We start from the raw sequence: 57,671 nt of genomic DNA, 5'->3' as shown, positions 1-57,671 counted from the left end.
CGAGGTCGCGCAGCAGCGCGACGAGCGTGGCGAGCTCGGTGTCGGGGAGCCGGACGACGTTCTGCGCCGCGTGCGTCTCGACGAGCAGGCGCGCGTCGAGGACGTCGTCCGCCTCCCCGGGCGCGACCGGGACGACGAGCGCGCCCCGCTTCGGGTAGAGGCGCAGCAGCCCCTCGGTCTCCAGCCGCAGGAACGCCTCGCGCACGGGCGTGCGGCTCACGCCGAGCTGCTCGGCGATCTCGCCCTCGCTCGTCATGGACCCGCCGGGCAGGCTCCCGTCGAGGACGAGGGACTTCACGTGCCGATAGGCCTGCTCGGTGGCAGAACCGCTGGTCGTTCGAGGCATAGATACATGATGCATCTATCTGGTGCGCGACATCGACCGGAGTCGCACCGCGCGCCCGTGGCGCTCGCCACACCCGCGCACCAACCTTCACGTGATGCTTCAGGACGAGGGATCCGGCGCCGCCGAGCACGCCCTTGCGCGCCTCAGTGGTGGTGCCCGCTCCGGCCGAGCGTGGCCTCCGGCGTCGCACCGGGACGGGTCCACTGGGGCACGGGGCGCGTGGTCGGGCCCCAGCCCGCGACGCCGTCGGCGTCCGCGCGCCAGTACCAGCACGCGCCCTCGCCCTCGGGCCAGCCGTCGGGGGTGTCCTCCCACGACTCCCTGCGCCCGTAGGGCGTCATGTCGAGGAGAGCGAAGTGCGGGCTGGTCGGCTCGTTGCCGCGACCCGTCGTGCGGTACGTGAGGAACACGCGGTCGCCGTCGCGCAGGAAGCAGCTCACGTAGCCCATCTCGCCGCCGACCGGCTCGTCCAGCCCGCGCACCGAGTACCACGGCTGGGTGTAGCCCATGAACTCGACGTACGGCTCGACCTCCTCCCAGCGGCCGACGGTGAGGATCGCGAACGAGACGCCGCGCGCGTTGAGGTAGACGGCGTCGCGCAGGGCCCACGCCGTCCACGTGCATCCCTCGCACTGTCCCTGGTGCGGGGCGCCGTCGTGCCACATGTGCTGGTAGACCACGAGCTCGTCGCGTCCCTGGAACAGGTCGACGAACGGGACCGCCCCGTCCGGGCCGACGACCTCCACCGCGCCGTCGATCTCCACCATGGGGAGCCGCCGGCGTGCCGCCGCGATGGCGTCGCCCTCACGGGTGTGCGCCTTCTCCCGGACCAGGAGCTCGTCCCGGGCGGTCTGCCAGGTGGCGAGGTCGACGACGGGTGGTCGGCCGGGCAGGGAGACGGTGGGGCCGCTGGTCGTGGTCGTCATGGTGTCCTCCACGGATGTCGGTGCCGGTCGGCGCAGGCCGCCCGGCGAGGTCACCCGCAACGACCCGACGGGCGACCGGAACTCATCGGCCCGTGCCGGCTCGCTCGACCTTCCGGTCCTCGACACCGCTCCCTCGGTCGACGACCACCGCCCGCGCGGTTCGTCCGCGCCGGGCGCGCGTGTGCGCCCAGGTGGTCGCCGCGTCCGCAGCCGCTCGAGACGCTCCCGTCAGACCACGGGGCCGGAGCCCTGGGCGATCTGGAGCACGCGGGAGACCCCCGGCTGGTCGGGGTCGTCGGTGATCTCACGGCCGTCGAGCCAGCTCTCGACGACGTGGGCGAGCTCGCCGGGGTGGCTGAAGTTCATGGCGTGGGCGGCGCCGTCGATCGCCACGATCGTCACGTGCGGGGGCGCGAGCGTGCCGACCTCGTGCACGCGCCGGGGCGGCGGCATGAGCGGGTCGCGCGTGCCGATCACGGCGAGGGTGGGGACCGGGACGCGGATCACGCGTTCGAGCGACGGGAACCGGACGAGCTCGGAGAACAGGTGCAGCGCGTTGACGGCACCGAAGCGCGCGTAGTCGGGCACGGCGATGCGCGCCATCCGCGGGCTCTCCCGGCCGGCGTCCCGGGCGAGCTGGGTGAGCGCGCGGGCGAACGGCTGGTTGTGCACGCCGCCGGCGGGCGAGGCGAGGACGATCCCCGCGACGCGCTCCGGTGCGGAGTGCGCGACCTCCAGGCTGATCGGGCCGCCCATGGAGTTGCCGACGAGGATCACCCGCTCGAGCTCGAGCGCGTCGAGCAGCGAGAGCAGCGCCCACGCGAGCGACGGGATCCCGAGGGTGTGACCCCAGCGCTCGCTGCGCCCGTAGCCGGGCAGGTCCGGCACGACGGCGGTCGCCCGGTGCGCGAGGCGCTCCGCGGTCGGGAGCAGGTACGTGCCGGAGACCGCGAACCCGTGCACGTGCACGATCGGGACGGCGCCCGGCACGTCCGGGCCGATCCGCACGAACACGTCGTGCCCCTCCACCTCGACGTGGCGCGAGCGCCACCCGTCAGCAGCCATAGGCCGATGGTGGCAGAGCGGACGCCGCGGCGCCCGGGCAGCGGGAGCACCCGCGGCGGGTGAGGCGGGCGCACGGCGCGGCCGGTGAGCATGGACGGCGGACGGGGGTCGACGTGGAGCAGAGCACCGAGAACACCGCCGGCCGGCCGACCGCGGCCGCCCGGCGTCTCGCGCTGCTCCTCGCCGCGGCGATGTTCGTCCTGGTCGTCGACACGTCGTTCATGAACGTGTCGATCTCGGCCGTGGTCCGCGACCTGGACACGACCGTGAGCGGGGTGCAGACGGCGATCGCGCTCGAGGCGCTCGTCTCCGCGTCGTTCATCCTCGTGGGCAGCAAGGTCGGCGACCTCGTCGGGCGCCGCCGCGCGTACGTCGTCGGGCTGCTCGCGTACGGGGCGGGCGCCGTCGCGATGACCATGGCCCAGAGCCTCGTGGCCGTCGTGGTCTTCTGGTCGGTCGTCGGCGGCCTGGGCGCCGCGCTGCTGCTCCCGGCCATGCAGTCGCTCGTGCACGGGAACTTCGACGGCGCCGCGCGCAAGTCCGCCTACGCGCTCGTGGGGGCCGCGGCGTCGATCGCGGCGGCCGTCGGGCCGCTGCTGGGCGGCGTCATCACGACGACCCTGTCGTGGCGCGTGGCCTTCGGTCTCGAGGCCGTGGTCATCGTGGTGGTGCTCCTGGGGGTGCGGCTGGTGCGCGACGTCCCGTACACCGGCGACCGCACGGTCGACGTCGTGGGGACCGTCCTGTCGGTCGTCGGGATGGGCGGCATCGTCCTCGGCGTCCTCGTCTGGCAGGAGGGCGGCGAGGCGGTCGGGGCGTTCGTGGTCGTCGGTGCCGCGGGCCTCGTGGGGCTGGCGGCCTGGCTCGTGCGGCGCGCGCGGGCGGGGCGGACGACGCTCGTCGACCCGAGGCTGTTCCGCTCCCCCGCGTTCCGCGTCGGGGTCTCGCAGCAGCTCTTGCAACAGGTCGCGCTCGGCGGCGCGATGATCGCGCTGCCGATCTTCCTCCAGATGGCGCTCGGCTACGACGCGCTCCTGGCGGGCCTCTCGCTCGCGCCGCTGTCGCTGACGATGTTCGCCGCGGCCCTGGTCGCGGGCAAGCGACCCGGCCGACGCCGCCCGGCCACGCGCGTGCTCGCCGGGTTCGCGCTGCTCGTCCTCGGCATCGCGGCGGCCGTCCTCGTGGTGCCGCGCGCGACGTCGGGCTGGTGGCTGGCGCTGCCCCTCGTCGTCGCGGGCGCCGGGCTCGGGCTGCTCGTGTCGCAGCTCAACGCGTACACGCTCTCCCCCGTCCCCGAGGAGCGCGCGAGCGAGGCCGCGGGCGTCAGCTCGGCGGCGGGGTCGTTCGGGCTCTCGCTCGGCCTCGCCGTCGCCGGTGCGGTGATGCTCGCGTCGCTCGCCGCCGGGTTCACGGCACAGGCCGAGTCGAGCACCGTCCTGCCCCCGGACGACAAGCAGCAGGTCGCGACGGTGCTCGAGGACGACGCCGAGATCATGAGCGACGCCCAGCTCGTCGAGCTGCTCGCCGACGAGCCGCCCGAGGTGCAGGACGAGATCCTGCGCATCAACGACGACGTCCGGGCCCGCGCGCTCCAGGTCGCGCTCCTCGTGCCGCTCGTCGCGGGACTGCTCGGCGTGGTCGCCGCGCTGCGCATGCGACGGATCCCCGATCCCGAGGTGCGCGAGGACGCGCCCCCGGCCCTCGGCTGACGCCCGACGCCGGCACCGCAGGTCGGCTCGCTCGGCACGGTCCGTGACCGGACCGAGACTCCCTTCGTCGCTCGCGCTAACCGCCGCGAAACTCCCGGGAAACAGCGACTTGTGAGCATCGGTCCCGGCAGGGGGCTCCACCACCACCGCGGTCGTGCGCGCAGTCCGGCGCGCGCCGAGGAAGGACCAGCTCCCCCATGACCCGCTTCCCTTCGCGCCGACGGCTCGGCCGGCGCGCCGCGCTCGTCGGCGGCCTGGCGGTCGCCGCGACCGCTCTCACCGCCCCGGCTCACGCCGCGCCGTCGGTCTCCGACGTGACCCTCGACGCACCGTCGAGCGTCGAGGTCGGCGCCCCGATCACGGTGACCGTCGCTGCGGCCGGTGCCGTCGACCTCTACGCCTACGACCTGGCGGTCTCCTACGACCCGGATCTCGTCGAGCTCGTCGAGGACTCCGTGGTCACGCCCGACGGCGGGTTCTCCGACGTCGCCGACGACGCGGCCGGGACCGTCTCCGTCACGCACACGCGGCTCGGCACGTCCCCCGGACTCGCGGGCGACGTCACGCTCGCGACGCTCACGTTCACCGCCGTGGCCGACGACGACGCCCCGTTCGCCGTCCCCACGGCCACCCTCGTCGGCGCCGACGCCACGACGGCGTCGCTGACGGACGCCGCGGCCGCCTCGACGACCGTCACGGCCGTCGTGACGACACCGCCCACGGACGACCCGACGGACGGCACGACCTCTCCGTCTCCGACCGGTGACGGCTCGGCCGCTCCCGGGGCCGACGGCGCGTCCGACTCGCCGTCGACCTCGGCCGGATCGGGCTCGCTCGCCTCGACGGGCGCGAGCGTCGCGTGGTTCGTGGGGGCGGCCCTGCTCGCCGTCGCGGCGGGCGTCGGGATCCTCTGGGCACGCCGTCGGGCGGTGGCCTCGCGATGACTCTCGAGACGACCCCCGACCTGACGAGCACCCGCCCGACCGCCGCGCCCGGCGCGCCCGCGCCCCGGGTCCGTCACACCTCGAAGGAGCAGCCCGTGCCCACCATCCACCGACGCGCCGCGGCGGGCGGGCTCGCCGCGCTCACGGCGACAGGGCTCGTGCTCGCCGTCGCCACGGCTCCCGTCGCGACCGCGGCTCCCGCCGCGACCCCGCTCCTCGCCCCGTACTGGACGGAGCTCGACCTCACGGGCGACGACCAGGTCACCTCGGACGACCTCGCCGTCGTCGCCGCGGCGCTCGGCGCGACGACCGACGACGCCGCGTGGGCCGACGTCGCGACGGCCGACACGGACCGCGACGGCACGATCACCGTCGCGGACCTCGCCGCCGTGTCCCAGCGGATGATCTACGACGACGGGCCGTTCGAGCTCGTCGAGGCCTCGGTGCTCGACATGCAGGCCGCGATGAACGCGGGGGTCACGTCGTCCGTCGCGATCACCCAGGAGTACCTGGACCGCATCGCGGCCTACGACACGACGCTCGTCGACACGGGCGCGGGCGGGCGGCCCCTGCACTCGATCGTCACGACGAGCGACGTGGCGCTCGAGGCCGCCGCGCGCGCGGACGCGGCCCGCGCCGCGGACGGCATGACGAGCCTGCTGCTCGGCGTGCCCGTCGCGCTCAAGGACAACTACGACACGAAGGACATGCCGACGACGGGCGGCTGCGGCTGCTGGGACGGCAACCGGACCGCGACCGACGCGACGATGGTCGACGGGCTGCGCGCCGACGGGGCCGTCGTCCTGGCCAAGGCGAGCCTCGACGAGTTCGCGTTCGGCTTCGTGTCCGAGTTCTCCTCGTACCAGGACGCGGGGACGAGCACGCTCGTCGCGAGCCCGTACGTCACGAGCCGCACGGCCGGCGGGTCGAGCGGCGGCACGGGCGCGGCGATCGCCGCCAACCTCGCCGGGCTCGGGTTCGGCACGGACACGGGCGGCTCGATCCGGGTGCCGTCGTCGTACAACCAGCTCGTGGGCGTGCGGCCGACGGTCGGGCTCGCGAGCCGCGACGGCATCATCCCGCTCGCACTGAGCCAGGACACGGGCGGCCCCATGGCGCGCAGCGTCCTGGACGCGGCCGTCGCGCTCGACGCGGTCGTGGGCGTCGACCCGGCGGACCCCGTGACCTCGCGCCAGGAGGGAGCGGTCCCCGCCTCGTACACGCAGTACCTGGACGCGGACGCGCTCGACGGCGCCCGCATCGGGTACGTGCCGTCCATGCTGGGGAGCAACGCCACGACCCTGCGCCTCTGGGCGCAGACGCGGGCCACGCTGGAGTCGCTCGGCGCCACCGTCGTCGAGGTGACGCCGCCCTCGACCTGGTCGCCGGTCCTCCCGAACGGGTTCGCGAGCGTGCTCAGCGAGGGCTCGGGCTCGACGAACGAGTTCAAGCACGACCTGGACGAGTACGTCGCGCACCACCTCTCGCCCGACGTCACGGCGCGGTCGCTGGCGGGCATCGTCGAGTCCGGGCGGTACGTCCCGTCGCGGCGCAGCACCTACGTGTCGCGCGACGCCGTCACCCCGGAGACGTACCAGGCGTGGGCCGGGCCCGCGGGCACGCACACGAAGGTCCTCGCCGAGGGCAAGCAGCTCGTCACTGCGATGCTCGACGACGCCGACCTCGACGCGCTCGTCTACCCCAGCGCGAACCCGTACGGGACCATCGGCACCAACCTGCGGCTCAGCCCCAACACGGGCCTCCCCGCCGTGACGGTGCCGATCGGACAGGCGACCGAGGCCGACGCGACCGTCACGGGCGGAGGCGTCAATCTCGAGCTCCTGGGCCGCGACTTCGAGGAGGGCCCCCTCCTCGGCCTGGCGTTCGCGCTCGAGCAGGCGACGCACGCGCGCACGTCGCCGTCGCTCTACGGCCCGCTCGGCTGAGCCCGGGTACTGCGCTCCTGCCGGACGGCGGCCGGTCCCTCGCGGGTCCGGCCGCCGTCCTCGCGTCGGACCGGTCGAAGGGTGCTAGGTTCCTCCTGACACCGCTATCAACCTCAACGCCGAGGGACGCCCGGATGCCACTCGTACACACCCCAGCCACCCGCACCGCGCGTCCTCTGCGGCGCAGGCTGCGCACGCTGCTCGCCGCCCTGACCACCGTCGGGCTCCTCCTGACCGGCCTCGGGACGGCGTCCGCCACCGACGCGCCCGCGCCCGACGCCGCGGGCTGGTTCACGAGCTGGGCCCAGTCCCAGCAGCGCGTCTCCACCAAGAACTTCGCGAACCAGTCGATGCGGATGGTCACCCGCCTGAGCCAGGGCGGGGACGCCGTGCGGATCCGGCTGCAGAACCAGTACGGGGTCGGGCCGGTCGTCATCGACCAGACGTCGCTCGCCCTGAGCGCCGGCGGACCGGCGATCGTCGCGGGCACCGACCGCGTGCTCACCTTCGACGGGGCCGAGAGCGTCACGATCCCCGTGGGCGGGGAGGTCTGGAGCGACCCGACGAGCATCGCCACCGACGACCTGGACGAGGTCGCCGTGACCTTCTACCTCGCCCGGCCGACCGTGACGAGCCTGCACGACCGCGCGGGCCGCAACAACTACGGGGCGCCGACCGGGTCGGGCAACCGCAACGCCGAGGTCTCCGGCGCGTCGTTCACCGAGAACCTGCCGTGGACCTACTTCGTCAGCGCGGTCGACGTGTACGACGCGGACGTCGCGGGCACGATCGTCGCCTACGGGAGCTCCGTCGTCGACGGCGTGGGCAGCGAGAACTGCGGGCCGGGCTGCGACGCGTTCGGCCAGGACCGACGTTGGACCGACGACCTCGCGCGGCGCGTCGCGGCCGAGCTGCCGCCGTCGCGGCAGGTCGCGATCGTCAACGAGGGGATCAGCGGCACGACCTCCTCGCCCGCGTGCGGGGGCGGCGGGAACGACGGCGTCTCGCGCCTCGAGCGCGACGTGCTCGCCCTGCACGGGGTGACCGGCGTGATCTTCTACTACGGCACCAACGACCTGGCGAACGGCTGCACGGACGCGACGATCCTGGCCAGCTACGAGCAGATCTTCGAGCGGCTGCGCGCCGAGGGCATCAAGGTCTTCGTCACCCCCATCACCCCGCGCCCCGGGTACACCGCGCTGCAGAACCAGTACCGCCGCGACGTCAACGACGTCGTGCGGGCGGGCGGCGACTGCAGCGGCACGTGCGACGGCGTCCTCGACTTCGACGCGGTCCTGCGGGACCCGGCGAACCCCGACTCGATCTACCCGCCCTACGACACCGGGGACGGCGTCCACGCCAACGTCGCCGGGCAGCAGGCCATCGCCGACTCGGTCCCGCTCGACCTCCTCGTCGGCGACCGGCCGTCGGTCGCGACGGACGTCCGCCTGCGCTGCCTCGCCGGCACCCCGTACGTCGCGGTCCGCGTCGCCAACACGGACGACGTCGCGCTCGACGTCGACGTGGAGACCGCCTACGGGTCGAGGTCGTTCACCGGCGTCGCGCCCGGGTCGAGCGCGTACCAGTCGTTCGCCGTGCGGACCGCGCCGGGCGCCGGCGTCGTGACGGTCACCGCGCGCACGGCGGGAGGTGGCGGCGCCGAGCGGGTCGAGCAGGTCGAGCACGCCGCGCCGGCCTGCTGACGGACGCGCGAGGCGCCGAGCCGGGCGGGCGTCGAGCGCGTCGTCGTGCACAGCAGCGAGCGTGCCGTCCGCGCCGACGACCGGGCGGGCATCACGTCCGACGCGAGCGCTTGCGCCACCGGCGACTGCGCCCGGTCGACGCTCCTCGTGACGTCAGGGGCGCGTGACGTCGAGGAGGGCGTCGATCGACCCGGCCTCCTCGACGAGCCCCGACCACCCGACCCGCGAGGCGGTCTGCGCCTCCGCGTCCGTGAGCAGCCGCAGCGTGCGGATGTGGCCGACCACGTTCCCCGCGGCGTCGATCACGTCGTCCAGCGCGGCTCCCCACCGCGAACCCGTGGCCATGATGGCGGAGATCTGCGTCCCGGTCAGGAACGGGTCCCGGTTGCGCCACGGCGTCTCGAACGGCGGCGTGCGGCGGTTGACCGCGATGTCGTCGCACACGATCCGCAGGGCGACGAGCGCGGCGCCCTCCTGACCCTCGGGCACCTCGACCGCCAGCTCGACGGGAGGCCCGGCGTCGACCGGCAGCCGGGAGACGCCCGCGGTGAGGAGCGTGAGCGGCCCGTCCGTCGGCTGCTTGGCCACGACCATGACGGAGCCGCCGATGCGCTCGTCGAGCAGGGCCGGCGGCACGCCGAACGCGTCGAAGACGTGGTTCGGGAAGGCGTCGTGGCTCGGAGCGAGCGGGAGGTCGGTCATGGGCACCGATCCTCGGGGCGGCGGGCCGCAGGCTCGCCGCCCGACGCCCCCGAGATGGCGACGTACGGCGCTCGACTCGGGGCCCGAGCGGTCGGGCGTCGCGATCTCGGCGGCACGCCGCTATCTCGGGGCAGCACGTCCGGTCCTCGGTGTGGTCCGGGACCGGGCCCGACGGTCGTCGTCGCCGCCCAGAGCGGCGCCGAGAGCGGACAGCACCAGCAGGTCGACGGCCAGGCCCGCGACGCCGACCCACTGGAGCGCGCGGAACACGAGGAGCTGGGTGAGCAGCAGCGACACGAGCACGCCACGGCGGACCCAGACCGCGCCCGCGCGGTGGTCCTCCGGACTCCCGCCGCGGGCCACGACGACGCCCGCCACGACGCACGCGACCGTCCCCGCGACCCCGACGACGATCCCCGCGCCCACCCACGTCGGCACGTCGATCCCGCCGGTGAGCACGCGGACGCCGGCGAACAGCGACCCGAGCGCGGTGCCCAGCACGAGGACCACGACCACGGCGGCCGCCCAGGGCCGCCCCAGGGCCGCGGCGAACCACGCGGACGCACGGCGGACGAGCGCGCGCACGGGGTCGGGGACGTCGACGTCGTCGCGCGGCACGGCCTCGACGAGCGCGGACACCTCCGCCGCGGCGGGCTCGCCCCGGCCCCGCGCCGCGAGCCCCCGCGCCTCCTCCCGCGCGTCGTCGGTGAACCCGCCCGCGACGCCCGCGACCGCGCGATCGGTCGCGACGGCCAGGTACTCCGCCGGATGATGCCGGCGCCGCCCGTGCAGCGCCTCGACCACGAGCACGAGGACCACGACGGTCGCGTAGATCAGCGCCGCCGTCGGCTGGTAGAAGTAGTCGTTGTCCGCGGTGACGAACTTGCCGATCTCGTCGACGAACAGTCCGAACCCGACGCCGCCGACGACCGCACCGAGCGAGCGCAGCGCGGGCCCGACGAACGACAGCAGCACGACGACCGCGAGCGCCATCCCGAGCCCGCCCCAGAGCACGTGCGCGACGTGCAGGTCTCCCCCACCGACCTGCGGGTACCCGGAGGCGGCGAGCAGGAAGCGCGTGACGAGCACGGTCGCGACGGTCACGACGAGGAACGTCACGAGGTGGCGCGTGGCGGCGGTGTCGCGCGCGACGCCGAGGCGCAGCGCACGCCCCCGCCGGGTGACCCCCGCGGGGACGCGTGCGGCGCCGTCGCTCACCGCTTGCGCTTCTCCCGCACGCGGACGCTGATCTCGATGGGCGTGCCCTCGAACCCGAACGTCTCGCGCAGGCGGCGCTCGATGAAGCGCCGGTACCCGGCCTCGAGGAAGCCGGTCGCGAAGATGACGAAGCGCGGCGGGCGCGTGGATGCCTGGGTCGCGAAGAGGATGCGGGGCTGCTTGCCGCCGCGCAGCGGGTGCGGGTGGGCGGCGACGAGCTCGCCGAGGAACGCGTTGAGGCGCCCGGTCGGGATGCGCGTGTCCCACGAGTCGAGCGAGCGCTGGATCGCGGGGACGAGCCGGTCGGTGTGCCAGCCGGTGCGCGCGGAGACGTTGACGCGCGGCGCCCACTGCACCTGGACCAGGTCCTTCTCGATCTCGCGCTCGAGGAAGGGACGACGGTCCTCGTCCATGAGGTCCCACTTGTTGTACGCGATGACGAGGGCGCGCCCGGCGTCGACGACCTGCGAGATGACGCGCGTGTCCTGCTCGGTGAGCGGGACGGACGCGTCCACCAGCACGACGGCGAGCTCCGCCTTCTCGATCGCGGCCTGCGTGCGCAGCGACGCGTAGAAGTCGGCCCCCTTCGTCTGGTGCACGCGGCGGCGGATGCCCGCGGTGTCGACGAGGACGTACGGGACGTCCTTGATCGTCACGAGCTCGTCGACGGGGTCACGCGTCGTGCCCGCGGTCTCGTCGACGACGACGCGGTCGGCGCCGGCGATCTTGTTGAGCAGCGACGACTTGCCGACGTTCGGCCGCCCGACGAGCGCGACGCGGCGCGGCCCGGTCGGGCGCACCTCGCCGTGGGCGGACTCGGTCGGCAGCGCGGCCATCGCGGCGTCGAGCAGGTCCCCGGTCCCGCGCCCGTGGAGGGCGGACACGGGGTAGGGCTCGCCGAGGCCGAGGCTCCAGAGGTAGGCCGCGTCCGCCTCGCCCGACTGTCCGTCGACCTTGTTGGCGCACAGCACGACCGGCTTGCCGGACTCGCGCAGCAGGCGGACCACGCGCTCGTCGGTCGCGGTGGCGCCGACCGTGGCGTCCACGACGAACAGCACGGCGTCGGCGAGCGAGATCGCGACCTCCGCCTGCTCGGCGACCTTGGACTCGATGCCGGCGACGTCGACCTCCCACCCGCCGGTGTCGACGAGCGTGAAGCGCCGCCCCGCCCACTCGGCGGGGTAGCTGACGCGGTCGCGCGTGACGCCGGGCTTGTCCTCGACGACGGCCTCGCGGCGCCCGATGATGCGGTTGACGAGCGTCGACTTGCCGACGTTCGGTCGGCCGACCACGGCGAGCACGGGCAGCGGCGCCTCGGGCTCGTAGCCCTCGATCACCTCGCCGTCGGCGTCCAGGAGGACGAGGTCGGTGTCCTCGAGCTCGTAGTCCTCGAGGCCGGCGCGCAGCGCGCGCTCGCGCGCCGCGTCGTCCGCCGAGTCCGCGAGGTCCGCGGGCGCCAGGGGTTCCTCGGCCTGCCCGGCGGCGTCGATCTGTCCGGGCGTGCCGGGCTGGGCGGGGTCGGGTGTGGTCATGGCATCCATTCTCCCAGGCCGCGGGCCGGGCTCCGAACCGCCCGCCCCCGGCGCGGCGCGCGCGTCCTCTCCGAGCGGCCCGCGTCAGCCCGCGGCGCCGTCGCGGCGCGCGGCCAGGCGCTCGACGACGGCCCGCACGACGTCGTCGGGCACGGGCTCCGCGAGCGGGAACCGCAGCGTGCCCTTGCCGTCCTGGTAGCGCACGATGCGGCGCGCGAGCGCGTCGTCGACCTCCGGGACGGGGTACAGCGAGACGTGGTGCGCCCACCCCGCGAGGTAGACGACGTAGCGGTCGTCGAGCGTGAACGTCGGGATGCCGTAGCTGATGCGCTCCCCGAGGCCGGGCACGGTGTCGTGCACGACGGCGCGCAGGTGGGCGACGACGTCCCGCGCCGGCGGTGCCAGCGTCGCGAGGTACTCGTCCACGGTCGTGGGCTTGCCCGGAGCGTCGGTCATCCGCACTCCCCCTCCGTGTGCTGGCTCGCGTCCGCGGCCTCGCGGCGGCGCGCCGCACGACCGGCTACGCGCGAACCTACCGCGCGGCGGGCGACCCCGCGAGGCGCACGAGCACCACGCCCGCGACGACGAGGACTCCACCCGCCGCCTGCACGAGCGTCGGCACCTCGCCGAGGAGCAGCCACGCGATGACGACGGCGAACAGCACCTCGGACAGCCCGACGAACGACGCGAGGCGCTCCCCCATGCGCACGGTCGCGGCCACGCCGGAGACGTAGGCGAACGCCGTCGCCACGAGGACGACGACCACGAGCGGCACGTACCAGGGGGTCGACGCGCCGAGGAGCGCGACGTCGACGAACGGCGCGGCGAAGGGCAGCACGCCGACGAGGCCGGCGGCGCCGAGCGCGAGCGCCCCGACGCCCAGCCCCGACGCGGCGAGCGCGACGGCCGGCAGCCGGGTGGGACGCGCGGAGAGGACGAAGTAGGCGCCGAGGCCCACGGCCGCGCCGAGGGCGAAGAGGACCCCGACGAGGTCGGGGCGCGCACCCGCGGGGTCGACGACGAGCACGAGCCCGGCGACCGCGACGACGCAGCCCGCGAGCGTGAGCCGCGGCGGGACGTGCCGCGTGCGCAGCCACGCGAGGCCCACGAGCAGCACGGGTGCGAGGTACTCGACGAGCAGCGCGATACCGACCGGCATGCGCGCGACGGCCGCGAAGTAGCAGAGCTGCGTGCCGGCGACCGCGACGAGGCCGAACCCGAGGACGAGGCGCCACTCCTCGCGCAGCAGCCGGTGGCTGCCCCGCAGCGCGACCGCCGCGACCGGGGCGAGGACGAGCGCCGAGCACAGCGCCCGCGCGAAGACGGCCGCGCCCGGCGTCCACCCGGCCTCGAGCAGCGGCTTGACGAACGGGCCGCTCGCGCCGAACGCGAGCGCGGACGCGAGGCCGACGAGGATGCCCGTGCCCGGCCGATCGCCCACGACGTGCGCCGTCGTAGGCCCCGCCGGCCCGTCGAGGCGCCCCTGCGGCGACGCGGTCACGGCGTCGCCCGCCGCTCCCGGTTCGGGTCGTCCGTGGGCAGCGCCACGCCGGTGCGGGCGACGGTGTCCGCGACGAGGTCCGCGAGGGCGGTGCGGATGCGCTCGTTCGCGTCCTCGAGCGCCTGCTTGCCGCTCACGCCGGGCGCCCGCTCGACGGCGAACGGCTCGCCGAACCGGACGACGAGGCGGCGACGCAGGCCCGGGATCCGGTTCACGCCCTCGCCCGTGCGGCGCGTGCCGAGCACGGCGACGGGGACGACGCACGCGCCCCCGTTGAGCGCGAGCCACGCGACGCCCGCACGCGCGGACGTCGCGTCGCCGCGCCCACGGTTGCCCTCCGGGAACACGCCGACGGCCCCGCCCCGGCGCAGCACGCCCAGCCCGGTCGCCAGCGCGCGCCGGCCGCCGCTGCGGTCGACGGGGATCTGGCCCGCGGCCCGCAGGACCCATCCCACCGGACCGACGAACATCTCCTCCTTCACGAGCACGTGCAGCGGGCGCGGCGCGACCCCCAGCACGATCGGCCCGTCGACCACCCCCGTGTGGTTCGCCGCGAGCACGACCGGTCCCTCGGTCGGCACGTTCTCCGTCCCGAGGACCCGGGTCGACCAGACCACGCGGGCGAGGAAGCGACCGACCCAGCGCGACCAGGCCGGCCCCGCGGGCGAGGGCACCCGCACGCCGGGCGAGCCCGCGCTCACGAGCCCTGGCGCGGGCCGACCACCCGCCCGGTGACCTGCTCGACGACGGCGAGCACGGCGTCGATCGTCTGCTCCAGGTCCAGCTCGGACGAGTCGACCGTCACGACCCCGTCGGCCGCGACCTGGAACTGCGAGACGGTCGCGTCGTCCCGGTCCCGACGCAGCACCTGGTCCTTGGTCGCCTCGACCGCGGCGGCGTCCGCGGTCCCGTGCACGTCGAGGGAGCGGCGCGCCAGGCGCGCCTCCTCGCTCGCGGTGAGCAGGACGCGCGCGTCCGCGTCGGGCGCGACGACCGTCGTGATGTCCCGGCCCTCGGCCACGACCCCGCGCCCCCCGGCGAACCCGGACGGCGTGCGCTCTGCCTCGATCACCGCGCGCTGCAGGCGCCGCAGCTCCGCGCGGACGTCGAGGTTGGTCGCCACCGCGCTCACGGCCGTCGAGATCTCCGTGGAGCGGATGGCCTCGCCCACGTCGGTCCCGTCGACGTGCACCGTCGGCCCGGCCGGGTCCAGCCCCATGACGAGCGGCATGACGCGCACCGCGTGCGCGACCGCCGCCTGGTCGGCGAGGTCCTCGCCCCGGTGCAGGCACCACCAGGTCGCGGCGCGGTACATCGCGCCGGTGTCGAGGTACGCGAGCCCGAGCCGGCGCGCGACGCCCTTGGACACGCTCGACTTGCCCGACCCGGAGGGCCCGTCGACGGCGATCGTCAGCGCGGCGCCCCCGGTGCCCCCGATGCCCGAGGCGCCCCCCTTCCCCCCGCTCACTGGGCCAGGTCCTTGCGCAGCGACGTGGCGCCGTGCAGGTACACGTGCTGGACGGCGGACCGCTCGACGTCGAGGTCGGCGTGCGCCATGAGCCGCACGACGCGCGGCAGCGCGCCCGGCACGGCGATCTCCGTCGCGCACATGAGCGGCACGTCGCCGAGCCCCATCTCGCGCGCCGCGGCGGCCGGGAAGTCGGCGACGAGGTCGGGCGTGCAGGTGAAGAGGATGGAGATCAGCGCGTCGGTGTCGACGGCGTTCGCGTCGAGCACCTCCTGGACGAGCTCGCGCGTGCGCTCGAAGAGGTGCTCGCGCTCGTCCACGTCGAGCTGGGTCGCGCCCCGGATCGCCCGGACCGGCATGGGTGGTGCTCCTTCTCGCGGGACGGCCCGCCTCACGGCGGTCCGTCGGGTGGTCGTACGGGCGTGGTCCGGGCGCTAGAGCCCGACGCCCGCCATGAGGCTGCCGAGCTCGGTCCGGCCGAGGACGCGCGTCGTCCCCGGGCGCAGGTTGCCGAGCGCGACGGGTCCGATGCGCGTGCGCACGAGGCGCGTCACGGGGAAGCCGACCTCCTCGAACATGCGCCGCACGACGCGGTTGCGCCCCGAGTGCAGCACGACCTCGATCATCGTCTGGTCCGCGACCTGGTCGACGACGCGGTACGCGTCCGCGCGCACGACGCCGTCCTCGAGCTCGATGCCGTGCAGGAACTTGTTGGCGACGTTGCCCGGCACCTTGCCGCGCACCGTGACGAGGTACGTCTTGGCGACCTCGTGCGAGGGGTGGGCGAGGTGGTTCGCGAGCTCGCCGTCGTTCGTCAGCAGGAGCAGGCCCTCGCTGTCGGCGTCGAGCCGCCCGACGTGGAAGAGCCGCTCGGGACGGTCCGCGACGAGCTCCGCGATCGAGGGTCGGCCCTCCGGGTCGTGCATGGTCGACACGACGCCGCGCGGCTTGTTGAGGGCGAGCGTCACGCGCGACGAGTCGAGCTGGAGCCGCATCCCGTCCACGTGCACGACGGCGCGCGCCGGGTCGATCCGCACGCCCAGCTCGGTGACGCGGACGCCGTCGACCTCCACCCGCCCCTGGGAGATGAGCTCCTCGCACGCGCGGCGCGAGCCGAGCCCCGCCGAGGCGAGCACCTTCTGCAGGCGCACGCCGTCCTCGACGTGCACGTCCCGCTGCGGCGCCGCAGGCCGCTGCCCACGGCGCGGCCGCCCGGGCTGCGGCCGCCCGGGCTGCTGCCCCCCGCGCGACGGCGCCGCGCCGCGACCCGCGCCCTGGCCACCGCGGCGGGCGCTCGCGCCACGGCCCGTGGACGTGCCCGCCGACCCGGAGCCCGCCCCTCGCGGGGCACCGCCCGAGCGTCCGGCGTCGCCGCGTCGCGGGCCGCCCCGCCGCGCGTCGCCGTCCCCGTCGCGCGGAGCGCGCCCGCGCCCCCCGTCACCGGGCTGGCGCCCGTCCTTCGAGCTCATGCGTGTCCTTCGTCCGTCGTGTCCTGCGCGGCGTCGAGCGCCACGTCGTGCAGCGTCGGGGCCGACGCCGGTGCGTCGTCCCCGTCGTCAGCCGCGCCGTCGGAGAGGTCCGACGAGGACGCGACCGCGCCCGCCCGCGCGCTGCCACGCAGGTCGGCGAGCCCGTCCAGGCCCTCGAGGTCGTCCATGTCCGGCAGGTGCGGCGCGAGCGGGGGCAGCTCGTCGAGCGACGTGAAGCCCATGCGCTCGAGGAAGTAGCCCGTGGTGCCGAACAGGCCGGCGCCGGTGTGCGGGTCCTGGCCGACCTCGGCCACGAGCCCGCGCGCCACGAGAGTGCGCACCACGCCGTCCACGTTGACCCCTCGCACCGCCGACACCTGGCCGCGGCTGACCGGTTGACGGTACGCGATCACGGCCAGAGTCTCCAACGCCGCCTGCGTGAGCCGCGCCGTCTGGCCGCCCTGCACGAACCGGCCCACGACCTCCGCGTGCGCGGGCGCGGAGTACACGCGCCAGCCGCCGCCCGCCTCGCGCAGCTCGAACCCGCGCGGCCGGGCGCCGTCGTCGCCGCGGTACTCGGCGGCGAGGTCGTGCAGCGTGCTCAGCACCTCGTCGACGGGGACCGCGAGCGCCGCGGCGAGCTCGACGACCGGGATCGGCTCGTCCGCGACCATGAGCACGGCCTCCAGGGCGGCGGGCAGGCCACCCGGGAGGTCGTGCACGGCGGGCGCGAGGACCTCGTCGAGAGCGGGGGCGCCGTCGGGCTGCGTCACGCGGGGACCTCCTGGTCGGTGGGTGCGGGGGCGCCGACCGGCTCGGGGTCGTCCCCTTCGTCGAACTCGCTGCCCACGTCGGCGAGGGCAGGCTCCGGAGCGTCGTCGCCCGACCACCGCACGGTGAGCTCGCCGAGCGGCGTCACCTGGTCGAACGCGACGAGCGCCTGGCGGAACAGCTCGAGCAGCGCGAGGAAGCGGGCCACCACGACCGCCGTCTCCCCCGCGTCCGCGACCAGGGCCCGGAACGTCGTCGTGCCGTGGCTGCGCACGCGGTCCACGACGATGCCCGCCTGCTCGCGCACGCTCACCGCGGGTGCGTGCAGGTGGTCGAGCGAGACGCCGGGCGGCGGCGCCTTGGGCGCGAGCGCGCGGGCCGCGAGCGCGGCGAGCTGCTCGGGCCCCATGGTCCACACGAGCTCGGGCAGGAGCGCGGCGAGGTGCGGCTCGAGCTGCACGACGCGCGGGAACCGCCGACCCGCGCTCTCGAACCGCTCCGCGAGGACGCCCGAGACGTCCTTGTACGCGCGGTACTGCAGGAGCCGGGCGAACAGGAGGTCGCGCGCCTCGAGGAGGGCGAGGTCCTCGTCGTCCTCGACGCTGCCCGTGGGCAGGAGGCGCGCGGCCTTGAGGTCGAGCAGCGTCGCGGCGACGACGAGGAACTCGCTCGCGGTCCCGAGGTCCCACCCGGGGTGGTCCTCGCCGGCGGCGCGCGCGGCGGCGGCCGCGCGCTCGGCGTCGCGGATGTAGGCGATGAAGTCGTCCGTCACGCGCGCGAGCGCGACCTCGGTGATGTCGAGCTTGTGCTTGGTGATGAGCGACAGCAGCAGGTCGAACGGGCCGCTGAAGTTGTCGAGGCGGACCTCGAACCCTCGACGCGCCGGCTCGGTCTCAGGCGGCGTCGCCACGGGCGACCAGCTCCCGGGCGAGCTGCCGGTACGCGACGGCGCCGGGGTGGGTCGGCGCGTAGACGGTGATGGGCTCGGCCGCGACGGACGCGTCGGGGAACTTCACCGTGCGTCCGATGACGGTCTGGAGCAGCTTGTCGCCGAACGCCTCGTGCACGCGCGCCACGACCTCGCGCGAGTGCAGCGTGCGCGAGTCGAACATCGTCGCGAGGATCCCGTCGATCTCGAGACGCGGGTTCAGGCGGTCGCGCACCTTCTCGATCGTCTCGACGAGCAGCGCCACGCCGCGCAGCGCGAAGAACTCGCACTCGAGCGGGATGAGGACGCCGTGCGCGGCGGTGAGCGCGTTGACCGTGAGCAGGCCGAGCGAGGGCTGGCAGTCCACGAGGATGACGTCGTAGTCGTCGACGACGGGCCGCAGCACGCGCGACAGGACGGACTCGCGCGCCACCTCGCCGACGAGCTGGACCTCGGCGGCGGACAGGTCGATGTTCGCGGGCAGGAGGTCGAGGTTCTCGACGTCCGTCGGGACGAGCACGTCGTGGATGTCCGCGCCCCGCTCCATGAGCAGGTTGTAGACCGTGCGGTCGAGCTCGTGCGGGTTGACGCCGAGCCCGACGGACGCCGCCCCCTGCGGGTCGAAGTCGACGAGCAGGACCTTGCGTCCGTACTCGGCGAGCGTCGCACCGAGGTTGATGGTCGTCGTCGTCTTGCCGACGCCGCCCTTCTGGTTGCACATCGCGATGATGCGTCCGGGGCCGTGCGCCGCGAGCGGCGCGGGGACCGGGAACTCGGGCAGGGGCCGGCCGACCACGTCGGTGGGCGCCTCGGCGGAGTCGTGGCTCACGCCGTTCGTGGCGTGGTCGACGACGGGTGCGTCGTCGCGCTCGGCGGAGGTCACGGGGGCGGCCGGACGGACGGCGTCGCCGTGCGAGCTCTGCGCGCCGCGCGTCTCGGGCTGGGTCTCGGCCTGGCTGCTCACGTCCGCCACGGTATCGCAGGACCTCGCCGCCGCTCGTGCGCACGCGCCCGCGCGCCGCGTTCCCGGCGACGGGCCTCCGGACGACGGGCGAGCGCCCCGGTCAGCCGAGCGCGCGGGGGTGCGCGGCGGCGTACACCTCGCGCAGCGTGTCCGGGGTGACGAGCGTGTAGATCTGGGTCGTCGTCACCGACGCGTGCCCGAGGAGCTCCTGGACGACGCGCACGTCGGCGCCGCCCGCGAGCAGATGGGTCGCGAACGAGTGCCGCAGCGTGTGCGGCGAGATCCGCTCCGGGTGGTCGATCCCCGCGCGCTCGGCCGCGGTGCGCAGCACGGCCCACGCGCTCTGCCGCGACAGGCGCGCGCCGCGCGTGTTGAGGAAGACGGCGGGTGTCCCCCGGCCCTGCGCGGCCAGCCCCGCACGCCCGCGCACCAGGTACGCGTCGAGCGCGCGCCGCGCGAACGAGCCGACGGGGACCACGCGCTCCTTGCCGCCCTTCCCGAGCAGGCGGACCGCACCGGTCCCGAGGTCGAGGTCGTCGACGTCGAGGCTCACGGCCTCGGAGATGCGTGCGCCGGTCGAGTAGACGAGCTCGAGCAGCGCGCGGTCGCGCAGGGGCCCGGGGCCGTCGCCGACGCCCGCGGCGTCGAGGATGCGCGCGACCTCGTCGGTCGAGATCGCCTTGGGCAGCCGCTTCCCCTGCGCGGGCGGGCGCACGTCGGCGGACGCGTCCGCGTCCGCCAGGCCCTCCGCCGCGCAGAAGCGGTGCCAGCCCCGCACGGCGGCCACGGACCGCGCCGTGGACGACGGCGAGAGGCTCGCCCCGCCGTCGGCCCCGGTCCGCAGCGCGGTGACGTACGCGGCGACGTCGTCCGCCTCGACCTCACGGACGGCGTGGTTGCCCCGGGAGGCGAGGAACGCGACGTAGCGCGCGAGGTCGCGCCGGTAGGCGGCGACGGTGTTCGCGGACAGGCCCCGCTCGACGGCGAGGTGCGCGAGGTACTCGCGCACGGCACGGTCCAGCGCCTCGGGCACGTGCGCCTCGCCGGAGCCCATCGTCCTACCGTCCTCCCGGCACGGCCGGGCTCACAGGGGGAGGAAGACGTCGACCGCGACCGCCACGAAGAGCAGGGTGAGGTACGTGATCGACGCGTGGAAGACCTTCATCTCCCCGACCTTGCCGCCCTTGCCGTCGGCCTTCTCCCGCGCACGGCGCAGCATCGTCACGCACGAGGACAGGAACCAGACCCCGAGGACGGTGGCGACGACGCCGTAGACCCAGGTCATGCCGGCGAGCGGCCACAGCGCGAGCGACGAGGCGACCATGGCGACGCCGTAGACGATCATCTCGCGCGCGACCCTGCGGTCGTCCGCGACGACCGGGAGCATCGGCACGCCGGCGTTGGCGTAGTCGCGCTTGAACTTCATGGACAGCGGCCAGTAGTGCGGCGGCGTCCAGAAGAAGATGACGAGGAACAGGGCGAGCGCCGCCCAGCTCAGCGAGCCCGTGACGGCGGACCACCCGATGAGCACCGGCATGCAGCCCGCGATGCCGCCCCAGACGATGTTCTGCGGCGTGCGGCGCTTGAGGATCATCGTGTAGCCGACGACGTAGATCGCGATCGCCGCGAACGTGAGCCACGCCGAGACGACGTTGACCAGGAGCGCGAACCAGACGAGCGACACGACGCCGAGGACGGTCGCGAACACGAGCGCGGCCCGCGGCGTCACCTCGCCCGTGACGAGCGGTCGCCGCTTGGTGCGGTTCATGACCTCGTCGATGTCGCGGTCGAGATAGCAGTTGTAGACGTTCGCCGAGGCCGCCGCGAGCGTCCCGCCCACGAGCGTCGCGAGGATCAGCCCGATGCCCGGCAGCCCGCCCTGGGCCAGGATCATCGTCGGGACCGTGGTCACGAGGAGGAGCTCGATGATGCGCGGCTTGGTCAGCGCGACGTAGGCACCGAGGCGCTCGCGCAGGGCGAGGGTCGCACGCGCGGCCTCGGCCGTCGGGGCGACGGAGGTCGCGGGGCTCGTCGGCGAGGACGGCTGCTGGGTCGACGCGGCGCCAGACGGGCTTCCGGTCCCGTCGATCGGTGCCTGGCTCGTGGTGTGCACGCGCTTCGGTGTTCCGTTCTGAGGTGGGGGGCGAGCTGGGGACGGACCGCCGGTCGTCCTCGCTCATCGTACGGCCCCGCCCGCGCCGGGGCCGACCGGACGGGCCGGGCGATTGTGTGACATCCGACCGAAATCCAGCACGTGGGCACCGCCCGGGCGCGAACGGCGTCCGCGTATAGGCTGGACCTGCAACCGTCCCGCGTCGGACCGCTCGTCGAGACCTGTGGCCCGCGGACGACGTGACCGGCACCGGGCCGCCCCGCCCCCTGAGGCGTGAGGCCGGGAAATGTTCAACGGTTGTTTCGAGTTGTCGCGAGGATCCGGGGCGCGCGCTCCGGACGGGAATGAGGTTCGGTGAACGCGTTGTCCCCTGCTCACACGCCCCTGGACTGGACGGACCTGGACGACCGGGCCGTCAAGACGATCAAGGCGCTCGCCGCCGACGCGGTGGAGAAGGTGGGCAACGGCCACCCCGGCACCGCGATCTCGCTGGCCCCGGCCGCCTACCTCCTGTTCCAGAAGGTCATGCGCCACGACCCGTCGGACGACCGCTGGGTCGGCCGCGACCGGTTCGTGCTCTCGGCGGGCCACTCGTCGCTCACGATCTACCTCCAGCTCTTCCTCGCCGGGTACGGCCTGGAGATGGCGGACATCGAGGCCCTGCGCACGTGGGGCTCCAAGACCCCCGGCCACCCCGAGTACAAGCACACCAAGGGCGTCGAGATCACGACCGGCCCGCTCGGCCAGGGCCTCGCGTCCTCCGTCGGCATGGCCTTCGCGGCCCGCCGCGAGCGCGGTCTGCTGGACCCGTCGACCGCCCCGGGCGAGTCGCCGTTCGACCACCACGTCTACGTCATCGCGTCCGACGGCGACCTGCAGGAGGGCGTGACGAGCGAGGCCTCCTCGCTCGCCGGCCACCAGCAGCTCGGCAACCTCGTCGTCATCTGGGACGACAACAAGATCTCCATCGAGGACGACACGGACATCGCGTTCACGGAGGACGTCCTCGCGCGCTACGCGGCGTACGGCTGGCACACCCAGCGCGTCGACTGGACCAACGGCGGCACCGGCTACGCAGAGGACGTCGACGCGCTGCACGCCGCGATCGAGGCCGCCAAGGCCGAGACCGGCAAGCCGTCGATCATCGCGCTGCGCACGATCATCGGCTACCCGTCGCCGACCAAGCAGAACACCGGCGGCATCCACGGCTCGGCCATGGGCGCGGACGAGATCAAGGGCCTCAAGATCGAGCTCGGCCTCGACCCCGAGGCGAGCTTCGCGATCGACGACGATGTGCTCGCGTACACGCGCGCCGTCGGCGAGCGCCAGGGCGACGCGCGCGCCGCCTGGGAGACCGCCTTCGCCGCGTGGAAGACCGCGAACCCCTCGGGCGCCGAGCTCCTCGACCGGCTCGAGAAGCGCGAGCTGCCCGCGGGCTGGGAGGACGCGCTCCCCACGTTCGAGGCGGGCAAGGCCGTCGCGACGCGCTCCGCGTCGGGCAAGGTCCTCACCGCGCTCAAGGACGTGCTCCCCGAGCTGTGGGGCGGCTCGGCCGACCTCGCCGGCTCCAACAACACGACCATGGACGGCGAGCCGTCGTTCGTGCCCGTCGAGCACGCGACCAAGAAGTTCCCCGGCCACGAGTACGGGCGCACGCTGCACTTCGGCATCCGTGAGCACGCCATGGGCGCGATCCTCAACGGCATCGTCCTGCACGGCGGCACGCGCGCCTACGGCGGCACCTTCCTCCAGTTCAGCGACTACATGCGTCCCGCGGTGCGGCTCGCCGCGCTCATGGAGATCCCGACGACGTTCGTGTGGACGCACGACTCGATCGGCCTGGGCGAGGACGGCCCGACGCACCAGCCCGTCGAGCACCTCGCCGCGCTGCGCGCCATCCCGGGCCTCGACGTCGTCCGCCCGGCCGACGCCAACGAGACCTCGTGGGCCTGGCGCACGATCCTGGAGAACACCGAGCGCCCGGCGGGCATCATCCTCACGCGTCAGAACGTCCCGACGTTCCCGCGCGGCACCGAGGGCTACGCCGACGCCTCGGGCACCGCCCGCGGCGGCTACGTGCTGCTCGACACCGAGGGCACGCCCGACGTCATCCTCATCGGCACCGGCTCCGAGGTGCAGCTCGCCGTCGAGGCGCGCGAGATCCTCGCGGGCGAGGGCGTGCAGGCGCGCGTCGTCTCCCTCCCGAGCCGCGAGTGGTTCGACGGTCAGGACGCCGCCTACCGCGAGTCCGTCCTGCCGGCCGCCGTCCGCGCGCGCGTGTCCGTCGAGGCGGGCGTGGCGCAGGGCTGGCGCGAGCTCGTCGGCGACGCCGGCCGCTCCGTGAGCCTCGAGCACTACGGCGCCTCGGCCGACTACCAGGTGCTGTACCGCGAGTTCGGCATCACGTCCGAGGCCGTCGCCTCGGCGGCGCGCGAGTCGATCGCGGCGGCGCGCGGCGACGACGCCCCGGGCGCCGCGCCGACGCCGTCGGAGGGCGGCACTGGCGACCAGCGCTGACCCTTCGTAGATTCCGAGGTGGGGCCGTGCGCGGCCCCACCTCGGGCTGCCCGGGGTGTCACGCACGGCCCGGGGCGCACGCCCGCAGCGAGAGCACCACCGAGAGGAAGTCCGATGACGCAGTCCCCCACCGTCCCCGGCCCCATCGAGCAGCTCACGGGAGCGGGCGTGTCGATCTGGCTCGACGACCTCTCCCGAGAACGGCTGCGCACCGGCAACCTCGCCGACCTCGTGGCGACGCGCGGCGTCGTCGGCGTGACCACGAACCCCACGATCTTCGCGGCGGCGCTCGCGAAGGGCGACGCCTACGACGCCCAGCTCGCCGAGCTCGCGCCCGCCGGCGTGGACGACGCGGCCGTGGAGGCCGCCGTCGAGCGGATCACGACGGACGACGTGCGCGCCGCCGCGGACCTGCTGCGCCCGGTCTACGACGCGACCGACGGCGTCGACGGGCGCGTCTCGATCGAGGTCGACCCCCGCCTCGCGCACGACGCCGACAAGACGGTCGTCACGGCCGAGCGCCTGTGGGCCACCATCGACCGGCCCAACGTCTACATCAAGATCCCCGCGACGGTCGCCGGTCTCGACGCGATCTCCCGCACGCTCGCGCAGGGCATCAGCGTCAACGTGACGCTCATCTTCTCGCTCGCGCGCTACCGCGCCGTCATGGACGCGTTCGCGATCGGGCTCGAGCAGGCGCGCGCGGACGGCATCGACCTCGCGCCCGTCGGCTCGGTCGCGTCCTTCTTCGTCTCGCGCGTCGACACCGCGGTGGACGCCGCGCTCGAGAAGGTCGGCACCCCGGAGGCGCTCGACCTGCGCGGCCAGGCCGCGATCGCCAACGCCCGGCTCGCGTTCGAGGCCTACGAGGAGTTCCGCCAGACGGACCGCTGGCGCTCGCTCGCCGCGTCCGGCGCGCACCCGCAGCGCCCGCTGTGGGCCTCGACCGGCGTGAAGAACCCGGAGTACCGCGACACCATGTACGTCGACGAGCTCGTCACGGACGGGATCGTCAACACCATGCCCGAGGCGACGCTGCAGGCGTTCGCCGACCACGGCGTCGTGACGGGCGACACGGTCACCGGCACGGCGTCCGCCTCGCGCCGCACCCTGGAGACGGTCGAGTCCTTCGGCGTCTCGCTCGTCGAGGTCACCGACCGCCTCGAGGAGGAGGGCGTGCGCAAGTTCGAGGACAGCTGGACCGACCTCCTCGCCACGACGCGCGACGGCCTGCGCGACGCCGCCGGCTCGTGACCCGCCGACGCCTGGCCGCCCCGACGGGCACGCGTCCGACCAGCGGGAACGACGGCGCGCCCGTCCAGGCCGCCCGTATCATCCCGCTCACGCCTCAGTCCTTCTGCAGTCCTCCCGACCCCTCGAAACGGAACGGTGCCACCAGGTGAGACCGGCCAAGATCACGCCAGAGCACAACCCGCTGCGCGACCCCCTCGACCTGCGCCTGCCCCGGATCGCGGGCCCCTGCGGGCTCGTCATCTTCGGCGTCACGGGCGACCTCGCCCGCAAGAAGCTCATGCCCGCGGTGTACGACCTGGCCAACCGCGGCCTGCTCCCCCCGGGCTTCGCGCTCACGGGCTTCGCGCGCCGCGACTGGGCGGACCAGGACTTCGCGCAGGTGGTGCACGACGCCGTCAAGGAGCACGCGCGCACGCCGTTCCGCGAGGCCACCTGGCGCCAGCTCTCCGAGGGCATCCGGTTCGTCCAGGGGTCGTTCGACGACGACCAGGCGTTCGAGCGCCTGCGCGAGACGGTCGAGACGCTCGACGCCGAGCGCGGCACGGGCGGCAACCACGCCTTCTACCTCTCCGTGCCGCCGAGCGCGTTCCCGGTCGTGTGCCGCCAGCTCGCCGAGTCCGGGCTGTCGCGCTCGCAGGAGGACGCGTGGCGCCGCGTCGTCATCGAGAAGCCGTTCGGGCACGACCTCCAGAGCGCACGCGAGCTGGACGCCGTCGTGTCGGAGGTCTTCCCGCCCGACTCGGTGTTCCGCATCGACCACTACCTCGGCAAGGAGACGGTCCAGAACCTCCTCGCCCTGCGGTTCGCCAACCAGATGTTCGAGCCGATCTGGAACGCGAACTACGTGGACCACGTGCAGATCACCATGGCCGAGGACATCGGCATCGGCGGTCGCGCGGGCTACTACGACGGGATCGGCGCCGCGCGCGACGTCATCCAGAACCACCTGCTCCAGCTCCTCGCGCTCGTCGCGATGGAGGAGCCGGTGTCGTTCGACGCCCCGTCGCTGCGCGCCGAGAAGATCAAGGCGCTCTCGGCCGTGCGCCTGCCGCGCGAGCTGTCGAAGCACACCGCGCGCGGCCAGTACGCCGCCGGGTGGCAGGGCGGCGAGGAGGTCATCGGCTTCCTCGACGAGGACGGCATCCCCGCGGACTCGACGACCGAGACGTACGCCGCGATCCGCGTGGACATCGACAACCGCCGCTGGGCGGGCGTCCCGTTCTACCTGCGCACGGGCAAGCGCCTCGGGCGCCGCGTGACCGAGGTCGCGGTCGTGTTCAAGAAGGCCCCGCACCTGCCGTTCGAGACCTCGCAGGCCTCCGACCTCGGCAACAACGCCCTCGTCATCCGCGTCCAGCCCGACGAGGGCGTGACGATGCGGTTCGGCGCGAAGGTCCCGGGCACCGCCATGGAGGTCCGCGACGTCACGATGGACTTCGGGTACGGGCACGCGTTCACCGAGTCCTCCCCCGAGGCCTACGAGCGGCTCATCCTCGACGTCCTCCTCGGCGACCCGCCGCTCTTCCCGACGCGCGAGGAGGTCGAGCTCTCGTGGAAGATCCTCGACCCGATCACCGCGCACTGGGCCGCCAAGGGCACGCCCGACCAGTACCGGTCCGGCACGTGGGGGCCCGAGTCGGCCGACACGATGCTCGCGCGGGACGGCCGCTCGTGGCGGCGCCCGTGACGGCCGCCGTCCCCGCGCCGGCCCCGCGGAGCGCGGCGCCCCTGAGAGAGACCCCCCGACCCCGTCGTGCGCCGCAGGGCCGCACGACCTCCCGACCGGCGAGGACCCCGCGATGATCATCGACCTGCCCGACACGACGACGAACGCGGTGAACAAGCGCCTCGTGCGGCTGCGCGACGAGGGCGGCGCGATCGCGCTCGGCCGCGTCCTCACGCTCGTCGTCATCGCGCGCGAGTCCGACGTCGAGACGTCGATCGAGGCGGCGAACGACGCGAGCCGTGAGCACCCGTGCCGCGTCATCGTCGTCGCGCCCTCCGGCCGGAGCACCGTCCCGCACCTCGACGCCCAGATCCGCGTGGGCGGCGACGCCGGCGCGTCCGAGGTCGTCGTGCTGCGGACCGCGGGCCCGCTGCTCGAGCACGCCGACACGCTCGTCATGCCGCTCCTGCTCCCCGACGCGCCGATCGTGGTGTGGTGGCCGGGCCAGCCGCCCGCGTCGGTCGACGACGACCCCGTCGGCGCGATGGCTCAGCGCCGGATCACCGACTCGATCACGTCGAAGGACCCCGAGGCGACGCTCGCGCAGCTCGCGACGTCGTACGGCCCCGGGGACTCCGACCTGGCGTGGGCCCGCGTCACGCTGTGGCGCGGCCTCATCGCCGCCGCACTGGACCAGCCGCCGTACGAGCCGGTGACGAACGTCCTGGTCGAGGGGCAGGCGAAGCACACCTCGCTCGACCTGCTCGCGGCGTGGCTCGGCTCTCGGCTGCGCTGCCCCTCGCAGGTCGTGCGCCGTCGCGGCGCCGAGGCGATCACGCGCGTCACGCTCGAGCGCAGGAGCGGGCCGATCATCCTCGACCGCCCGGACGGGCGCATCGTGACGATCAGCCAGCCGGGCAAGCCCGACCGCCGCGTCGCGCTGCCGATCCGGACGCTGAGCGAGGCCCTCATCGAGGAGCTCCGCCGCCTCGACCCGGACGAGATCTACGGCGAGGTGCTCACCAAGGGGCTGCAGAAGGTGGGCGCGTGACCGCCACCCGGCCCGGGGACGCGCACGCGTCCCACGGGCGCCTCGTGGTCGTGCACCCCGACGCCGGCGTCCTCGCCGAGGCCGTCGCGTCGCGGCTCGTGACGCGCCTGCTCGACGTGCAGTCGGTGCGCAGCCCGGTGCACGTCGTGCTCACCGGCGGCACCGTCGGCATCGCGAGCCTCGCGGCGCTCGAGCGCCACCCGGCCCGCGACGCCGTCGACTGGTCGGGCGTGCACCTGTGGTGGGGCGACGAGCGCTTCCTGCCCGCCGGGGACCCGGACCGCAACGAGACGCAGGCACGCGACGCGCTGCTCGCCCACCTGCCCCAGCTCCCGGCCGGGAACGTGCACCCGATGCCCGCGGCGGACGTCGCGGCGACCCCCGAGGAGTCGGCCACGGCCTACGCGGCGACGCTCGCCGCGCACGCCCCGGACGGCGCCGAGGTGCCCGCGTTCGACGTGCTCCTGCTCGGGATGGGACCCGACGGCCACGTCGCGTCGCTCTTCCCCGGGCACCCGGGGCTCGACGTGACGGGCGTCCCGACGGCCGGCGTCCACGGTTCGCCGAAGCCGCCGCCGGAGCGCGTGACGCTGACCTTCGAGGCCATCGCGCGAGCCCGTCAGGTGTGGGTGGTCGCCGCGGGTGCGGAGAAGGCACCGGCCGTCGCGTCGGCGCTCGGCGGGGCCCCGGCGTCCGAGACCCCGGCGGCTGCGGTCACGGGCACCGAGCGCACGCTGTGGCTCGTCGACGCCGCGGCGGCGGGCACGCGGGACGCCGACCGATGACGACCGGCGGCGAGCACGTGGACCCCGCGGTCACGTGGGACGCGGTCGACGCGTACTTCGGGCCGCTCGTGGGCGAGGACGACGTGCTCGCCGCCGTCGGCGCGAGGGCGCGCGCTGCGGGCCTCCCGGAGATCCAGGTCTCCCCCGCGCAGGGGCGGTTCCTGCAGCTCCTCGCGCTCGCGTCCGGCGCGCGCCGGGTGCTGGAGGTCGGGACGCTCGGCGGCTACTCGACGATCTGGCTCGCCCGCGCGCTGCCGCCCGACGGCGCGCTCGTCACGTGCGAGATCGATGCCGCGCACGTCGCGGTCGCGCGGGAGTCCCTGGCCGAGGCCGGTCTCGCGGGGATCGTCGACGTCGTGCACGGCCCGGCCGCGGACACGCTGCGGGGCCTCGTCGATGAGGGCGTCGAGCCGTTCGACCTCGTGTTCGTCGACGCCGACAAGCCGTCGAACCCCGTCTACCTCGACCTCGCACTTCGGCTGTCCCGCCCCGGCACGCTGATCGTCGTGGACAACACCGTCCGTGGCGGCGCCGTCGCCGACGCGGAGAGCACCGACCCGAACGTGCTCGGGGTGCGGGAGATGGTCGAGCGCGTCGTCGCGGACCCTAGGCTCGACGCCACCGCCCTGCAGACGGTGGGGTCGAAGGGCTACGACGGGTTCGTCCTGGCGCGCGTGCGCTGAGGCGCACCGGCGCTGCGCACGGGCCGAGCCGGTCCCGACCCGAGCTCGACGGACCGGTCAGCGGCCGCGGCGAGCACGCAGCGCAGCGAGCGCCTCGTCGAGGATCGCGACGCCGTCCTCGTCGCTCCGGCGCTCCTTCACGTACGCGAGGTGCGTCTTGTAGGGCTCGTTGCGCGACGGCGTCGGCGGGTTCTCGCGGTCCTGCCCGGCCGGGAACCCGCAGCGGGGGCAGTCCCAGGTCTCGGGCGCCTCGATCTCCGCCTCCGAGGAGAAGCTCGGGCGCGTCTCGTGGCCGTTCGCGCACCAGTAGGAGACCCAGAAGCGCGGCGCGATCTCGCCGCGCTCGGACTCCCCGAGCGGCCCCGCCCCGACGCGCGACCCGCGGATCGCGTTACCACCTGCCACGTGCTCTCCCCCGTCCGTGCCGTCGTCGGCACTCGATCCTGCCCGTACCGCGCCGTCCGGCGCGGCTGCCCCCCTGCCGGCTCCTCGAGCCCGTTCGATCCCGCGGCGCCCTCACGAGGCGCCGCAGGTCAGCTCACCTTCTGGAGGAGCCCCAGGAGCACGATGACGACCGTCCAGACGAGGGCGAACGACACGGTGATCCGGTTGAGGTTGCGCTCGGCGACGCCGGAGCTGCCCACCGAGCTCGAGATCCCGCCGCCGAACATGTCGGAGAGGCCGCCGCCCTTGCCCTTGTGCATGAGCACGAGCAGGGTGAGGAAGCCGCTGGTGAGGACCAGCAGGATCTGGAGGATGATGCGCAGCACGTCCACGAGTACGTCCTTGAGGCTCAGGGCCGTCCCGACCGATGTCGAGCGCGACCGCACGGTTGTCGTGCGCAGGCGTGACCTGCTGCACAGGGGACAAGAGTAGGCGACGCGGGGCCGCTGCGGCCAACCCCGGCCGGCGGCGTCTCACGCCAGGGGCCGACGGCCCCGGGATCCGCTCCCGGGGCCGTCGGCGCGAGGGTCTCGCAGAGGTCAGGCGCCGGTCGCGTGCGACTGGTAGCGCACGATCTTGGCGAACTCCTCGGGGTCGAGGCTCGCGCCGCCGACGAGCGCGCCGTCGACGTCGGGCTGCGCCATGATCGCGGCGACGTTGGACGACTTCACCGAGCCGCCGTACAGGATGCGCGTCGCGTTCGCGAGGTCGGCGTCGTACAGGTCGCCCAGGGCGCCGCGGACGGCACCGCAGACCTCCTGCGCGTCCTCCGGCGTCGCGACCTCGCCCGTGCCGATGGCCCAGACGGGCTCGTACGCGATGACGAGCGTGGCGAGCTGCGCGGCGGGGATGCCCGCGAGGGCGCCCTCGACCTGAGCCAGCGTGTAGGAGATCTGCTCGCCGGCCTTGCGCACGTCCAGGCCCTCGCCCACGCACAGGATCGGGGCGACGCCCTGACCCACGGCGGCGACGATCTTCTCGTTGACCTGGGCGTCCGTCTCGCCGTGGTACTGCCGGCGCTCCGAGTGGCCGATCGCGACGTAGCTCGCGCCGAGCTTGGCGAGCATCGTCGCCGAGATCTCTCCCGTGTAGGCGCCCTCCAGGTGCGCGGACACGTCCTGCGCGCCGTACTTCAGCTCGAGCTTGTCTGCGTCGACGAGCGTCTGCACCGACCGGAGGTCGGTGAAGGGCGGCAGCACGGCCACCTCGACGGCCGCGTAGTCGTGCTTCGCGTCCTTGAGCGTCCACGCGAGCTTCTGCACGGTGTGCGTCGCCTGGTGGTGGTCCAGGTTCATCTTCCAGTTGCCCGCCATGAGCGGGGTACGGCTGTTCGCCACGGTCCTTCTTCTCTCTGTGGGGGTCGCACCGCCCGCGCGCACGGCGTGCCGCGGGCGGTGCGTGAGGATGGTTCGGGAGGGCGCTCAGCCCTCGAGGACGGAGATCCCCGGGAGGTCCTTGCCTTCGAGGAACTCGAGGCTCGCGCCGCCACCGGTCGAGATGTGGCTGAAGCCCGCCTCGTCGAAGCCGAGGATCCGGACCGCGGCGGCCGAGTCGCCGCCGCCGACGATCGTGAACGCGCCGTTGGCCGTCGCGTCGACCAGGGCCTGGGCCACGGCGCGCGTCCCGCCCGAGAACGCCTCGAACTCGAACACGCCGGCGGGGCCGTTCCACACGACCGTCTTCGCGTCGACGATCTTGCTCGCGAAGAGCTGCGCCGACTCGGGGCCGATGTCGAGACCGATCTTGTCGGCCGGGATCGCGTCCGCCGCGACGACCTCGTGCGGGGAGTCCGCGGCGAACGCGTCGGCCACCACGATGTCCGTCGGCAGGACGATCTCGACGCCGTTCTTCTCCGCGTCCGCGAGGTAGCCCTTGACCGTGTCGATCTGGTCCTCCTCGAGGAGGGACTTGCCGACGCCGTAGCCCTTCGCCGCGAGGAACGTGAACACCATGCCGCCGCCGATGAGCAGACGGTCCGCCTTGGTGAGCAGGTTCGCGATGACGCCGAGCTTGTCCGAGACCTTGGAGCCGCCGAGCACGACCGCGTACGGGCGGGCCGGGTCCTCCGTCGCCTTGCGCAGCGAGTCGACCTCCTTGAGGACGAGCTCGCCCACGGCGGACGGGAGCACCTGCGCGACGTCGTAGACCGACGCCTGCTTGCGGTGCACGACGCCGAAGCCGTCGGAGACGAACACGTCCGCGAGCTGCGCGAGGTCCTGAGCGAGCGCCTGGCGCTCCGCGTCGTCCTTGGACGTCTCGCGCGGGTCGAACCGGATGTTCTCGAGCAGCGCGACCTCGCCGTCGCCGAGCGCGGCGACCGTCTCGCGCGCCGAGTCGCCGACGACGTCCTGGGCCAGGTGCACCGGGACGCCGAGCAGCTCGCCCAGGCGGGCCGCGACGGGCGCGAGGGAGTACTTCGGGTCCGGCTCGCCCTTGGGGCGGCCGAGGTGCGCGGTCACGATCACCTTCGCGCCCGCGTCCGTCAGCTTCTTCAGCGTCGGGAGCGCGGCGCGGATGCGCCCGTCGTCGGTGATGGTCGTCCCGTCGAGCGGGACGTTGAAGTCGGAGCGGACGAGGACGCGCTTGCCGCGCAGGTCGCCCAGGGAGTCGATGGTCAACATGTGGTCTCCTACGGTTCTGTCGCCGTCGTGCGGGGCGCCTGCCTGCAGCCGGCCAGGCCCGCACATGAGGACGTCCGCGTGCGCGTCACCGGGCGGTGCCGGGACGCGCACGCGGACGCATGGTGCTACGCAGGGATGTGCTGCGTCAGCAGGTGGCTCAGAGCTTCTCGCCGACCAGGGCGGTCAGCGCGACGAGGCTGTTCGAGTAGCCCCACTCGTTGTCGTACCAGGAGACGACCTTGACCTGGTCGCCGATCACCTTCGTGAGCTTCGAGTCGAAGATGCTCTGGTGCGGGTTGGTGACGATGTCGCTCGACACGATCTCGTCGTCGACGTACTCGAGGATGCCCTTGAGCGGGCCCTCGGCCGCCGCCTTGAGCGCAGCGTTGACCTCGTCCACCGTGACCTCGCGCGAGGCGGTGAAGGTGAGGTCCGTCGCCGAGCCCGTGATGACCGGGACGCGCAGCGCGTAGCCGTCCAGCTTGCCCTTGAGCTCGGGCAGGACGAGCGACACGGCCTTGGCCGCACCCGTCGAGGTCGGGACGATGTTCTGCGCGGCGGCGCGGGCGCGACGCAGGTCGCGGTGCGGGCCGTCCTGGAGGTTCTGGTCACCCGTGTAGGCGTGGATCGTGGTCATGAGACCACGCTCGATGCCGATCGAGTCGTTGAGCGCCTTGGCCAGCGGGGCGAGGCAGTTCGTGGTGCACGACGCGTTCGAGATGATGTGGTGCGCGGCCGGGTCGTACTGGTCCGAGTTCACGCCCATGACGAACGTGGCGTCCTCGTTCTTGGCCGGGGCCGAGATGATGACCTTCTTGGCGCCGGCGTCGATGTGCGCCTTCGCCTTGGTCGCGTCGGTGAAGAAGCCGGTCGACTCGATGACGATGTCGGCGCCGAGCTCGCCCCAGGGGAGGTTCGCGGGGTCGCGCTCCGCGAGCGCACGGATCTTCTTGCCGTCGACGATGATGTTGTCGTCGTCGAAGTCCACGCTCAGCGGGAAACGGCCGAGGACCGTGTCGTACTTGAGCAGGTGCGCGAGCGTCTTGTTGTCCGTGAGGTCGTTGACGCCCACGATCTCGATGTCGGCGCCCGACTCGACGATGGCGCGGTAGAAGTTCCGTCCGATACGACCGAAGCCGTTGATACCGACGCGGATGGTCACAATGCCCTCCTCAGGGCGCGCCGGTTGTCCCGACGCACACGGTTGATGCCGAACGATCACGTACGCCGTCGTACGCAGGTGGTGATCGCGCCCGTGCCCCGCTGCCCGGCATCCCGGCACAGCACCCTCCGTGCCCGTGGACCGTCACGGCGACAGCCGGGACCACCCACGCCCACGAGGGGTGTCAGCGAAGGAGCACGTCGTTGTCACCTGACGCATCCGAGCCTATACCAACACCACGCCGACATGTGACCTGGATCCCACGGTTCGGGACCATCGTCCCGTCGGTGCATGACGTCCAGGGGCCGGGCGGGTCGCCGGGCGCCGGGTCGGCGTCGGCGTCGGCAGGTCAGAGGTCGAGCAGCTCGGGGCTCAGCCCCGCCTCGGTGTCCGGGATGCCGAGCTCCGCGGCGCGCTTGTCGGCCGTCGACAGCAGGCGGCGGATGCGTCCCGCCACGGCGTCCTTGGTCAGCGGCGGGTCCGCGAGCTGCCCGAGCTCCTCGAGCGACGCCTGCTTGTGGGCGAGGCGGAGCTCGCCGGCCTCGCGCAGGTGGTCGGGCAGGTCCGGGCCGAGAATCTCGAAGGCCCGCTCGACCCGCGCGCCCGCCGCGACCGCCGCCCGGGCCGAGCGGCGCAGGTTCGCGTCGTCGAAGTTCGCCAGCCGGTTCGCGGTCCCGCGCACCTCGCGCCGGGCACGCCGCTCCTCCCAGACGAGGACCGCCTCGTGCGCGCCGAGACGCGTGAGGAGCGCGCTGATCGCGTCCCCGTCCCGGATGACGACGCGGTCGACGCCGCGGACCTCGCGCGACTTCGCGGAGACGCCGAGGCGGCGGGCGGCACCGACGAGCGCCAGGGCCGCCTCGGGGCCCGGGCACGTGATCTCGAGCGCCGACGACCGGCCCGGCTCGGTGAGCGACCCGTGCGCCAGGAACGCGCCGCGCCACGCCGCCTCCGCCTCCTCCACCCCGCCGGAGACGACCTGCGGCGGGAGCCCCCGCACGGGTCGCCCGCGCTGGTCCAGGAGACCCGTCTGGCGGGCCAGCGACTCGCCGTCGCGCACGACCCGCACGACGTAGCGGCTGCTCTTGCGCAGGCCACCCGCCGAGACGACGATCAGCTCGCTCGTGTGCCCGTAGACGTCCGCGATCGTCTCGCGCAGGCGGCGCGCCGCGATCGCGGTGTCGAGCTCGGCCTCGATGACGACGCGGCCCGAGATGAGGTGCAGCCCGCCGGAGAACCGGAGCATCGCCGAGACCTCCGCCTTGCGGCACGAGGTCTTGTCCACCCGCAGTCGAGCCAGCTCGTCCTTCACCTGTGCCGTGAGCGCCATGCGGGACATCCTGCCACCGATGCCGACGCGTCGCGGCGGCGGGCCGGACGCCCTGAGAGCCGTCCGGTGCCCCGGTGCGCGGATCAGCGGGCGGGCGAGCCGACGTCACCGAGGAAGTCGTCGAACACGTCCCGGTAGGCCGCCGCCAGGCGCAGCGCGTCGTGGCGCGCCGTGCCGTCCCCGCGCCGCACCTGCCGCAGGAGGAGCCGGGCGCCCATGCGCGCCGCGGCCTCCGCGAGCTGCTCGGTGTCCTCGACGGCGGACGGGTCCGCGACGACGGCATCGATCCAGAGACCGGGTGCGTGCTTGTGCAGGGCCTCGAGGTGGTCGGTGGCGGAGAGCCCGTACGTCTCCCCCGTCTCGCTCGACAGGTTGAGGGTGACGCAGCGTCGCGCGCTGGTCTCGTGCAGGGCGCGCGCGAGGTCGGGCACGAGCAGGTGCGGCATCACCGACGAGAACCACGACCCCGGCCCGAGCACGACCCAGTCCGCCTCCTCGACGGCCTGGACCGCCTCGGTGCACGCGGGCGGGTCCGCGGGCACGAGCCGGAGCTGCTCGATGCGGCCGTGGGTGACGGCGACGTGGCTCTGCCCGACGACGGTCTCGAGCCGGTCGCCGGTCCGCACGTCGGCCTCGATCCCGAGGGGCACCGCCGCCATGGGCAGCACGCGCCCGCGAGCGCCGAGCAGCTTGCCCACCCAGTCGAGCCCGGCGACCGGGTCGTCGAGGAGCTCCCACAGCGCGACGATGAGCAGGTTTCCCACGGCATGGTTGTCGAGGTCGCCCTCGGACGTGAACCGGTGCTGCAGGAGCGCGCTCCACGTGCGGCCCCACTCCGAGTCGTCGCACAGGGCCGCGAGCGCCATGCGCAGGTCCCCCGGGGGCAGGACGCCGAGCTCGGAGCGCAGACGCCCGGACGACCCGCCGTCGTCGGCTACCGTCACGACGGCCGTGAGCCGGTCGGACATGAGCCGCAGCGCGGAGAGGCTCGCGGACAGGCCGTGGCCGCCGCCCAGGGCGACGACGGCGGGGTTGCGCTTGGCGACCACCGGTCACTCCTTGCCGAGGTCGCGGGCGGTCACGATGACGCGCTGCCCCTGGGCGCGCAGGCGTGCGGCGATCGCCTCGCTGATCGCGACGGAGCGGTGCTTGCCCCCGGTGCAGCCGACGGCGATCGTCACGTAGCGCTTCTCCTCGCCCAGGTACCCGGCCAGGACCGGCTCGAGGGCGCTCACGTACCGGTCGACGAACTCGAGCGCGCCGGGACGCCCGAGCACGTAGTCGCGCACCGGGGCGTCGCGCCCGGTGAGGTGGCGCAGCTCGGTGATCCAGTACGGGTTCGCGAGGAACCGCACGTCGACCACGTGGTCCGCGTCGAGCGGCAGCCCGTACTTGAACCCGAACGAGACGACGTTGATGCGCAGCGTCTCGGGGGTGCCGTCGGCGACGGCGGCCCGCACCTCGCGCGCGAGGTCGTGCACGGTGAGCTCGGACGTGTCGATGACGACGTCGGACCGCTCCTCGAGGCTCGCGAGCAGGCGTCGCTCCTCGGCGAGGCCGTCGAGGATGCGCCCCTCCCCCTGCAGCGGGTGCGGTCGCCGGACCTGCTCGTACCGGCGCACGAGCACCTCGTCGGACGCGTCGAGGAACAGGATGCGGTAGAACACCCCGCTCTGGCGGAGGTGGTCGAGCACCTCGACGAGGTCGGTGAAGAACTCGCGCCCGCGCACGTCGACGACCGCCGCGATGCGCTCGAGCGTCGAGCCCGACCGGGTCATGAGGTCCACGAGCGGGACGATCATGCGCGGCGGCAGGTTGTCGACGACGTACCAGTCGAGGTCCTCGAGCACGGCGGCCGCCCGTGTGCGGCCCGCGCCCGACATGCCGGTGATGATCAGCACCTCGGCCTCGCGCGCCTCCGGGGGGTGGGTCGCCGCCTCGATCGCGGGGATCCCGCTCGGGACGGTGGTCGGCGAGGGCTCCGGCACGCGGGCGGGCGGCCCCTGCGGGCTGAGGTCCGGGGTCGGCTCCGAGGTCATGGCACCAGCATGCCAGCCGCTCACGCCCGGGCCGCGGCCCCGTCGCCCACCGGAGTGTCCCGCGCGCCGTCCTCCACACCGTCCTCCACGCCGTCCTGCACGGGGTCCGGGCGCACGTCGCCCTCGGCGGGCGCCCGCTCCGCCGGGGCCGCGCCCGGGGACGGCTCGGCGGCTCCGCCCAGGGCGGCGACGACGGCACGCGCCGTGCGCTCGCCCATGCCCCGCACCGTCGCGATCTCCTCGACGCTCGCCGCCCGGAGGCGCTTGAGCGAGCCGAAGTGCTTGAGGAGCGCGGTGCGCCGCGCCGGCCCGAGGCCGGGGACGTCGTCGAGCGCGGACGCCGTCATGCCCTTGCTGCGCTGCCTCCGGTGCTGGGCGATGGCGAACCGGTGCGCCTCGTCACGCACGCGCTGCAGCAGGTAGAGGCCCTCCGACGAGCGCTGGAGGATCACGGGGTAGTCGTCCCCCGGGACCCACACCTCCTCGAGCCGCTTGGCAAGGCCGCAGAGCGCGACGTCGTCGATCCCGAGGTCGGCCAGCGCCCGCGCGGCGGCCGCCACCTGCGGCGGGCCGCCGTCGACCACGACGAGGTTCGGCGGGTAGGCGAACCGGGCCCGCCGGTCCACGGGGGCGTCGGCGTCGACCTCGCCGCTGCGCGGCACGTACCCCGCGGCCTCCGCGGCCCGCTCCGCGCGGCGGCCCGCGGCGTCGGACCCGGTCGCGACGTCGTCGGCCTCGAGGTCCAGCTCGACCTCGCCCGAGCGCGAGCGGTCGGACAGGTAGCGCTTGAACCGGCGCGTGATGACCTCGTACATCGCCGCGGTGTCGTCCGCGGCCCCGTCGCCGTCGGGCCCGCGCACGGTGAAGTGCCGGTACTCGCTCTTGCGCGCGAGCCCGTCCTCGAACACGACCATCGACGCGACCTGGTAGGTGCCCTGGTTGTGGGAGACGTCGTAGCACTCGATCCGCAGCGGGGCGGTGTCGAGGTCGAGCGCCTCCTGGATCTCGCGCAGCGCCTGGCTGCGCGTCGTGAGGTCGCCCGCGCGGCGCGTGCGGTGCAGGGCGAGCGCGTGCTCCGCGTTCGCCCGCACGGTCGCGGCGAGCTCCTTCTTGTCGCCACGCTGCGGCACGCGCACGTCGACGCGCGCGCCCCGCAGGCCGGAGAGCCACGTCGTGACCTGCGCGGTGTCCGGCGGCAGGACGGGGACGAGCACCTCGCGCGGGACGACGTCGCGCACGCCGGCCCGGCCCTGGCCGGTCCCCGGGTCGGCCGCCGCGGCCTCCTCGGCCGCGCCGTAGACCTGCTGGAGCAGGTGCTCGACCAGCTCCGCGTCGGTCACGTCCTCGACCTTCTCGACGATCCAGCCGCGCTGGCCGCGGATCCGCCCGCCGCGCACGTGGAACACCTGGACGGCCGCCTCGAGCTCGTCGCCGACGAGCGCGAACACGTCCGCGTCGGTGCCGTCGCCGAGCACCACCGCGTTCTTCTCGGTCGCGCGCTGGAGCGCGACGATGTCGTCGCGCAGGCGCGCCGCGGCCTCGTACTCCATCGCGGCGGCGGCCTCGTTCATCTTGCGCTCGAGTCGCCGCACGAAGCGCTGCGTGTCACCCGCCATGAAGTCGCAGAAGTCCTCGGCGAGCGCCCGGTGGTCCTCGGGCGTGATGCGCCCGACGCACGGGGCCGAGCACTTGTCGATGTACCCCAGGAGGCACGGGCGGCCCGTCTGGTGGGCTCGCTTGAACACGCCCGCCGAGCAGGTGCGCACCGGGAAGACGCGCAGCAGGAGGTCGAGCGTCTCGCGGATCGCCCACGCGTGCCCGTAGGGGCCGAAGTACCGGGTGCCGGGTCGCTTCGCGCCGCGCATGACCTGGGCGCGGGGGAACTCCTCCCCCATCGTCACCGCGAGGTACGGGTAGGACTTGTCGTCGCGGTACTTGACGTTGAACCGCGGGTCGAACTCCTTGATCCAGGAGTACTCGAGCGCGAGAGCCTCGACCTCGGTGCCCACGACGGTCCACTCGACGGACGCCGCGGTCGTCACCATCGTCTGGGTGCGGTGGTGCAGGTTCGCGACGTCCTGGAAGTAGTTCGACAGGCGCGCGCGCAGGTTCTTGGCCTTGCCGACGTAGATCACGCGCCCGTGGTCGTCGCGGAACCGGTAGACGCCTGGCGAGGTGGGGATCTCCCCCGGCGCCGGGCGGTACGTCGCGGGATCAGCCATGTTCTCCAGCCTAGGTCAGGCCACCGACGGCGCGGTGGCAGGGGACGTGCGCGGGCCGCGGCGGCCCGGCGAAGACGTGGTGTGACCTGCACCACCGCCCGCTAGGGTGGCGGCCATGAGCGCACAGCACGGGTACGCCGCGACGGTCCGCTGGACGGGTGCGGGCGACAGGGGCACCGCCTCCTACACGGCCTACGGCCGGGACCACGACGTCCTGCTCGAGGGGAGGCCGCCGCTGCCCGGGTCCGCGGACCCGGCGTTCCGGGGCGACCCGACGCGCTACAGCCCCGAGGAGCTGTTCGTCGTGAGCCTCTCGCAGTGCCACATGCTGTGGTTCCTCCACCTCGCCGCGGCGGCGGGCGTCGTCGTGCGGGAGTACGTGGACGACGTCACCGGCACGATGCGCGTCGAGTCCGGAGGCGAGGGGCAGTTCACGGACGTCACGCTGCACCCCCGCGTCGTGGTCGATGACGGCCCGGGGACCGACGAGGAGTCGCTGGCCGCCCTCCACCAGCGCGCGCACGACCACTGCTTCATCGCACGCTCGGTGAACTTCCGCGTGCTCGTCGAGCCGGCGCCTCCGCGCCGGGCCGCCGCCTGAGCGGCCCGCCCGCGGCCCTCGACACCCGCGGCGGCGCGTCGAGGACGCGTCGCCGCGGGGTCACGCCAGGGCAGCACGCCGGCGCACCGCGTCGGCTCTCGGCTAGGCCGCGGACGCCTTGCGGCGCGGGCGGGTCGTGCCCTCGTCGGTCGCCCGGCGGGTCTTGGCCGAACGACCCTTGGCTCCCTTCGCGGCGGGCGCCGGCGCCGCACCGGGCTTCGTCGGCGCACCGACCGGCACGGGGTCGTGCTGGTCGAGGATCTCCGCGAGGAAGCGGCCGGTGTGGCTCGCCTCGACGCGCGCGACCTGCTCGGGCGTGCCCTGCGCCACGACCTTGCCGCCCCCCGAACCACCCTCCGGGCCCATGTCGACGACCCAGTCGGCGCTCTTGATGACGTCGAGGTTGTGCTCGATGACGAGGACGCTGTTGCCCTTGTCGACGAGCGACTGCAGCACGCCGAGCAGCTTGCGGATGTCCTCGAAGTGCAGGCCCGTCGTCGGCTCGTCGAGCACGTAGATCGTGCGCCCGGTCGAGCGCTTCTGAAGCTCGCTCGCGAGCTTCACGCGCTGCGCCTCGCCACCCGAGAGCGTCGGGGCGGGCTGCCCGAGGCGGACGTACCCGAGGCCGACCTCGACGAGCGTCTTGAGGTGCCGCGAGATCGCCGGGACGGCCGCGAAGAACTCCGACGCCTCCTCGATCGGCATGTCGAGGACGTCGGCCACCGTCTTGCCCTTGAAGTGCACCTCGAGCGTCTCGCGGTTGTAGCGCGCGCCGTGGCAGACCTCGCACGGCACGTAGACGTCCGGGAGGAAGTTCATCTCGATCTTCAGCGTGCCGTCGCCCGAGCACGCCTCGCAGCGGCCGCCCTTGACGTTGAACGAGAAGCGGCCCGGCGTGTACCCGCGCACCTTGGCCTCGGTGGTCTCCGCGAACAGCTTGCGCACGTGGTCCCACACCCCCGTGTACGTCGCCGGGTTCGACCGCGGCGTGCGCCCGATCGGCCCCTGGTCCACGTGCACGACCTTGTCGAGGTGGTCCAGGCCCGTGACGCGCGTGTGCCGGCCCGCGACCTGACGCGCGCCGTTGAGCTCGTTGGCGAGGACCGTGTAGAGGATCGAGTTCACGAGCGTCGACTTGCCCGACCCCGACACCCCCGTCACGGCGGTGAGCGTCCCGAGCGGGAAGCTCACGTCGATGCCCGTGAGGTTGTGCTCGCGCGCGCCCACGACCGTGACCTGACGGCCCGGGTCGGTCGGGCGACGCTCGGCCGGGAGCGGGATGCTGCGACGGCCCGCGAGGTAGGCGCCCGTGACCGACTCCGGCGCCTCCAGCAGACCCGCGTAGTCGCCCGAGTGCACGACGCGTCCGCCGTGCTCGCCCGCGCCCGGGCCGATGTCGACGACCCAGTCCGCGGTGCGGATGGTGTCCTCGTCGTGCTCGACGACGATGAGCGTGTTCCCGAGGTCGCGCAGGCGCGTGAGCGTCTCGATGAGCCGGCGGTTGTCGCGCTGGTGCAGGCCGATGCTCGGCTCGTCGAGGACGTAGAGGACGCCGACCAGGCCCGAGCCGATCTGCGTCGCGAGCCGGATGCGCTGCGCCTCGCCGCCGGAGAGCGTCGCGGCCGGTCGCTCGAGCGAGAGGTAGTCGAGGCCGACGTCGAGCAGGAACCCGAGGCGCGCGTCGATCTCCTTGAGGACCTCCGTCGCGATGGCGCGCTCGCGCGCGCCGAGCTCGAGCGAGCCGAGGAACACCGCGGCCTCGCGCAGCGGGAGACGGCACACGTCCCAGATCGACTTGCCGCCGACCTTGACGGCGAGGACCTCGGGCTTGAGGCGCGCACCCCGGCACACCGGGCACGGGACCTCGCGCATGAAGGCCTCGTACTTCTCCTTGGACCAGTCCGACTCGGTCTCGGTGTGCCGGCGCTCGAGGAACGTGATGACGCCCTCGAACCCGGTCGAGTACTGCCGCTCGCGGCCCCAGCGGTTCTTGTACCGGACGTGGACCTGGTGGTTCTGCCCGTGCAGGACCGCCTTCTTCGCGCGCTCGGGCAGCGCCCGCCACGGCGTGTCCATGGAGAACCCGAGGTCGTCCGCGAGCGCCGTGAGCACCCGCTCGAAGTACTCCGAGGAGATCTGCGCCCACGGCGCGACCGCGCCCTCGCTCAGCGACTTCTCGACGTCCGGCACCACGAGGTCGGGGTCGACCTCGAGGCGGAAGCCGATGCCCGTGCACTCGGGGCACGCGCCGTAGGGCGCGTTGAAGGAGAACGTGCGCGGCTCGATCTCGTCCAGCGCGAGCTCGTGGTCGTTGGGGCACGCGCGCTTCTCGGAGAAGCGGCGCTCGCGCGCCGGGTCGTCCGCGTCGGCGTCGACGAGCTCGACGACGACGAGCCCGCCCGCGAGCCCGAGCGCGGTCTCGACCGAGTCGGTGAGCCGGCGCTGCACGCCCTCGCGTGCCACGAGGCGGTCGACGACGACCTCGATGTCGTGCTTGAGCTTCTTCTCGAGCGCCGGGACGTCGGTGAGCGTGCGTACCTCGCCGTCGACGCGGGCGCGCGCGAAGCCCTTGGTCTGGAGCTCCTTGAAGAGCTCGGAGTACTCGCCCTTGCGCCCGCGCACCACCGGCGCGAGCACCTGGTACCGCGTGCCCTCCGGCAGCTCGAGGAGCCGGTCCACGATCTGCTGCGGGGTCTGCGCGGTCACGCGCTCGCCGCACACGGGGCAGTGCTGCGTCCCGGCGCGCGAGAAGAGCAGGCGGAGGTAGTCGTAGACCTCGGTGATCGTGCCGACGGTCGAGCGCGGGTTGCGGTTCGTGGACTTCTGGTCGATCGACACCGCGGGCGACAGGCCCTCGATGAAGTCGACGTCGGGCTTGTCCATCTGCCCGAGGAACTGGCGCGCGTACGCGGACAGCGACTCGACGTAGCGGCGCTGCCCCTCCGCGAAGATGGTGTCGAACGCGAGCGAGGACTTGCCCGAGCCGGAGAGCCCCGTGAAGACGATGAGCTTGTCCCGCGGGAGGTCGAGGTCGACGTTGCGGAGGTTGTGCTCGCGGGCACCGGAGATGACGAGGCGATTGCTCACCGCAGCATCGTACGACCGACCACCCACATTCGCACAGGTGTTCGACGTCACCTTCGCGCGTCCTCCGACGAACGCTCGCCGTGTCCCGCCCGCGCCCGGCGGGCGAGGCAGACTGACCGCATGACGTACACGGGACAGGTCGTGGTGGGCGGGCCCGCCGACGTGCGCCGTCTCGACGAGATCGAGATCCGCAAGCTCGCCGTCGGGCCGCTCGCGAACGACGTCTACCTCCTCACGTGCCGGCGCACGGGCGCCCAGGTCCTGATCGACGCGGCCGACGCGCCCGACGACGTCCTCGCGCTCGTCCGCGAGGGGTCGCCGACCGCGCGCCTCGACGTCGTCGTCACGACGCACCGCCACCCGGACCACCTGCGCGCCCTCGCGTCGATCGTCGCCGTCACGGGGGCGACGACGGCCGTCGGTGGTCCCGACGCCGACGCCGTCGCGGAGGCCGCCGACGTGCACGTGGTGCGGCGCCTCCGCCACGGGGACCTCGTCCGCGCCGGGGACGTCGTGCTCGAGGTCGTCGCGCTGCGGGGCCACATGCCGGGTTCGGTCGCGCTCGCCTATCGCGAGCCCGCCGAGGTGCGCGCGCCGGAGGCCGTCGCGGGCCGGGTGCACCTGTTCACGGGCGACTCGCTGTTCCCGGGCGGGGTCGGGAGCACGGGGCACGACCCCGCGCGCTTCGAGCGGCTCCTCGCGGACGTCACGGAGCGCGTCTTCGACCGGTACGACGACGCGACGTGGGTCTACCCCGGCCACGGCGCAGACACGACCCTCGGCGCCGAGCGACCGCACCTCGACGAGTGGCGCGAGCGCGGCTGGTAGCGGAGGGCTGACCAGCCCGGGTCGCCACCGCGGTGACGACCGAGGCGCGGACCCCGACCGCGCGCCGTCGGGCGGGTCTGGTTCACTCACGGCATGCCGATCCACGCCGTCACCTACGTCTACGCCGACCGCGCCCCCGAGCTCGACGCCCTGCGTCCGGAGCACCGCGCCTTCCTGGGCGACCTCTACGCCCGGGGCACGCTCCTGGCGTCCGGCCCGCTGCCCGCGCACGAGGGTGCTCCCGCCGGGGCGCTGCTCGTCCTCGACGGAGAGACGCCCGACGCCGTCGCCGCGGTCCTCGACGAGGACCCGTTCGGACGCGCCGGCCTCGTCGCCGAACGCACGGTGCGCCCGTGGGCCCCGGTCATCGGCGACTGGGCCGACCGCGCCTGACGAGGCACGGCCCGCCCGGAGCGATCCCGCCTGCGTGACGGCGAGCCGTCTTCGGGGTCGGTCTACCGAGCGCCGGCCCGGCCGGGCCCGCGGTCGGCGCGACCGAGCCGGTCGACCGCCTCCCAGGGGTACGGCGTCGCACGGCTCTCCCGCTGGAACGCGCGGTAGAAGTCCCCCACCACCGCCGCGACCGGGGCGTGTCGCACCAGCGTCGCGGCGACCCCCGCCGGGACGTCGGTCGGCGGGCTGCCCTGAGCCCAGGAGCGCACCAGCGCACGGCGTTCCTCGGGCCCGCACCCGAACAGGGCGACGGCCAGCCAGCTCACCAGGTGCGTGACGCCGTAGCAGTCGTCGTAGTCCTGGTGCGCGGCGACGAAGTCGACCTCCTCGGGCGAGAGGTCGAAACCCGAGGAGATGGCGAGGCCGAAGTCGGCGAAGTAGAGCCGCTCGCCGTCGGTCAGGACGTTCTCGAAGTGCGCGTCGAAGTGCAGCAGGCCACGTGACCTCATGAACGCGATCCCGTCGCGCAGCCCGTCCTCCACGAGCGCACAGGCCCGCTCGGCGGTCTCGCCGCCGGCCCCGACCTGGACGCCGAGCCAGTCGTGCAGCGTCTGCGGGACGTGTTCCAGGAACAGCACGATGCTCGCCGAGGAGTCCCGCAGGGCCTCGATCCGGCGGCGCACCGCCGTGCCGCCGCCCCAGTACTCGACGGCGCGCTCGACGTCGGCCAGCTCGTCGGGCAGGGGCCGGCCCCCGTCGGGCAGCACTCGCCAGTGGTGCATCAGGGGAAAGCCCTCGTGCTCCCCGACGATCACCCAGCCCGTCGTCATGACGTGCACGGCCAGCTCCCGCCAGGCACCGAAGCCCGGGGCGCCGATGGTGCCGACCCCGTAGTGGCAGAAGGTGGGGAGGTCGAACAGGTTCGCCGTGGAGCGGACGTTGTCCGCCCGGCGCTCGAGGTCGCTCAGGCGCACCCGCTTGACGAACACCGGTATGCCGTCGACGTCGAGCGACGACGTCTCGCCACCGATGCCCGCACCGACCCGCGGGGCGGCGTCCACGAGCTCGCGGAGCCGGCGGTCGCTGTGCAGCGACAGCGCCGTGCTGACCGCCGCGTGCCGGGCCAGGCGGGCACCGCGGGACCCGTCGGTCCGGGCCGGCACCGTCTCGCTCCGCGGCTCGTCGGGCACGCGCTATCGCCCGGTGCCGTCCTGCGGGCCCGTGCCCCACGGCGGTGTCTCGCCGACCGGCGCGCCCCCGTCCACCGACTCCCCCTCGGGCTCCTGGACCGCGTCCTCCACGACGGCGGCAGCGCCGCGCGTCGCGGCCACCTCGGAGTCGTCCTGGGCGTGCAGCGCCCGCGTGCGCAGGAGGCTCGCGACCGTCGTGACGGCGAGCGCGCCGATGATCACGACCAGCGACAGCCAGATCGGGACCGTCGGGACGGCGTCGAGGTGCTCCCCGCCGTTGATGAACGGCAGCGTGTTCTCGTGCAGCGCCTCGAGGATCAGCTTCACGCCGATGAACCCGAGGATCACCGCCAGACCGATCGGCAGGTAGACGAGGCGCTCGAGCAGGCCGCCCAGGAGGAAGTAGAGCTGGCGCAGGCCCATCAGCGCGAAGACGTTCGTCGTGAAGACGATGAACGGGTCCTGGGTGAGCCCGAAGATCGCGGGGATCGAGTCGAACGCGAAGAGCAGGTCGGTGCTGCCGATCGCGAGGAACACGATGACCAGCGGCGTGAAGACCCGCTTGCCGTCCTCGACCGTGCGCAGCCGGCCGCCGTCGTACTGCGTGCCCAGCGGCAGGACCCGCCGCAGGGCCCGGACGGCGCGGTTCTCGTGGTACTCCTCGGGCTCGTCCCCGCCGGCCACGAGCTTGACGGCCGTGTAGATGAGGAACGCGCCGAACAGGTAGAACACCCACACGAACTGGGCGATGATCGCCGCACCCGCGAGGATGAACGCCCCGCGCAGGACGAGCGCGACGATGATGCCGACCATCAGCACGCGCTGCTGCTGGTCCCGCGGGACCGCGAACCTCGCCATGATGATGACGAACACGAAGAGGTTGTCCACGGAGAGGCTGTACTCCGTGAGCCAGCCCGCGTAGAACTCCCCGGCCGGTGCCGCCCCGCCGACCGCGCCCACGATCGCCCCGAAGACGAGGGCGAGCGCGACGTAGAAGCCGACCCACAGCGCGCTCTCGCGCATCGAGGGGACGTGCGGGCGGCGCCCCACGACGAACAGGTCGACGAGGAGCAGCACCGCGAGCGCCGAGAGCGACGCCCACTCGAACCAGACGGGAAGCTCGTGAACCATCAGCGTGAGCCCTCCGAGCTCTCGACGGAGCGCCGACGGTCGGCGCGGTCCTTGGCGAGGCTCGCGACCGTGGTGATCGTGAGCACGACGACGATGAACCCGAGCGACAGCGCCGTCGAGATCTCCGGGACGGCGGTGATGTGCTCACCGCCGTTGATGAACGGCACCTCGTTCTTGTGCAGCGCGTGGATGAGCAGCTTGACGCCGATGAAGCCGAGGATCGCCGCGAGGCCGTACGCGAGGTAGACGAGGCGGTCGAGAAGGCCGTCGATGAGGAAGTAGAGCTGGCGCAGGCCGAGCAGCGAGAACGCGTTGGCGGCGAACACGAGGAAGGTCTCCTGCGTGAGGCCGAAGATCGCGGGGATCGAGTCGACCGCGAAGAGCAGGTCCGCGCTGCCGATCGCAATCATCACGATGAGCATCGGGGTGATGTAGCGCTTCCCGTCGATCCTCGTCGTCATCTTGTCCTCGACGTACGTCTCCGTCGTCGGGAACAGGCGGCGGGTCAGCCGCAGCGCGCCGTTCTCGTGGAACTCCTCGTCGTGGCCGGAGCCGGCCTTGACCTGCGTCCACGCGGTGTACAGCAGGAACGCGCCGAAGACGTAGAAGACCCAGCTGAAGTTCTCGATGAGGGCCGCGCCGAGGAAGATGAAGATCGTCCGCAGGACCAGCGCGATCGTGATGCCGATGAGCAGCACCTTCTGCTGGTAGAGCCGCGGGACGCGGAAGCTCGTCATGATGAGGACGAACACGAAGAGGTTGTCGACTGACAGGCTCTTCTCGGTGATGTAGCCGGCGAAGTACTCGCCGCCGTACGTCGAGCCCCAGACGGCCCAGACGATGCCGCCGAAGGCCACCGCGACGGCGACGTAGCCCGCGGACCACCACGTGGCCTCGCGCAGGCTCGGGGCGTGGGGCGTGCGCACGTGCCCCACGTAGTCGACGGCGAGCATCGCGAGGATCACGCCGACGGTGACGAGCCAGACCCAGACGGGCACATCCATGAAGATTCCTCCGGTACGTGGGGAGCACTGTGTACCGAAGGTCTCTTCCGCCACGCACCGCCACCCGCACCCGCACGGGACGCGGGCTGGTGGTAGTGGGACCGGTGACACCGGGCCGACGACTGCGCCGGCCGTGATGACGACATCACCGCGGAGGAATACTCCCCTTCAACGAGGAGCCAGCATAGGCCATCGCCCCTCTGCACGGGACAACCTGACGAGCGGGCGAGATGTTCCTCGGCCCCGGCCGACCGCTCGGTCCCGGGCAGGTCGCTGGAGGCAGAGCGCGCCCGACGACCGTCCGGGCCTCCGCGTCAGGCCGTCGCGGCCTGCATCTGCCGCAGCTCCTTCTTGAGCCCCGAGATCTCGTCGCGCAGCCGGGCGGCGAGCTCGAACTGCAGCTCGCCCGCGGCCGCGTGCATCTGGTCGCTGAGCTCCTGGATGAGCTCGGCGAGGTCGCTCGCCGCCGCGCCGGCGAGCCGGTTGCCCGACGACGCGCCCTCCTTGGGCGCTCCCGGCACCGGCGCCCTGCCCTTCGCGCCCTTGCCCGGCTGTCGGTACCCGCCCGCGAGCAGCTCGGCCGTGTCGACGTCCTCGCGCGCGAGCATGTCCGTCACGTCGGAGATCCGCTTGCGCAGCGGCGTCGGATCGACCCCGTGCTCCGTGTTGTACGCGATCTGCCGCTCGCGGCGCCGCTCGGTCTCCTCGATCGCCGCCGCCATCGCCGGCGTGATCTTGTCCGCGTACATGTGCACCTGGCCCGAGACGTTGCGGGCCGCGCGGCCGATCGTCTGGATGAGGGACTTGGGCGACCGCAGGAAGCCCTCCTTGTCGGCGTCGAGGATCGCGACGAGCGACACCTCGGGCAGGTCGAGGCCCTCGCGCAGCAGGTTGATGCCGACGAGGACGTCGTACTCGCCGAGGCGCAGCTCGCGCAGGAGCTCCACGCGCCGCAGCGTGTCGACCTCCGAGTGCAGGTACCGGACCCGCACGTCCTTCTCGAGCAGGTAGTCCGTGAGGTCTTCCGCCATCTTCTTGGTGAGCGTCGTGACGAGGACGCGCTCGTTCCGCTCGACCCGCTCGCGGATCTCGTGCAGCAGGTCGTCGATCTGCCCCGTGGTGGGCTTGACGAGCACCTCCGGGTCGACCAGGCCGGTCGGCCGGATGATCTGCTCGACGACGCCGTCGGCCATCGAGAGCTCGTAGTCGCCGGGCGTCGCCGACAGGTACACGGTCTGGCCGATGCGCTCGACGAACTCCTCCCAGCGCAGCGGCCGGTTGTCCATCGCGCTCGGCAGCCGGAACCCGTGGTCGACGAGGCTGCGCTTGCGCGACATGTCGCCCTCGAACATGGCGCCGATCTGCGGCACGGTCACGTGCGACTCGTCGATGACGAGGAGGAAGTCCTCCGGGAAGTAGTCGAGCAGCGTGTTCGGCGCCGAGCCTGCCTCGCGGCCGTCGATGTGCCGCGAGTAGTTCTCGATCCCGGACGCGGTGCCGATCTGGCGCATCATCTCGATGTCGTAGGTGGTACGCATGCGCAGCCGCTGTGCCTCGAGCAGCTTGTTCTGCCGCTCGAGCTCGTCGAGCCGCTCGGCGAGCTCGGCCTCGATCGAGGAGATCGCGCGCTCCATGCGCTCCGGCCCGGCGACGTAGTGCGTGGCCGGGAACACGTGGATGCTCGGCTCGGACCGGATCACGTCGCCCGTGAGCGGGTGCAGGGTCTGGATGCTCTCGATCTCGTCGCCGAAGAACTCGATGCGGACCGCGAGCTCCTCGTACACCGGGATGATCTCGACCGTGTCACCGCGCACGCGGAACGTCCCGCGCGTGAACGCCATGTCGTTGCGCGTGTACTGCATCGTCACGAACTGCCGCAGCAGGTCGTCGCGCTCGACCTGCATGCCGACGTCGAGCCGGACCATCCGGTCGACGTACTCCTGCGGCGTGCCGAGACCGTAGATGCACGACACGGAGGCGACCACGACGACGTCGCGGCGAGTGAGCAGGGAGCTCGTGGCGGAGTGCCGCAGCCGCTCGACCTCGTCGTTGATGGACGAGTCCTTCTCGATGTAGGTGTCCGTCTGCGCGATGTACGCCTCGGGCTGGTAGTAGTCGTAGTACGAGACGAAGTACTCGACCGCGTTGTGCGGCAGCAGCTCCCGGAACTCCGTCGCGAGCTGCGCGGCGAGCGTCTTGTTCGGCGCCATGACCAGCGTCGGGCGCTGCAGCTCCTCGATGAGCCACGCCGTCGTCGCCGACTTGCCCGTGCCGGTGGCGCCGAGGAGCACGACGTCCTTCTCCCCCGCGCGGATGCGCTGCGCGAGGTCAGCGATCGCCGTGGGCTGGTCGCCCGACGGCTGGTACTCGGAGATGACCTCGAACGGGGTGGTCGCACGCTGGAGATCGGTCACGGGACGCATGCCTCCACGGTACGTCGACCCACCCACACGGACCCCTCCGTGCACGGTCGGCGACCACTGGAGGAGTCGTTCTAGGAAATCACCCCGACGTAATTTGGAAGGTGTCATTCGCAACCTCTAGGGTCGCCTCGACCCTGCAGCGCTCCCCGACGCCCGTGGAGCAGCACGACAGCACGGACCACGGGCGGCGGAGTCCGCGGGCAGTAAGTCAGCGCCGCTAGCGAACCCTCGACCTGGAGCCGACACCATGCGCCTTCACCCCGCGCGCCCCCGCGGAATCCCCCTGCTCGCCCTCACCGCCCTCGCCCTGACGACCGTCGGCCTCGCCGCGCCGGCGACCGCCGCGCCGCTGGCCACCACGCCGGAGGTCACCGCCGACGACGTCTGCACCGCGGACCCGTCCACGCGACCGGTCGACGTCTACGAGCTCACCGCCGTGGAGGACGCGGGCGTCGGTATCTGGGCGGGCGGCGGGCTCACCGTCACGACCGCGACCGAGCTCGAGGGCCGCGTCGTCGTGGGCGGGGACGCCGACCTCTCCGGAGCCGGGAGCCTCAACGTCGGGACCGCAGGGGGCGGCGGCTCGGCGATCACCCCGGCCGGCGGGACCGACATGCTCGTCGTCGGCGGCGACCTCGCGACCGCGACGAACACCCAGGTCGGCTTCCACGCGTCGAGCGGTGGCAACGTCGTCGTCGGCGGGAAGATCACCGGCGCGACCCCGAGCACCGAGAGCCGCAACGCGCCCGGCCGTCCGGGCGCGGTCACGCAGGGCGTGGGCCGCGACGCCGCGCTGCGTCCCTACGTCGCGCTCCCCGGGCTCGTCACGGGCATCGCGGCCGACGCCGCCGACGGCGCCGTCGCCGCCGCGCCCGAGGGCGGGGTGCTGACGGTCGAGGCCGGAGCGCGATACACGCTCACGGCCGACCAGGCATCCACTCTCACCACGCTGTACGTCACCGGGACCGGTCCGGTGCTCCTCACCGTCACCGGCACCTCCGTGGACGTGTCGCGGCTGCAGCACGTCGAGTACGGCGGCGTGCGCGTCTACCAGACCGCCCAGCACCTGTCTGCGCACTTCCTGTGGAGCTTCCCGGACGCGACCCGGGTGACGCTCGGCACGAACGACCAGTTCCCCGGGACGGTCGTCGTCCCGCGCACGGACGCGACCCTCACCCTGGCGACCTCGACCAACGGGCGCATCCTGTCGAACGGCGCCGTCTCCTACACCGGTGGCGCCGGGATCGAGCACCACAACTACCCGTTCGCCGGCCCGTGCGAGTCGACGCCGTTCGTCGAGGAGCCCGAGCCCGAGCCGTCGCCGGAAGGCCCGAACCCGGGCGAGGGCGTGACCACGCCGCCGACGACCGAGGAGACCCCGTCCACGGAGGAGCCGGGCGAGCCCACGGTGGAGGCGACCCCGGCCGCCGAGACCCCGGCCGCCAGCCCGGACGCGACCCCTGCGTCCGCCGAGAAGGGCGACGACTCGCCCGAGAGCGGCCTCGCCACGACGGGCGCGTCGGTCGTCGTGCTGGCCGTCGTCGCTGCGCTGCTGCTCGCCGGGGGCGCGACGATCCTCGTCGTGGCACGTCGGCGCGCGACGAGCTGACGCCTCGACCACGAGCACGCACCGAGGGCCCGGCAGGCGAGACCTGCCGGGCCCTCGGCGTCCCCGCGCTCGGCTCAGCTCTCCGAACCGGCCGCGAGGGCCGGCTCGGGACTACCGAGGAGCGCGTGCCGCACGACGGCGGCCACGGCCGCGACCTGGTCCGCGATCGGGACGACGTCGGCCCCGGGGACGTGGACGAAGCCGGCGCGCCGACCCGGCCCGGCACCCCAGTGATGCATGAGGGCGTAGAAGACGTCGTTGCACACATAGGTCCCCGCGGTGCTCGACACCGCCACCGGAACACCCGTCGCGCGGATCGCCGCGAGCGACGCCTTGAGCGGGAGCGTCGACCAGTACCCGACCGGCCCGCCCTCGGCGACGGGCAGGTCGACGGGCTGCGCGCCCGCGTTGTCGGGGATCCGGGCGTCGCGCACGTTGACCGCGACCCGTTCGAGGCGCACGCCCGACGCACCTCCCGCCAGGCCGAGCGCCACGACGACCTCGGGGTCGTGCTCGCGGATCGCGGCGTCGAGCACCGGCCACGCTCCGGCGAACGTCACCGGCAGCCGGACGGCGACGACCCGGTCGCCGACGAGCGCCTCCCCGCGCTCGGCGAGCCGCGCCGCGGTCTCCCACGACGGGTTCTCGAGGGCACCGTCGAACGGCTCGAACCCGCTGACGACGACCGTCACGCCTCGTGCTCCTCGATCTCGGCCTGGACCTCGGCGTCGACCTCCGCGCGCACGCGTGCCCACAGCTCGTCGACCTGCACGCGCAGCGCCTCCGGGGAGCCGGACCCGTCGAGGGTCACGTCCGCCGCGGCGAGGCGCGACGCGTCGTCGGCCTGGGCGGCGACGCGGGCGAGGGCCTCGTCCTCGGTCAGCCCGCGTCCCTCGACGAGCCGGCTCACCCGCACGTCCACGGGCGTGTGCACGACCACGACGCAGTGGAACCGGGCGGGGTCACCCGTCTCGACGAGGAGCGGGATGTCGTGCACGACGACGGCCCGGGGGTCGGCCGCGCCGGCGGCCGCCTCGCGCTCGGCCGCGAGCCGACGCACCTCCGGGTGGACGATCGCGTTGAGACGCTCGCGCGCGGCGGCGTCGCCGAACACGACCCGACCGAGCGCGGCCCGGTCGAGCGCGCCGTCGTCGTCCAGGACGTCCGGCCCGAACGCCTCGACGACCTCGTCGAGGCCGACCGTCCCGGGCGCCACCGCGTCGCGCGAGAGCGCGTCGTAGTCCACGACGACGGCGCCGAGCTCGGCGAAGCGTGCGAGCGCGACGGACTTCCCCGCCGCGATTCCTCCGGTCAGGCCGATGCGAAACATGCGCCCCATCCTGCCAGCCGGTGGGCGTCCTCGCGCCGGGACGGTCGACCACGCGGAGCGGCTCAGCCGTGCGCGCCCGACTGCTCGCCCGAGCCGACCTCCGGTCGGTCGCCGACGTGCGCACCGTCCGGTCGCTCGCCCGCGACGGCGCGCAGGAGCCGCAGGAGCTCGGCGCGCTCGGCGGCGTCGAGGCGCGCGAGGAGCGTCCCGGCGCTCGACGACCGCTCCGCTCCCACCTGCGCGACGACCTCCCGCCCCCGCGGGGTGAGCGCGACGAGCGTCGCCCTCCGGTCGTGCGGGTCGGGGGTGCGCCGGACGAGCCCGGCCCGTTCGGCGTCGTCCACCTTGGACGTCACCGACCGGGGCGCGACGTCCAGCGCGGACGCGACCGCGCCGAGCCGACAGGGCTCGTCGCAGCGGGCGAGGAAGCGCAGCATCCGGTACTGGCCGGGGGTCGTCCCGGCGGGCTCGGCGCGCTCGCTCGCCTCACGGCGCACGCTCCGGAGCGCCGCGTGCAGGAGCGAGAGGAACTCGCCCGCCTCGTCCGTGGAGGTCGGGCCGCCCACCGCGCCCCGTGCGGGGCGCGCGCTCGCATCGCTCGTCACGAGGCCGAGCGTACCCGGCGGACGGGGTCTTGTGGAGCACACTCATTGTGAGTTAAACTCACTATCGCTGTCGCGCGAGCGGTCGCACGACCGCGCCCGCCGCCGCGGACGACCATGCCGCCGCGGACGACCGCGCCGCCCCTCCCCCACCCAGGAGGCCCCATGTCTTTCCCCTCACCCCTCCCCGGCTCCGGCGGCGGGCGCGGCATGCGCTCGTTCCGCCAGGACTCCTCCGTCGCGTCCCGTCGGCTGCACCGCGGCACGATCCGACGCGTCCTCACGTTCGCCCGGCCCTACCGGCGCCAGCTCGCGGCGTTCCTCGTGCTCATCTCGGTCGACGCCGCGGCGGGCGCGGCCACGCCGCTGCTGTTCCAGCGCATCATCGACGACGGCATCACGGCAGGCGACGTCGGCGTCGTCGTCGCGCTCTCGCTCGTCGCCGCCGGGCTGGCGGTGCTCTCGGGCGCGCTCGGGGTCGCCCAGCGCTGGTTCTCCTCACGCATCGGCGAGGGCCTCATCGTCGACCTGCGCACGGCCGTCTTCGACCACGTGCAGCGCATGCCGCTCGCCTTCTTCAGCCGCACCCGGACCGGTGCGCTCGTCCAGCGCCTCAACGGCGACGTCCTCGGCGCGCAGCAGGCGTTCACGTCGACGCTCTCGAACGTCTTCTCGAACCTCCTCACCGTCGTGTTCGTCCTCGCCGCGATGCTCTCCATGTCCTGGCAGCTCACGCTCCTCGCCCTGACCCTGCTGCCCGCGTTCGTGCTCCCGGCCCGCTGGGTCGGCAAGCGCCTCGCCGCGATCACGCGCGAGAGCTACGAGCTCAACGCCGAGGCCGCGCAGACCATGAACGAGCGGTTCAACGTCGCGGGCGCCCACCTCGTCAAGGTCTTCGGCGACCCGGCCCGCGAGTCGTCCCGGTTCGCCGCCCAGGCCGGCCGCGTCCGTGACATCGGCGTGAAGCAGGCCATGTACGGCACGGTCTTCCGCGTCGGCCTCACCGTCGTCGCGTCGGTCGCCGTCGCCATCGTCTACGGGCTCGGCGGCGTCATGGCGATCTCGGGCACGCTGACGGTCGGCACCGTCGTCGCGCTCACCGCCTACCTCGGGCGCCTCTACGGCCCGCTCACCGCGATGTCCAACGTCCAGGTCGACGTCATGACCGCGCTCGTGAGCTTCGAGCGCGTGCTCGAGGTGCTCGACCTCGAGCCCACCGTCACCGACGCACCCGATGCCGACGACCTCGCCGACGACGTCGAGCGGCACGGGGCGAGCCTCGAGCTCGACGGCGTGACGTTCCGCTACCCCAGCGCGTCGGAGGTCTCCCTCGCCTCGCTCGAGTCCGTCGCCGTCGAGGGGACCGACCCCACGACCGACACCCTGCGCGACGTCACCTTCGCGGTCCCCGCGGGGGCGATGGTCGCTCTCGTCGGCTCGTCCGGCGCGGGCAAGACGACCGTGTCGCAGCTCGTCACGCGCATGTACGACCCGACCTCCGGGCACGTGCGGATCGCCGGGCGCGACCTGCGCGACGTCACGCAGGAGAGCCTGCACGACGCCGTCGGCGTGGTCACGCAGGAGGCGCATCTCTTCCACGACTCGATCGCCGAGAACCTCCGGTACGCCAAGCCGGACGCGACGGACGCCGAGCTCGAGTCCGCGCTGCGCCGCGCGCACGTGTGGGACGTCGTCGCCGCCCTGCCGTCCGGCATGGACACCGTCGTCGGCGACCGCGGCTACCGGATGTCCGGCGGCGAGCGGCAGCGCCTCGCGATCGCCCGGGTGTTCCTCAAGGCCCCGCAGCTCGTCGTCCTCGACGAGGCGACGGCGCACCTCGACTCGGACTCCGAGGCCGCGGTCCAGGCGGCCCTCGCCGAGGCGCTGCGCGGGCGCACGTCGCTCGTCATCGCGCACCGGCTCTCGACCGTCCGGGAGGCCGACCTCATCGTCGTCCTCGACGCCGGCCGCGTCGTCGAGACGGGCACGCACACCGAGCTCCTCGCGCGCGGCGGCCGCTACGCCGCGCTCTACCGGACGCAGTTCGCCGACTCACCCGCGCCGTCGTCCCCCGAGCCGGCCACCGCCACGGCCTGAACAGCCTGGTCCCTGGACCACCGAACACCAGGCGATCCCTCGCCGCCGAACAGGTGGTTCCGGCTCGTCCGCGGCCGTTGACGGACCAGGACCACCTGTTCGGCACCGGGCGCGGTCGTCAGGGACGGCGAAGGCCCGCCACCCCGAAGGGGTGGCGGGCCTCTCTGCGACCTGCGACGTCTCCGCCGGAACGGCGGAGAGAGTCAGGAGATCAGTTGCCGGTGAGCTTCTCGCGGAGCGCGGCGAGCGCCTCGTCCGACGCGAGCGTGCCCGTGGCCTCGGCGGCCGGGGCCGACGAGTAGGACGTGCTGCTCGAGGACGACGAGCTCGAGGAGCCCGAGTCGCCCGACGCGGCGTCGAAGTCGGCCTTGACGGCCTCGGCGACCTGCTTGCGGTGCGCCTCCCAGCGCTCGTGCGCCTTGGCGTACTCCGCCTCCCAGGCCTCGCGCTGCGCCTCGAAGCCCTCGAGCCACTCGTTGGTCTCCGGGTCGAAGCCCTCGGGGTACTTGTAGTTCCCCTGCTCGTCGTACTCGGCGGCCATGCCGTAGAGCGCGGGGTCGAAGTCGTCCGACTCCGGGTCCACGCCCTCGTTGGCCTGCTTGAGCGACAGCGAGATGCGGCGGCGCTCGAGGTCGATGTCGATGACCTTGACGAAGACCTCGTCACCGACGTTGACGACCTGCTCCGGCAGCTCGACGTGGCGCACGGCCAGCTCCGAGATGTGCACGAGGCCCTCGATGCCGTCCTCGACGCGCACGAACGCACCGAACGGGACGAGCTTGGTGACCTTGCCCGGGACGACCTGACCGATCGCGTGGGTCCGGGCGAACGTCTGCCACGGGTCCTCCTGCGTCGCCTTCAGCGACAGCGAGACGCGCTCGCGGTCGAAGTCGACGTCCAGGACCTCGACCGTGACCTCCTGGCCGACCTCGACGACCTCGGACGGGTGGTCGATGTGCTTCCAGGACAGCTCGGAGACGTGCACGAGGCCGTCGACGCCGCCGAGGTCCACGAACGCACCGAAGTTGACGATCGAGGAGACGACACCGGGGCGCACCTGGCCCTTCTGCAGCGTCTGCAGGAAGGTGGAGCGGACCTCGGACTGCGTCTGCTCGAGCCAGGCGCGGCGCGAGAGGACGACGTTGTTGCGGTTCTTGTCGAGCTCGATGATCTTCGCCTCGATCTCCTTGCCGACGTACGGCTGGAGGTCGCGGACGCGACGCATCTCCACCAGGGAGGCCGGGAGGAAGCCACGGAGGCCGATGTCGAGGATGAGACCACCCTTGACGACCTCGATGACGGTGCCGGTGACGACGCCGTCCTCCTCCTTGATCTTCTCGATCGTGCCCCAGGCGCGCTCGTACTGGGCGCGCTTCTTGGACAGGATCAGACGGCCTTCCTTGTCCTCCTTCTGGAGGACGAGGGCCTCGACCGCGTCGCCGACGTTGACGACCTCACCGGGGTCCACGTCGTGCTTGATGGACAGCTCGCGGGAGGGGATGACGCCCTCGGTCTTGTAGCCGATGTCGAGGAGGACCTCGTCGCGGTCCACCTTGACGATCGTGCCTTCGACGATGTCGCCGTCGTTGAAGTACTTGATGGTCGCGTCAACGGCGGCGAGGAAGTCCTCCTCGGTGCCGATGTCGTTGACGGCAACCTGGGGTGCGGACTTCGCGGGGGTAGAGATGGTCATTGAGTTCGATGCTCCGATGCGGACAGGTGTAGTCGAGCGGGTAGGGTTCTCGGCGCGCCGCTGCCGCTGACCCGGTGACGTCATGGTGGGCGTCGTGGTCCGGGACGAAGGCAGGCGCAACGCACCGCCGTCCACCTTATCCGGGTGTCACCCCGGCGGTCAACGCGACGCCGGTGCGCTGCACCGTCCCCGCCCGGTCGCATCCGGTGCGTTCACGCGAGCACGCGCGCGACGCGCAGCAGCTCCTCCGGGACACGCTTGGGCCGGCCCGCGACCTCGGCCAGCGACACGAGCTCGACGCGCTCGCCCCGCAGCGCCGTCATCACGCCCGACGTCCCCGCGCTCACCGCGTCGACGGCCGCGACCCCGAACCGGCTCCCGAGGATGCGGTCGGTCGGCGTCGGCTCCCCGCCGCGCTGCACGTGCCCGAGCACCGTGAGCCGCGTGTCGAACCCCGTGCGCTCCGCGATCTCCGCGCTCACGCGCTCGCCGATCGACCCCGCGACGATCTCGCCGAAGCGGCCGAGCTGCTGCGTGAACTCCATCGACGACCCCTCGCGCGGGACCGCGCCCTCCGCGACGACGACGATCGAGAAGTTCGCGT

50 protein-coding genes and 1 pseudogene (2 of these 51 only partly in view) are annotated in these 57,671 nt (G+C 73.7%); 15 read left to right on the top strand and 36 right to left on the bottom strand.

The annotated features are described in order from the left end of the window. The 3 genes from ACTJIY_RS00985 to ACTJIY_RS00975 all read right to left on the bottom strand — a co-directional run. Window positions 1-346 carry the 5' portion of a GntR family transcriptional regulator gene (locus ACTJIY_RS00985; protein ID WP_290444584.1) on the bottom strand. The gene continues 299 nt to the left of window position 1, outside the view, so 346 of the gene's 645 nt are visible here — the first part of the coding sequence; it begins with the start codon at window positions 344-346; its stop codon lies beyond the left edge, outside the window. A 143-nt stretch (window positions 347-489) separates the two neighbouring features. After that, window positions 490-1,272 carry a DUF899 family protein gene (locus tag ACTJIY_RS00980; RefSeq protein WP_253049616.1) on the bottom strand — a complete coding sequence of 261 codons (783 nt, stop codon included), beginning with the start codon at window positions 1,270-1,272 and terminating at the stop codon, window positions 490-492. 228 nt (window positions 1,273-1,500) lie between these two features. Then, window positions 1,501-2,337: an alpha/beta fold hydrolase gene (locus ACTJIY_RS00975; RefSeq protein WP_253049619.1), complete on the bottom strand. Its 837-nt coding sequence runs from the start codon at window positions 2,335-2,337 to the stop codon at window positions 1,501-1,503. Window positions 2,338-2,528: 191 nt separating this feature from the next. On the opposite strand from ACTJIY_RS00975, the gene ACTJIY_RS00970 reads away from it, so the two are divergent. The 4 genes from ACTJIY_RS00970 (at window position 2,529) to ACTJIY_RS00955 (ending at window position 8,639) form a co-directional block, all read left to right on the top strand. Beyond that, the gene (locus ACTJIY_RS00970) at window positions 2,529-4,046 is read left to right on the top strand and encodes an MFS transporter (RefSeq protein ID WP_440673209.1); all 1,518 of its coding nucleotides are present in this window, start codon (window positions 2,529-2,531) and stop codon (window positions 4,044-4,046) included. A 197-nt stretch (window positions 4,047-4,243) separates the two neighbouring features. After that, window positions 4,244-4,990 (top strand): cohesin domain-containing protein, encoded by a 747-nt coding sequence (locus ACTJIY_RS00965; RefSeq protein ID WP_440673100.1) that lies wholly within the window; start codon window positions 4,244-4,246, stop codon window positions 4,988-4,990. Window positions 4,991-5,085: 95 nt separating this feature from the next. Beyond that, a complete protein-coding gene (locus ACTJIY_RS00960; RefSeq protein WP_440673101.1) occupies window positions 5,086-6,936 on the top strand; it encodes an amidase family protein in 1,851 nt (616 codons plus the stop codon). 134 nt (window positions 6,937-7,070) lie between these two features. After that, a complete protein-coding gene (locus ACTJIY_RS00955) occupies window positions 7,071-8,639 on the top strand; it encodes a GDSL-type esterase/lipase family protein (RefSeq protein ID WP_440673102.1) in 1,569 nt (522 codons plus the stop codon). A gap of 153 nt (window positions 8,640-8,792) precedes the next feature. Here the strand turns inward: ACTJIY_RS00955 and ACTJIY_RS00950 are convergent, their stop codons facing one another. The 14 genes and pseudogenes from ACTJIY_RS00950 to ACTJIY_RS00885 form a co-directional block, all read right to left on the bottom strand. Beyond that, on the bottom strand, window positions 8,793-9,341 hold the full coding sequence (locus tag ACTJIY_RS00950; RefSeq protein WP_440673103.1) for a hypothetical protein: 549 nt from the start codon (window positions 9,339-9,341) through the stop codon (window positions 8,793-8,795). A gap of 120 nt (window positions 9,342-9,461) precedes the next feature. Beyond that, window positions 9,462-10,559: a hypothetical protein gene (locus tag ACTJIY_RS00945; protein WP_440673104.1), complete on the bottom strand. Its 1,098-nt coding sequence runs from the start codon at window positions 10,557-10,559 to the stop codon at window positions 9,462-9,464. Then, entirely contained in the window at window positions 10,556-12,091 is a 1,536-nt protein-coding gene (der, locus tag ACTJIY_RS00940) for a ribosome biogenesis GTPase Der (RefSeq protein ID WP_353709220.1), read from the bottom strand. The genes ACTJIY_RS00945 and der overlap by 4 nt, the downstream gene beginning before the upstream one ends. A gap of 84 nt (window positions 12,092-12,175) precedes the next feature. Further along, on the bottom strand, window positions 12,176-12,547 hold the full coding sequence (locus tag ACTJIY_RS00935) for an iron chaperone (protein ID WP_253049634.1): 372 nt from the start codon (window positions 12,545-12,547) through the stop codon (window positions 12,176-12,178). 76 nt (window positions 12,548-12,623) lie between these two features. After that, a complete protein-coding gene (locus tag ACTJIY_RS00930) occupies window positions 12,624-13,532 on the bottom strand; it encodes a DMT family transporter (RefSeq protein WP_353709219.1) in 909 nt (302 codons plus the stop codon). Window positions 13,533-13,588: 56 nt separating this feature from the next. Further along, window positions 13,589-14,293 (bottom strand): lysophospholipid acyltransferase family protein, encoded by a 705-nt coding sequence (locus tag ACTJIY_RS00925; RefSeq protein ID WP_353709218.1) that lies wholly within the window; start codon window positions 14,291-14,293, stop codon window positions 13,589-13,591. Beyond that, window positions 14,290-15,060 (bottom strand): (d)CMP kinase, encoded by a 771-nt coding sequence (cmk, locus tag ACTJIY_RS00920; RefSeq protein WP_440673105.1) that lies wholly within the window; start codon window positions 15,058-15,060, stop codon window positions 14,290-14,292. The genes ACTJIY_RS00925 and cmk overlap by 4 nt, the downstream gene beginning before the upstream one ends. After that, entirely contained in the window at window positions 15,057-15,419 is a 363-nt protein-coding gene (aroH, locus tag ACTJIY_RS00915) for a chorismate mutase (protein ID WP_087472142.1), read from the bottom strand. The genes cmk and aroH overlap by 4 nt, the downstream gene beginning before the upstream one ends. Before the next feature lie 75 nt (window positions 15,420-15,494). Then, complete coding sequence (locus ACTJIY_RS00910; RefSeq protein WP_440673106.1) at window positions 15,495-16,529, bottom strand: pseudouridine synthase; 1,035 nt, start codon at window positions 16,527-16,529, stop codon at window positions 15,495-15,497. A gap of 164 nt (window positions 16,530-16,693) precedes the next feature. After that, window positions 16,694-17,302: pseudogene (gene scpB, locus ACTJIY_RS00905) on the bottom strand (SMC-Scp complex subunit ScpB); the annotation flags it as partial. Next, window positions 17,299-18,210 carry a segregation and condensation protein A gene (locus tag ACTJIY_RS00900; protein ID WP_253049646.1) on the bottom strand — a complete coding sequence of 304 codons (912 nt, stop codon included), beginning with the start codon at window positions 18,208-18,210 and terminating at the stop codon, window positions 17,299-17,301. The gene ACTJIY_RS00900 and the pseudogene scpB, both read right to left, overlap by 4 nt. Further along, on the bottom strand, window positions 18,194-19,057 hold the full coding sequence (locus tag ACTJIY_RS00895) for a ParA family protein (RefSeq protein ID WP_253050717.1): 864 nt from the start codon (window positions 19,055-19,057) through the stop codon (window positions 18,194-18,196). The genes ACTJIY_RS00900 and ACTJIY_RS00895 overlap by 17 nt, the downstream gene beginning before the upstream one ends. A gap of 235 nt (window positions 19,058-19,292) precedes the next feature. After that, on the bottom strand, window positions 19,293-20,246 hold the full coding sequence (gene xerD, locus ACTJIY_RS00890) for a site-specific tyrosine recombinase XerD (RefSeq protein ID WP_440673107.1): 954 nt from the start codon (window positions 20,244-20,246) through the stop codon (window positions 19,293-19,295). 30 nt (window positions 20,247-20,276) lie between these two features. Then, on the bottom strand, window positions 20,277-21,305 hold the full coding sequence (locus tag ACTJIY_RS00885; protein WP_308202244.1) for a heme o synthase: 1,029 nt from the start codon (window positions 21,303-21,305) through the stop codon (window positions 20,277-20,279). Window positions 21,306-21,659: 354 nt separating this feature from the next. On the opposite strand from ACTJIY_RS00885, the gene tkt reads away from it, so the two are divergent. The 6 genes from tkt (at window position 21,660) to ACTJIY_RS00855 (ending at window position 29,261) form a co-directional block, all read left to right on the top strand. Further along, a complete protein-coding gene (gene tkt, locus ACTJIY_RS00880) occupies window positions 21,660-23,822 on the top strand; it encodes a transketolase (protein ID WP_440673108.1) in 2,163 nt (720 codons plus the stop codon). Between the two features lie 114 nt (window positions 23,823-23,936). Beyond that, window positions 23,937-25,076: a transaldolase gene (gene tal / locus ACTJIY_RS00875; protein WP_353709214.1), complete on the top strand. Its 1,140-nt coding sequence runs from the start codon at window positions 23,937-23,939 to the stop codon at window positions 25,074-25,076. Window positions 25,077-25,221: 145 nt separating this feature from the next. After that, a complete protein-coding gene (zwf, locus tag ACTJIY_RS00870; protein WP_253049653.1) occupies window positions 25,222-26,763 on the top strand; it encodes a glucose-6-phosphate dehydrogenase in 1,542 nt (513 codons plus the stop codon). 112 nt (window positions 26,764-26,875) lie between these two features. Beyond that, entirely contained in the window at window positions 26,876-27,793 is a 918-nt protein-coding gene (gene opcA, locus ACTJIY_RS00865) for a glucose-6-phosphate dehydrogenase assembly protein OpcA (RefSeq protein WP_253049654.1), read from the top strand. Beyond that, window positions 27,790-28,578, top strand: a complete 789-nt coding sequence (gene pgl, locus ACTJIY_RS00860; RefSeq protein WP_440673109.1) for a 6-phosphogluconolactonase — start codon at window positions 27,790-27,792, stop codon at window positions 28,576-28,578. The genes opcA and pgl overlap by 4 nt, the downstream gene beginning before the upstream one ends. Beyond that, window positions 28,575-29,261, top strand: coding sequence for an O-methyltransferase (locus ACTJIY_RS00855; protein ID WP_440673110.1), 687 nt, complete (start codon window positions 28,575-28,577; stop codon window positions 29,259-29,261). The genes pgl and ACTJIY_RS00855 overlap by 4 nt, the downstream gene beginning before the upstream one ends. Window positions 29,262-29,318: 57 nt before the next feature. Here ACTJIY_RS00855 and ACTJIY_RS00850 read toward each other — a convergent pair whose 3' ends face one another. From ACTJIY_RS00850 to uvrC, 9 genes are all read right to left on the bottom strand, one after another. Beyond that, window positions 29,319-29,666: an RNA polymerase-binding protein RbpA gene (locus tag ACTJIY_RS00850; RefSeq protein ID WP_047232819.1), complete on the bottom strand. Its 348-nt coding sequence runs from the start codon at window positions 29,664-29,666 to the stop codon at window positions 29,319-29,321. Between the two features lie 128 nt (window positions 29,667-29,794). Beyond that, window positions 29,795-30,037, bottom strand: a complete 243-nt coding sequence (gene secG, locus ACTJIY_RS00845) for a preprotein translocase subunit SecG (RefSeq protein ID WP_253049657.1) — start codon at window positions 30,035-30,037, stop codon at window positions 29,795-29,797. Window positions 30,038-30,244: 207 nt separating this feature from the next. Beyond that, entirely contained in the window at window positions 30,245-31,018 is a 774-nt protein-coding gene (tpiA, locus tag ACTJIY_RS00840; protein ID WP_440673210.1) for a triose-phosphate isomerase, read from the bottom strand. Between the two features lie 108 nt (window positions 31,019-31,126). Then, a complete protein-coding gene (locus ACTJIY_RS00835; protein WP_353709209.1) occupies window positions 31,127-32,326 on the bottom strand; it encodes a phosphoglycerate kinase in 1,200 nt (399 codons plus the stop codon). Between the two features lie 157 nt (window positions 32,327-32,483). Next, window positions 32,484-33,488, bottom strand: a complete 1,005-nt coding sequence (gap, locus tag ACTJIY_RS00830) for a type I glyceraldehyde-3-phosphate dehydrogenase (RefSeq protein WP_021481805.1) — start codon at window positions 33,486-33,488, stop codon at window positions 32,484-32,486. A gap of 349 nt (window positions 33,489-33,837) precedes the next feature. Beyond that, on the bottom strand, window positions 33,838-34,818 hold the full coding sequence (gene whiA / locus ACTJIY_RS00825) for a DNA-binding protein WhiA (RefSeq protein ID WP_047232822.1): 981 nt from the start codon (window positions 34,816-34,818) through the stop codon (window positions 33,838-33,840). 83 nt (window positions 34,819-34,901) lie between these two features. After that, on the bottom strand, window positions 34,902-35,867 hold the full coding sequence (locus ACTJIY_RS00820; RefSeq protein WP_440673111.1) for a gluconeogenesis factor YvcK family protein: 966 nt from the start codon (window positions 35,865-35,867) through the stop codon (window positions 34,902-34,904). 3 nt (window positions 35,868-35,870) lie between these two features. Then, window positions 35,871-36,857 carry an RNase adapter RapZ gene (rapZ, locus tag ACTJIY_RS00815; protein ID WP_253049664.1) on the bottom strand — a complete coding sequence of 329 codons (987 nt, stop codon included), beginning with the start codon at window positions 36,855-36,857 and terminating at the stop codon, window positions 35,871-35,873. Between the two features lie 20 nt (window positions 36,858-36,877). Next, window positions 36,878-39,079: an excinuclease ABC subunit UvrC gene (uvrC, locus tag ACTJIY_RS00810; RefSeq protein WP_440673112.1), complete on the bottom strand. Its 2,202-nt coding sequence runs from the start codon at window positions 39,077-39,079 to the stop codon at window positions 36,878-36,880. A gap of 115 nt (window positions 39,080-39,194) precedes the next feature. Here uvrC and ACTJIY_RS00805 point away from each other — a divergent pair, with 115 nt between their 5' ends. After that, window positions 39,195-39,680: an OsmC family protein gene (locus tag ACTJIY_RS00805; protein WP_253049668.1), complete on the top strand. Its 486-nt coding sequence runs from the start codon at window positions 39,195-39,197 to the stop codon at window positions 39,678-39,680. Window positions 39,681-39,782: 102 nt separating this feature from the next. Here the strand turns inward: ACTJIY_RS00805 and uvrA are convergent, their stop codons facing one another. After that, a complete protein-coding gene (uvrA, locus tag ACTJIY_RS00800) occupies window positions 39,783-42,767 on the bottom strand; it encodes an excinuclease ABC subunit UvrA (protein WP_440673113.1) in 2,985 nt (994 codons plus the stop codon). A gap of 120 nt (window positions 42,768-42,887) precedes the next feature. Here uvrA and ACTJIY_RS00795 point away from each other — a divergent pair, with 120 nt between their 5' ends. Both ACTJIY_RS00795 and ACTJIY_RS00790 read left to right on the top strand, forming a co-directional pair. After that, window positions 42,888-43,595, top strand: a complete 708-nt coding sequence (locus tag ACTJIY_RS00795; protein WP_440673114.1) for an MBL fold metallo-hydrolase — start codon at window positions 42,888-42,890, stop codon at window positions 43,593-43,595. 93 nt (window positions 43,596-43,688) lie between these two features. Then, window positions 43,689-43,988 carry a YciI family protein gene (locus tag ACTJIY_RS00790; RefSeq protein ID WP_053370964.1) on the top strand — a complete coding sequence of 100 codons (300 nt, stop codon included), beginning with the start codon at window positions 43,689-43,691 and terminating at the stop codon, window positions 43,986-43,988. A gap of 62 nt (window positions 43,989-44,050) precedes the next feature. Here ACTJIY_RS00790 and ACTJIY_RS00785 read toward each other — a convergent pair whose 3' ends face one another. The 4 genes from ACTJIY_RS00785 to uvrB form a co-directional block, all read right to left on the bottom strand. Beyond that, a complete protein-coding gene (locus ACTJIY_RS00785; protein ID WP_440673115.1) occupies window positions 44,051-45,178 on the bottom strand; it encodes a protein kinase family protein in 1,128 nt (375 codons plus the stop codon). A gap of 3 nt (window positions 45,179-45,181) precedes the next feature. Beyond that, window positions 45,182-46,309, bottom strand: a complete 1,128-nt coding sequence (locus tag ACTJIY_RS00780; protein WP_439158907.1) for a TerC family protein — start codon at window positions 46,307-46,309, stop codon at window positions 45,182-45,184. Further along, window positions 46,309-47,313: a TerC family protein gene (locus tag ACTJIY_RS00775; protein WP_253049678.1), complete on the bottom strand. Its 1,005-nt coding sequence runs from the start codon at window positions 47,311-47,313 to the stop codon at window positions 46,309-46,311. Before ACTJIY_RS00775 ends, ACTJIY_RS00780 begins: the two co-directional genes overlap by 1 nt. A gap of 314 nt (window positions 47,314-47,627) precedes the next feature. After that, window positions 47,628-49,736, bottom strand: a complete 2,109-nt coding sequence (gene uvrB, locus ACTJIY_RS00770) for an excinuclease ABC subunit UvrB (RefSeq protein ID WP_253049680.1) — start codon at window positions 49,734-49,736, stop codon at window positions 47,628-47,630. Window positions 49,737-49,983: 247 nt separating this feature from the next. Here uvrB and ACTJIY_RS00765 point away from each other — a divergent pair, with 247 nt between their 5' ends. Next, window positions 49,984-51,345, top strand: coding sequence for a choice-of-anchor A family protein (locus tag ACTJIY_RS00765; RefSeq protein WP_440673116.1), 1,362 nt, complete (start codon window positions 49,984-49,986; stop codon window positions 51,343-51,345). Between the two features lie 74 nt (window positions 51,346-51,419). Here the strand turns inward: ACTJIY_RS00765 and ACTJIY_RS00760 are convergent, their stop codons facing one another. The 3 genes from ACTJIY_RS00760 to ACTJIY_RS00750 all read right to left on the bottom strand — a co-directional run bounded on the left by ACTJIY_RS00760 (window position 51,420) and on the right by ACTJIY_RS00750 (window position 53,280). Continuing rightward, window positions 51,420-52,037, bottom strand: coding sequence for a pyroglutamyl-peptidase I (locus ACTJIY_RS00760; RefSeq protein WP_253049684.1), 618 nt, complete (start codon window positions 52,035-52,037; stop codon window positions 51,420-51,422). Continuing rightward, window positions 52,034-52,675, bottom strand: a complete 642-nt coding sequence (coaE, locus tag ACTJIY_RS00755) for a dephospho-CoA kinase (RefSeq protein WP_253049686.1) — start codon at window positions 52,673-52,675, stop codon at window positions 52,034-52,036. The genes ACTJIY_RS00760 and coaE overlap by 4 nt, the downstream gene beginning before the upstream one ends. 62 nt (window positions 52,676-52,737) lie before the next feature. Then, complete coding sequence (locus tag ACTJIY_RS00750; RefSeq protein WP_440673117.1) at window positions 52,738-53,280, bottom strand: MarR family winged helix-turn-helix transcriptional regulator; 543 nt, start codon at window positions 53,278-53,280, stop codon at window positions 52,738-52,740. A 162-nt stretch (window positions 53,281-53,442) separates the two neighbouring features. Here ACTJIY_RS00750 and ACTJIY_RS00745 point away from each other — a divergent pair, with 162 nt between their 5' ends. Then, complete coding sequence (locus tag ACTJIY_RS00745) at window positions 53,443-55,374, top strand: ABC transporter ATP-binding protein (protein WP_440673118.1); 1,932 nt, start codon at window positions 53,443-53,445, stop codon at window positions 55,372-55,374. Window positions 55,375-55,585: 211 nt separating this feature from the next. Here the strand turns inward: ACTJIY_RS00745 and rpsA are convergent, their stop codons facing one another. Together rpsA and ACTJIY_RS00735 are read right to left on the bottom strand one after the other, a co-directional pair. After that, window positions 55,586-57,067, bottom strand: coding sequence for a 30S ribosomal protein S1 (rpsA, locus tag ACTJIY_RS00740; RefSeq protein ID WP_253049691.1), 1,482 nt, complete (start codon window positions 57,065-57,067; stop codon window positions 55,586-55,588). 212 nt (window positions 57,068-57,279) lie between these two features. Continuing rightward, window positions 57,280-57,671, bottom strand: the 3' portion of a protein-coding gene (locus ACTJIY_RS00735) for a 6-phosphofructokinase (protein WP_253049693.1). The gene runs 634 nt beyond the window's last position; 392 of the gene's 1,026 nt are visible here — the last part of the coding sequence; its start codon lies off the right edge, out of view — the gene reads right to left on this strand; its stop codon occupies window positions 57,280-57,282.

The organism is Cellulosimicrobium sp. 22598 (assembly GCF_052044445.1).
Classification (GTDB): Bacteria; Actinomycetota; Actinomycetes; order Actinomycetales; family Cellulomonadaceae; genus Cellulosimicrobium; species Cellulosimicrobium cellulans_G.
This window is presented reverse-complemented; position numbering and strand designations above follow the sequence as displayed.

Bases quoted from the DNA above. Each gene is read 5' to 3' on its own strand.
- ACTJIY_RS00980 (WP_253049616.1), bottom strand. From the start codon at position 1,272: ATGACGACCACGACCAGCGGCCCCACCGTCTCCCTGCCCGGCCGACCA.
- ACTJIY_RS00975 (WP_253049619.1), bottom strand. From the start codon at position 2,337: ATGGCTGCTGACGGGTGGCGCTCGCGCCACGTCGAGGTGGAGGGGCAC.
- ACTJIY_RS00970 (WP_440673209.1), top strand. From the start codon at position 2,529: ATGTTCGTCCTGGTCGTCGACACGTCGTTCATGAACGTGTCGATCTCG.
- ACTJIY_RS00965 (WP_440673100.1), top strand. From the start codon at position 4,244: ATGACCCGCTTCCCTTCGCGCCGACGGCTCGGCCGGCGCGCCGCGCTC.
- ACTJIY_RS00955 (WP_440673102.1), top strand. From the start codon at position 7,071: ATGCCACTCGTACACACCCCAGCCACCCGCACCGCGCGTCCTCTGCGG.
- ACTJIY_RS00950 (WP_440673103.1), bottom strand. From the start codon at position 9,341: ATGACCGACCTCCCGCTCGCTCCGAGCCACGACGCCTTCCCGAACCAC.
- der (WP_353709220.1), bottom strand. From the start codon at position 12,091: ATGACCACACCCGACCCCGCCCAGCCCGGCACGCCCGGACAGATCGAC.
- ACTJIY_RS00935 (WP_253049634.1), bottom strand. From the start codon at position 12,547: ATGACCGACGCTCCGGGCAAGCCCACGACCGTGGACGAGTACCTCGCG.
- aroH (WP_087472142.1), bottom strand. From the start codon at position 15,419: ATGCCGGTCCGGGCGATCCGGGGCGCGACCCAGCTCGACGTGGACGAG.
- ACTJIY_RS00910 (WP_440673106.1), bottom strand. From the start codon at position 16,529: ATGAGCTCGAAGGACGGGCGCCAGCCCGGTGACGGGGGGCGCGGGCGC.
- xerD (WP_440673107.1), bottom strand. From the start codon at position 20,246: ATGGGCTCCGGCGAGGCGCACGTGCCCGAGGCGCTGGACCGTGCCGTG.
- tal (WP_353709214.1), top strand. From the start codon at position 23,937: ATGACGCAGTCCCCCACCGTCCCCGGCCCCATCGAGCAGCTCACGGGA.
- opcA (WP_253049654.1), top strand. From the start codon at position 26,876: ATGATCATCGACCTGCCCGACACGACGACGAACGCGGTGAACAAGCGC.
- ACTJIY_RS00855 (WP_440673110.1), top strand. From the start codon at position 28,575: ATGACGACCGGCGGCGAGCACGTGGACCCCGCGGTCACGTGGGACGCG.
- tpiA (WP_440673210.1), bottom strand. From the start codon at position 31,018: ATGGCGGGCAACTGGAAGATGAACCTGGACCACCACCAGGCGACGCAC.
- ACTJIY_RS00835 (WP_353709209.1), bottom strand. From the start codon at position 32,326: ATGTTGACCATCGACTCCCTGGGCGACCTGCGCGGCAAGCGCGTCCTC.
- whiA (WP_047232822.1), bottom strand. From the start codon at position 34,818: ATGGCGCTCACGGCACAGGTGAAGGACGAGCTGGCTCGACTGCGGGTG.
- rapZ (WP_253049664.1), bottom strand. From the start codon at position 36,857: ATGACCTCGGAGCCGACCCCGGACCTCAGCCCGCAGGGGCCGCCCGCC.
- uvrC (WP_440673112.1), bottom strand. From the start codon at position 39,079: ATGGCTGATCCCGCGACGTACCGCCCGGCGCCGGGGGAGATCCCCACC.
- ACTJIY_RS00805 (WP_253049668.1), top strand. From the start codon at position 39,195: ATGAGCGCACAGCACGGGTACGCCGCGACGGTCCGCTGGACGGGTGCG.
- ACTJIY_RS00795 (WP_440673114.1), top strand. From the start codon at position 42,888: ATGACGTACACGGGACAGGTCGTGGTGGGCGGGCCCGCCGACGTGCGC.
- ACTJIY_RS00790 (WP_053370964.1), top strand. From the start codon at position 43,689: ATGCCGATCCACGCCGTCACCTACGTCTACGCCGACCGCGCCCCCGAG.
- ACTJIY_RS00780 (WP_439158907.1), bottom strand. From the start codon at position 46,309: ATGGTTCACGAGCTTCCCGTCTGGTTCGAGTGGGCGTCGCTCTCGGCG.
- ACTJIY_RS00775 (WP_253049678.1), bottom strand. From the start codon at position 47,313: ATGGATGTGCCCGTCTGGGTCTGGCTCGTCACCGTCGGCGTGATCCTC.
- uvrB (WP_253049680.1), bottom strand. From the start codon at position 49,736: ATGCGTCCCGTGACCGATCTCCAGCGTGCGACCACCCCGTTCGAGGTC.
- ACTJIY_RS00765 (WP_440673116.1), top strand. From the start codon at position 49,984: ATGCGCCTTCACCCCGCGCGCCCCCGCGGAATCCCCCTGCTCGCCCTC.
- coaE (WP_253049686.1), bottom strand. From the start codon at position 52,675: ATGTTTCGCATCGGCCTGACCGGAGGAATCGCGGCGGGGAAGTCCGTC.
- ACTJIY_RS00745 (WP_440673118.1), top strand. From the start codon at position 53,443: ATGTCTTTCCCCTCACCCCTCCCCGGCTCCGGCGGCGGGCGCGGCATG.
- rpsA (WP_253049691.1), bottom strand. From the start codon at position 57,067: ATGACCATCTCTACCCCCGCGAAGTCCGCACCCCAGGTTGCCGTCAAC.